Source organism: Peribacillus frigoritolerans (assembly GCF_030676415.1).
Classification (GTDB): domain Bacteria; phylum Bacillota; class Bacilli; order Bacillales; family DSM-1321; genus Peribacillus; species Peribacillus frigoritolerans_A.
Genome location: NZ_JAUUTW010000009.1, coordinates 1 through 57671, shown reverse-complemented (window position 1 = coordinate 57671; position 57671 = coordinate 1). Strand labels below are relative to the sequence as shown.

Below are 57671 nucleotides of genomic sequence, written 5' to 3'. Positions count from 1 at the left end.
CGGAAAACTGCCTGCCCTCCTTGTCGAAGCGTATTCGGTAACACAAGTATTGAAGGCATCGGACGATGTAAGGATTGTTTTGGTCCTGTTGATTCTGGTGGTCGCAGTCGTTTATTACTTTAATAAGAAAAAAGGAATGTAGTAAAAAAGCTTTTCTACATTTAGGTTAAATGGGTAGGGGACTTCCTTTTTAACCCTACATTGATAAGGCACCTACCTTCTATTAAAATTTTTTCAAGAGCCGGTAATCCTTGGTCTCCAAGGGTTACCGACCAGATCCAGAAGGTGGATTCGACCTTTTCCTTCCACGAAGGCATTACCCCATTATATCGGGAAAAGATATTCGACGAGTTCGTTGTTTAATATATCCCTGTGCCGGGAACGGTTTCGCAGCCTTTTTTCTGCGCCGCCTTTTCACTAAAATAGCAACAGAAAGACTCCACTATGGATGGATCGAAATGCTTTCCTTTTTGTTCGTTTATGAAAGATGATGTTTCCGCCACTTCCAGGCTGCTGATCACATCATTGTTTATTTCCCTTGAAATCTTATTTAAAATAAATCCAGCTTTGAACCCAATGATACTGTTCCTTGAATACCCTGTCGTCTGTTCATAATATCAAATTCCAAATAGATAGGCTAAATGAACTATATCCGGATGATAAGGTATATAATACCATACAAGTTTTATACAAAAGTTACTAAGCATCGTTTTATGAGTAAGAGATAGATTACAAGTTTCTGACTGCACCAGGATCAGCCTTCGCATTCCTTTTAGCATATTGCATGACGAAGGGTAAATGGGTTCATTTCCGCGAATGTTACACTTATCTAACGAGATAATGCCTATACTATCTTCCTGTTTTCTGGAAAAAAGAATGAATTTATTGTGTTTTAATGGGAAATTCCTTTATAATGCGCATTAGATGATTTTTTAGCATTGAATACGAGAGGAGACTGAAATATGAAGAAACTATTGTACCCAATCATCATTGGATTATTGGCAGTTGTTCTGACGGCTTGTGGTTCGAACGATGAAGCTGATAAGAAAAATGACGAGAAAGAAACTAAAACAACTGAGAAAGAAACGGCTAAAGCAACTGAGGAACAGCAAAAACAGATGGAAGAAATGCAAAAGAAACTAGACAAGCAAAAGGTGGATGAAAAGAAAACGGTAGCCATCGTCAATGACGAAAAAATTTCAGGTGCGGAATATAATACCGTGTTGTCCACCACACAAATGCAGATGCAGCAATTCGGACAAGACCCAACATCCAAGGAGGGCGCCAAACAAATTAAAGAACAAACGCTCAACTCTCTAGTGGGACAAACATTGCTGCTTCAAGCAGCTGATAAAAAGGGCTACACAGCTTCCAAGGCCGAAATTGAAGAGCAACTTGCCGAAATCAAAAAGCCATATGAGAATGAAGAGAAATTCAAGGAAGCGATGAAGCAAGCAGGTCTGAATTCGGAAATGCTGAATGCTCAGATTGCAGAGAAAATCCCATATACGAAGTATGTTGAAAAAGAGATTAAAGTGGAAGAAGCAACTGATGAAGAAATCCAAAAGTATTACGACCAGGTTGCAGAGCAAGCTAAAACAAGCGGACAGAAGGTACAAAAACTGGAAGAAATGAAGCCGCAAATCAAAGAACAACTAGAGCTGCAAAAGAAACAGGAAAAGCTTGTGAAGCATGTCGAAGAACTTCAGAAAAATGCCAAGGTCGATATTAAGATTTAATGTTGAAAAGAGCTGCCAAATTTTGGCAGCTCTTTCTTTATGGCCTTTTGTCCGCCTACCAAACCGCATTAACGTGTTTAACATCCCAAGCATGTTCAAGGTCGCTCTTTATTGCTAATTATAACTAGCCCTGCAATTTCTTAACAACAACTGCTGCCGCCCACCAAAACCAATCCTGCACCCTCTTGATTTTCTTCTTTGTCTAATGTTAATTCCTCCGTTCCGGTAATTTGTGAATCGATAGCCACTTTGATTCCATTAATAGTTTTAATATTGTCAGATTCCTGCGGTTCATCTAAAGATATGGTAAATTGTGGTCCACAACAACCAGCAACAGAAGTAAGACGAATTCCTCCTGCACCTTTTTCATTTAAAAAGTTTTCAAGTAATTCTTTTGCACCATCTGTAATTTTCATATTAAATCCTCTCCATTTCTCTTCCTATGCATTAGGGAATATTCTTTTTAATGCATCCTTCATTTCTGGTTTCACCTTAATTTTAGGACGTGCGATTTTAGCCATTTCCTCTGCTTCTTTAATCGTATTTGCCTTCCCCAAAGTCAACAAGGTTCCAACCGCAACGGTTCCCGTGCGATTGCTTCCTCCCGCACAATGAAAATACACTTTCTTTCCTTCATTATATGCTTTTACGACATGAGCAATCGACTTTTTAATAGATTCATCTTGGTGTTCAGCATCATCTACAATGGGACTATGCATGCGGCTATACTCCGTATCGTCAGGCGCTTCTGCACGCAAATCAAAAATAATATCGGCTTTCTCATTTTCCATCATGTCTTTCACATCATCTGCGCCACCGATGAATATGCGATCTTTAATTAATTCATGGTAGGTCTTTGTGGTCATTATATCCATCCTCCAATTTAAATGACTTACTCCAGTCAGAGGTACAATCAATTAGTTACTGTAATCTTTCAGCTTTTCATACCCAACCTTTTCCTCATGCTTCCAAGGGATGATTACACATTTCTCAGATGACTTTTCCTTAACTTCATGAATCCATTCTTTTTCTGCCATTGCCTTCCCGCTTAATACAGGGTCTTCCGTATTAGTAGCATATAGACTCTGATTAATTACCCACCACTGTGGGTTGATATTTGCCCTTCTTAAATCATCTTGTAATCGGGATGCTTCTAACACGGGTGTGGCTTCGGCAAGTGTGACGATCACGACGGAAGTTTCTTCTGCATTCCTAATTTGAGGAAGTAATTTTTTTACACTCTCAGGGACTTCACCCGTTGACTTGGCCATCTCTTTACTATAAGACTGTGCAGCATCCAACAATAACAACGTGTGACCCGTTGGAGCCGTATCAATGACGACTATTTCATTTTCTGATTTAGCGACCACTTCTGCGAAGGCTCGGAAGACAGCGATTTCCTCCGTACAAGGTGAATTAAGATCTTCTTTTAAATAAGCGAGTTCTTCTTCATCTAAATCTTTGCCTGCTTTTGTCAGCACATCTGCTTTGTACTTTCCTACTTCTTCTTTTGGATTAATGCTGCTAATCGTTAAGTTTTGATTAAATTGATCATTTTCGAATTGGTAATGTAAGTGACCAGCAGGATCTGTTGTCGTTAAGTGGACACGGTGCCCCTTCTCAACTAAACCAACGGCAATCGCAGAAGCCACCGTTGTTTTCCCCACTCCACCTTTCCCCATTGTGAAAATAAGCTTTGTATTATTTGATGAGAAATCAGTGATCATTTCATTCAATCTTGGAAGATTCGCTGTTTCATCGTCATATGTCACCATCTTTGATGGGATCGTGTACTGTTTAAATAAATATCGTAAATTGTCTATCCCTGTTAAGGAGAAAGAAACAAACGGTAACGAATAAACAGCAACCTGTTTTAAATGTTCTGGTATGTGCTGTAATGCGTTTCTTTGGCGATGATAAAAGGCGGATGACACTTCATCTTCTTCAAGGTGTGTCTGAAGAAGCCCATTCACGATTAGTATTTGGTTTTTCACGCCAATCTCTTTGAGTTCATTGGATGCACGGTCTGCTTCCAATAAGGATGAGGCGTCAGGTCTTGTTACCAGGATTAAAGTGGTTTTACTTGGATTAGATAGGACCTCTACGGTTTTTGCATAAAGATCTTTCTTATCAGACAGCCCTGATAAAGGACCTAAGCATGACGCACCGTGTGTGCTTTCTTCCAAGAATCCACTCCATGCCGTCGGAAGCTGCAAAAGTCTTAACGTATGCCCTGTTGGAGCCGTATCAAAGATAATATGGTCATACTGATTGACTATGTCAACATTGGTCAGCAAGTTGGAAAATTCATCAAATGCGGCAATCTCAACCGTACATGCTCCCGATAATTGTTCTTCCATGGTGGCAACGACGGAATCAGGTAACTTCCCTTTATATGGACCCACCACTTTGTCACGATACGCTCTCGCTGAAGCTTCTGGATCTAAATTACTGGCAAATAAATTCTCAACACCTGGTACGGCTATGGGTGAATTGGTTAGACTGATTCCAAATACATCTTGTAAATTGGAAGCTGGGTCTGTGCTGATGAGCAACACCTTTTTCCCACTATCGGCTAATGCAATGGCGGTGGCACTGGCTGTTGATGTTTTTCCTACCCCACCTTTTCCCGTTAAAAATAAAAAGGGTGTTTGAATGACATTCTTCGGATTGAAAGATTGAAACATGCTTTTTCCCCTTCTTTCTTTCTTTCTTATTTCAGTTGATTTAAATCAATGGAAAGACGAACTTTTGGCTTTTCATTTAACTCTTCAGGTTTTACTTCAAACCATTTCCCAAACTCTTCGTTCGTTGGATAACTTCCCTCTTTTACAATCTGATTATTGACTAAAATAATGGGCAAGACGTCAGGTCCTTTTTCATGTAAAGCTTTATTAATCTCAGGGTTGTCTGCGAACTTAGCAGGATCATTGGTCAATTGATATCGTTGAATATCAAACCCCTTTTTCTCCAAAGAATAAACAGCAGATGCCACCCTTGTTAATTCAGGATCAACACTCGGTCCACATACGCCCGTTGAACAACACATTGCAGGATCAAAGATTTCCACTTTCATCATTTGTTCTCCCCTTCATATATAATCATTTACTTATGCTATGGATAAAACGAAAGCCGAGTGATTACTCGGCTTTTCAATTTTATTTATTCACCCGTTTTAGAGAAACGTGCAATTCTTTCTCCTATTTCATCACGAACACGTTGGAAGGTAGCCCATTTTTCTTCATCTGTTCCTTCCGCTTTTGCTGGGTCATCAAAGCCCCAATGTTCACGTCTCACATGCGGTGGCGTCATTGGACATTTATCTGCCGCATCGCCACACAATGTGACTACAAAATCGGCATTATTTAAAATGTCAGGGTCAATGATATCGGAAGTTTGATTGGTAATATCCATTCCAACCTCGTTCATCGCTTTAACAGCATTCGGATTCAAGCCATGTGCTTCAATTCCTGCACTTAGCACTTGCCATTCGTCCCCTAGATATTTCTTACCCCATGCTTCAGCCATTTGGCTTCTGCACGAGTTACCTGTACATAAGAAGTAAAGTGTTTTTTTAGACATGTTGTTTCTCTCCTTTATGAGTAAATGATGTGTTTAGTGAATAATGTTCAACCATATATACAAGCCAACTAATGTGATGAACAATGTTGGGATGGTTAAGATGATACCCGTTTTAAAGTAGGTTCCCCATGAGATTTTCACGCCTTTTAATGAAAGGACATGCAGCCACAATAACGTAGCCAAAGAACCGATAGGAGTGATTTTCGGGCCCAAGTCCGAACCGATGACATTTGCATAAATAAGGGCCTCCCTGATTGCGCCTGTTGTATGGCTGTCGGAAATGGCAAGGGCATCAATCATAACGGTTGGCATGTTATTCATAAGTGATGACAGAATGGCAGCGATGAAGCCCATCCCAATCGTTGCTACAAATAATCCTTGATCGGCGGTAACTTGGATTAAATCCGTTAATACATTCGTCAAGCCAACATTTCGCAGGCTATACACCACTACATACATACCAATTGAGAAAAAGACGATTGCCCATGGTGCGCCTTTGATAACGGTTTTCGTGTTGACCGCTGGACTTCGTCTTGCCATAAACAAGAAGAAAACGGCGATAACACCTGCAATGATGGATACAGGAATGTTCAAAAATTCACTAATAAAATAGCCTACCAACAGAACACCTAAAACAATCCCAGACAGGCGAAACATTTTGACATCCCGAATGGCATCGACTGGCTTCTTTAATTGAGCCATATCATAATTCTTCGGAATGCTCTTTCTGAAGTACAAATATAATACCAGGATGCTAGCTACTAATGAAAACAGGTTGGGAACGATCATTCTAGATGCGAACTCAATAAACCCGATATCAAAAAAGTCCGCAGAAACAATGTTGACCAGATTACTTACCACAAGTGGTAAAGATGTAGTGTCCGCAATAAACCCACTCGCGATGATAAATGGGAAGATCATTTTCTCTTCCAACTTCAAGTTTCGAACCATTGCCAAAACAATCGGAGTTAAGATGAGAGCGGCTCCGTCATTTGCGAAGAACGCAGCGACTAGGGCTCCGAGAATGCTCACATACACAAACATCCTTACTCCATTTCCCTTGGCGGCTCTCGCCATATGTAGAGCTGCCCATTCAAAGAAACCAATTTCATCTAAAATCAAAGAAATAATGATAATAGCAATGAACGCCAACGTCGCGTTCCATACAATACCCGTAACGGCAATTACATCATTGAAGTCAACAACCCCAAATAGTAAGGCAAGTACCGCACCCCCGCATGCTGACCAGCCGATTGACAATCCCTTGGGTTGCCAGATGACGAATGTTAACGTCAGCAAAAAGATGATACTTGCTAATATAACTGTACCCACTGATGTTCTCCTCCTCGTTAGTCACAACAAATTCGTTTTCCTTGTGCTGTTAATTCTTCTACTTTAAATGCTTGACTTGGCAAATCTTTGATGACCGTTTGAATAAATGAGTAATGGGAAGAAGACGGGTTTAACGAGTAAAATATCCATTGTCCCCTTCTCGCTTCATTCACAATTCCGCTATCTTTCAACTTTCTTAAATGTTGGCTAATAGCAGGTTGGCTCATATCAAACAAGTCTACAAATTCACAGACACAACATTCATGCTCAGCCATGATCTTAATCATGGTCAAACGGGTTTTATCACCTAGTAACTTAAGAATGTTTGCCGTGGTTTCCAAATCCAACGCTTCATTCATAGCTTTTCATCCCTCCTAGCACAAAGTAAATAAGTGTATGCTTATGTGATTATTCATCATCATTGTATAAGCATATTCTTATTTAATCAAGCATTAATTATTCAGCAATAATTTTAAGTTTAGTCTGCTTAAATGATGTTTCATAAAGGCTGTTGTTGATTTTCTTGATGAACGAACGGGACAGGTTAGTTCATCACAAAAAACCCCTTTTATGGTCTCCATTGTCTATGGATTCTAAGAATTTTATTAAACTAAAAATAAATACAGTATTGTATAGAAAATCATATGTGAACAGGTTGATGAGATCAAAAAAGTAGTAGTACAAATATTGAATTTGCACTACTACTTTTAGTTATTGATAAAACAGCTTATAGTTTTGCTGCTGTTTCTTTAACTTTTTCCAATCCTTCCGCAATAATTGTTGGTGCGTTTTTAGGATCTTGAGCATGGCCTTCCACGATTACTTCATCAATGATTTCAAAGCCGAAGTAGTTTTTGATAACAGCACGCATATAGTTCATAGACATTTCCATAGCATCCATTTCAGGGGTATTATAGAAACCACCACGAGCGTTTAATAAAATCACTTTTTTGCCACTTAACAAAAATTCTTTTTGACCTTGTTCATTGTATTTGAATGTGAAGCCAGCTTGTAAATTGTAATCGATAAATGATTGTAACGCTGAGGGGATCGTTAACTTCCACAATGGGAAAGCAAATACTAAAACATCTGCGTTAGAAATGGCTTTTTGAGCTTTTTGCTGTGCCGCTAATGAAGCAGCTTCCCTTTCATTTAACTCTTCACCAGTCTGAAGTTTGCCAAAAGCATTGAATAAATCTTGCCCGTAATGTGACATATTTTCTTCAAACACATCAAATGTAGTTACATTTAGATTGGTATTTATTGTTGCTTCTTCTACGAACTTTTCATACATTTTTGTTGAAATATCATCTGGACGATTGTTTGCTTTAATTACTAATACATTAGTCATGACTTTAAAGTTAGTTTACTTATTGTAAAATTCCTTTATATAATTATTTTAAAATATATAAAAAGATTAGAAAAAATAAATAAATCTAGTATTAATCGTATAGACAATAATTTTATAATTTTGCTGAAAAAGTATTTAAAAAGCTGCAGTTCACTTATATTGCATCAATTATTTACGTAATGCATTACGAACAATCGGGGCCACTTTATTCGCTAGTAAATCAATTGCTTTTTCTACACGAGCAGGTGGTTGGTTCCCCATATCAAATTGACCCATAAAACGTGTATGTCCGAATAATTCATGCTGGTATAAAATTTTCTCTGCTAATTCTTCTGCACTACCAACGGCTAAAACCTGATTCGCTGCACGCTGTGGCATCATTTGTTCAGCGGTAACTGGAGCAAAGAACTGCCCAGTGCAATGGCTCCAAGTAGCATGGCGTAGCTTGATGTAACAAAGTCTAAACGATGATGCTCACCTACACCAAATACATCCAGTCCTGCTTCATCTGACCACTTTGCCATTTGAATGATGTTTTCTATCCGTTCTTTTGCAGGTAACACATAGCCGTATTCATCTGGAATTCGTTCGCCTAATGAATAAACACCAAATTCAAAATTCATTTTTTCACCTTCTATAAGAGAATGATTAGTAATACGAATGCTAAAATTCCTAGAATTGCAATCATGGCTGTATCTTTAAAAGTATCTTTCACTCGAATATGTGTGATAACTCCGCCGATGCCAACTGCTACTAGAATCATAGCGCCAAAAGCAGCCACACCTTCAACCCAGAAACCAATTGCCAATAATACAGCTGCTGCTAACTCAACTACTCCAGTTATAACTCTAAACCACTGAGGATAGCCCCATTTAGCAAACGCTTCTTTATGCATTTTTGAACCAAATGTTTTCTGAGCACCAGCCATTAAAAATAGTAACGCTAAAAGACCTTGTAAGATCCAAGATAAAATAATCATTGTCCATGCCCCCTATTTGTTGAATACAATCGGCATTTTGCCAATCCATTCATTTTTACGAATGGCGTCGTACATACACCGAGCGACATTTTTACGTGAAACGCTCATTTTTGCTTTTGTATCTCCAAATGAAATGGTATAGCCGTTGCCGTCCGTTTTTACATTTGGATTGATAATTCTTACCACTGTCCAGTCCACTTTACTTGCGTTCACTAAACGCTCAATGCCTTTCATTTCTTGATATCCAGGAGGGAAAAATAGCTTTGGCATAAGTGCGGGTATTACAGTAGCGATTTGTTTTTTATCAACGTTTGATTTAGCAGATGGTGTGGCAAGGGTAATAAAACGTTTCACACCTTTTGCTTCCATCACTTTTAAAATCATTTCGTGTGCATCACGGATAGGTAATTCTGTTACTTTCCTGCCACCATTTAGATTTGGACCAAGTGTACTAACAACTGCATCTTGCCCTTGAATCGCCTCCGTTACAATCTTTTCATCTGTTAAGCTACCTACGATGATTGTAAAATTTGGATGCGAATAGTTTAACGAACCTTCACGACGAACGAATGCTTTTACTGTATCGCCATTTTGTAGGGCAATATTGATAAATTGTTGGCCAACCTGTCCGTTGGCACCAAAAACAGTAATATTCATTTTATAACCTCCAACACTTTTTGTTTATGCAACACTTGTTGTAATTAATATTAATACGAGTGTACAGGTCGAACAACCAACAAAATGATAGGAAAAATCGTATATACAACAATTCAGTCCAAATGTTGAAAAAATAGGAGAAGAATATAGAGAATAGTTTAGATCCAAGTTTCTTTGCGGATGCGTTAATTGATAATGAGGGAATATTATGATCAGTTGGAGTCCGTATTGTATGCCAACGAATATGTGAAAAGGGGGATAACCAACAGAAACAGTAATAAGAGAACCATTAGCTAAAAAACGCCTCTGTAAATGTTCGTTTACAGAGGCGTTTTTATTAGCTTAATAATTGTTGTAATGCTTCTTTAACAGAAGTTGGATTTCGACCAAGTAACATTTCTAAATCAGAATGAGCGCTTTCTAATCCGCCTTCTCGAATACATTGTTGTACCATCACACTTATTGCTACTACTTCTTCTGGTAAATTTGCCTCTTTCAACATTTTTCCAAAAGAAGCATCATCCACATTCATTACCTCAATTTCTTTACCTGTTACTTCATTTACAGCATCGACAAATTGCTGCTGTGTTAAGTTTTCTCCTGCTAATTCATAGGCTTTATTTTCGTGTCCTTCACCTGCAAGTATATTTGCTGTTACTTCCGCTAAATCTGGGCGGTAGACCCAACCTACTTTCCCTTCACCTGCGGAAGTAACCCAAGGAGCACCGTTTAAACATTGCTGAATAGTCCCTAATTCATTTTCAACATACCAGTTATTACGTACGAACACGTATGGAATACCTGATTCTTTAATGATGTCTTCACGTATACGATGAACTTCTGCTAAGAAGAACTCGCTCACATCTGCACGTGGAGCACTTGAATAGACCATTTGTGTAACACCAGCTTCTTTTGCGGCTTCCACCGCATATGTTTGCTGATGAATTGTAGCTTCTACATCAACGCGTGTCGAAACAATAAATACCCGATCAACAGCTTGGAAAGCTTCTACTAATGTTTCTTTCTTATCAAAATCTGTTTCGCGTATTTCAATCCCTTGTGTAGCAAAAGCCTTTGCCCTTACTGATTGTGTGTCACGTACGCCTGCAATAATCTCTGAAGTCGGAACTCTTTTCACTAAATTTTCCACAATTTTCGAACCTAAATGACCCGATGCTCCAGTTACCAAAATTTTCATTATATATTCCTCCAATTTTGATTATATTTACTCATGTCCAACTTTATTGTTGGCACCTTTCGGATAAACAACATTTGTTGTATAATCAATTCTATATTCCATAAAAAAAAGGGACAACCGACAATATAAGCGAAACATTGTATATACGACATTTCGTTGAAAATGACGAAAAAATAGGAGGGCATTATGGAGAAGAAGCTAGATCCACGTTTCCTAAGAACACGTAAACTGATTATGGAAGCATTTATGGAGTTAGTAATTGAGAAGAACTTCAAAGATATTACAATAAAAGATATCACGCAACGAGCAACTGTTAATCGTGCAACGTTTTACTATCATTTCTTTGATAAATATGACTTATTGGAAACAGTGATCAGTGAAGATGTGTTGCAGGGCGTATTAAAAGATGTGACTTCACATGAAGCATTAACTCCAGAAGTTTTAAATAACATATTCTTTAGTTTATTATCCTTTCAGAGTGGGTTAGCAAATCAATGTTCACGTAGTTATGAGGCATTTACACCAAAAATTGAAACAATTGTGAAGGAAGAACTCGGCAGGGCATTTAAAGATTTATTAAAGCAAAAGTATCCCACTTGGCCAGATGAAAAAGTAGAATTGCATAGCATCATGATTAGTTGGAGCTTATATGGCATGTCAACTAAATATGTAAAGACTGGCGATCGGCCGTCAGAAGAATTGATGAAAGAAACTTTTGCGCTATTAAATGTTTAACCTTTTAATTAAATTGTATCAATTAGAACTTTGGGCTTGATGATTGGGATAACAATGATGTATTTATTTTTAAAAATAAAAATAGTAATGTAACTTCAGGTTCACACTGCAAACTCCTGTTTCAGGGGAGTTCCAAGTGCACTTCATTTGCCCCCTCGACATCCCCTGTCAGATAAGCCACCACGGAACGGACTTGTTCGTAGCCTGCTGCCAGTATGAATGTAGGTGCTCTTCCGTAAATTTTTATGGGACAAAAACAAGAAAACTGCCGAGTGACCGGCAGTTTTTGTAGCTTTATAAATATTTCCGGTGAATACCTTTTCCATCATAGGAAAACAGGACTTCTTTTCCTTCCATGACTGTTTCCATATGCACGGGGCGGCCCCAAAGCTGATGGATATATGGCATGACTTTTTCGAGGTATTTCAGATCCAGTTCAATATCTTCATACCAATGTTTTAGATAAAGTTCCCCATTGCGCATGAAGTCCCCATCGTTTACTGTGATATAGGGGAAACCGCCGTTAACCCTCATACTGACGAGTTGATCACGAACATGTTCCCATGACTTATCGACGATTTTATAATCCTTGCCCTGCTTTTGGAATAAGTACATATCCTCCCGCATGACCAGATCTTTCGTCAAATAATTGCGGAGAAAGGAAATATCCGATTCGATTTCCCTAACTTCGAACATCTTTTCCCGGCCAGATCCAGGTTTGACGCCCAGCCTGAGCATTTCTTCAGTTGGATTATCATAGCGTTCTTCAATATCTTCAAGCACTTTCAATCCAAGATAATAAGGATTGATGCTGGTCCGTGATGGCTGAACGACGCCTGCGTTCAGTTTTGCGAATTCAATGGCTTCCCCTGAGGATAGATCCAATTCACGGATTATGCGCTGATGCCAATAGGATGCCCAGCCTTCGTTCATGATTTTCGTTTCCAGCTGCGGCCAGAAATACAGCATCTCTTCCCTGATCATCGTCATGATATCCCGTTGCCAATCGGTTAAATCCCTGCTGTACTGTTCTATGAAAAGCATAATATCCTTTTCAGGCCTTGGCGGGAATTTTTTTCTTTTTTTAATGTTGGATTTCTGCGGTTTATCCTTATTATCAAGGTTCCATAAATCATCGTATTGTGTGGCTGTCGGCTTTATTTCCTCTTCTTCTTCCTCATCTTCCATCGTCCAGGCAAGCTTCGGTCTCATCAGAGACGGATCGATATGTTCTTCAATGGCTAAAAGTGCATCGAGGAAGTTTTCGACTTCCTTTTTGCCATGCAGGATTTCATATTCACGGATTCTTTCTGCCGTTGCCGACATACTTTCTACCATATCTCTCTTAGTATTATTGAAACGTATATTATTTTTAAAGAAATCACAATGCGCCAAAACGTGGGCAACAATCAATTTATTTTGTACAAGTGAATTCGAGTCCAGCAGAAAAGCGTAACAAGGATCAGAGTTAATGACCAGTTCATAGATCTTACTTAATCCAAAGTCGTACTGCAGCTTCATTTTATGAAATTGCTTCCCAAAGCTCCAATGAGAAAAACGGGTCGGCATCCCATAGGCACCAAATGTATAAATGATTTCTGAAGGGCAAATTTCATAACGCATCGGGTAAAAATCCAACCCGAACCCCGTTGCTATTTCTGTAATTTCACTTATGGCATATTCCAGAGCCTTTTGCTCCGCTTCATTCATCCGATATCCCCCTTGTCTTCCGCCTTTAAACTAATGTATGAAAAAAAGGAGGAAAAATGCCGTGATCATGAGTAAAGGTCCTCGATAACATAAAAAAACACCTCCATGAAGAAGATGTCAGGCCAAATGTTTCATGCAGTTCTGCACTCAATCCTTTTGATATTAAAATTTTGCTAATTCCGTATTCACAGCTTCTTTTTTCGTTTTTGAACGGATCCAGGAAATGATGAGCGCTGCAATGATTACAAAACCCAAGTATCCTGTGACTGGGTATACCGTCCCAACCAATTTAATAAAGCCAACGAAACTTGCAAGGAAGGCGAGGATCCCGACCATAATCACGGATATTTTAAAACGTTTCTTTTCGGCAGGCACCAACCTGGCGGTGAATGCATACAGCATCCCGACAGCGGTATTATAAATCATTCCTAAAAGGATGATGGATAGGCTATATCCCAACCATGGAGAAATCTGATTCGCTAAATGAAGGGTAGGCATACCAGAGCCTTCTATGCCTTTCAAGTCGGACATCATCCCCAAATTGATCAAAAATAACAGGAGCCCCAATCCGATCCCCCCCAGAATTCCTCCCATTCCAGCCTGTTTCTTATTCTTGAAGGTCCCGCCCATCACGGCCAGCATGGCAATTCCGGCAGTCATATTATATGAAACATAAAGTAATGAACCCATCATCCAATTTCCGGTTGCAGCCGTTCCTTTACTTGAAGATGAAATGATTTGATTGAAACTTAAATCGGATGTAAAAAATGAATAACCTGAAATAATGATCATGATAACAAATAAAAACGGTGTGACGGCACTAATGATGGACATTATTTTGTTAACATTAAGTAAAAGCGTACCAATCGTGAGCACCGTCATGACGATTGCACCAACTATACTTGGAATCCCGAATTGTTCTTCAAAAATCGTTCCGGAACCGGCAATCATGATGACTGTAACGCCAAACAAGAAAAATGTGATAATAATATCGACCACCCTGCCTATAAAGCGGCCACAAATATGATCGATGATGCTTTTATGGGAGCGTGTTTGGAGAGTGCTCCCCAATTGAGCAACCTGCATGCCTAAAAACGCGAATAAGGCTGTCGCCACCACAATTCCCAATAAACTGTAGATTCCAAAACTCGTGAAGAACTGTAATACTTCTTGTCCTGAAGCGAAACCTGCTCCAATGATGATTCCAATATATGCTCCTGCAAGATTTACACTGTTTTTCATATCAAATACCACCCTAATTATATGATTATTCTGACAATTTCAGTTAAAAGAAATATCTTCCCTTTCATCATTATCCTTTTCTTCAATAGCCTCCCAGCTTCAAGTTAACGGGCCGATGCCCATGAAGCTGGGAGGCTATTTTATTCCAACTCTTATTTACATATCATTTGTTATATCTTTTACTAAAGGAAGTGAATTCATCGACCGCAGCGTAATCGACATCATAGCCAATGCCTGCCGCCTTTGGAACCGTTATGACCCCATCATTCACTGTAACCTCTGGTTGGATGATGTCTTTATGCCAATAGTTCGCTGATGCTGCGGTATCACCAGGCATCGTAAAGTTATCAAGAGTTGTCAATGCGATATTATGGGCACGTCCCACACCAGATTCCAACATGCCTCCGCACCAAACCGGTACATTCCTTTCTTTACATAATTCATGTATTTTCATTGCTTCCGTTAAACCGCCAACCCGGCCGATTTTAATATTAATGATTTTACAGCTTCCCAATTCAAGGGATTTTCTTGCATCCTCAACAGAATGTATACTTTCATCCAAGCAAATCGGAGTTTCGATTTCCGCTTGTAATGTGGCATGATCGACAATATCATCCGATGACAAAGGCTGCTCGATCATCATTAAATCAAATTGATCAAGCTGCTTCAGTAATTCGATGTCTTTAAGACGGTAAGCGGAGTTTGCATCTGCCATGATCGGGACATCGGGATATCGATTGCGTACTTCCCTGATTACATCTACATCCCAACCTGGTTGGATTTTCATTTTTATTCTTTTATAACCATCCTTCAATCCAGCTTCTATCTTTGCCAGTAATTCAGGTACCGTTTTTTGAATGCCGATACTGATCCCAACATCGATTTTTTCCAGTTTCCCGCCTAAAGCCATACTTAATGGGATATTCTTTTCTTTTGCGTATAAATCCCAGATGGCTCCCTCGATTGCCGATTTTGCCATATTATTTTTACGAATATGCGAGAACATATCCGATACATCACGAGGATGCTCTATTTCTTTATCCAATACAAGCGGAATCAGGAAATCCTCCAGCATGGTCCAATTGGTTTTTATGGTTTCTTCGTTATACCAAGGTGCTGAAAACGCCACAGATTCAGCCCAACCTGAAAGCCCCTCTCCATTTTTCACTTCCACAAGAATGAACTCCTTATCCACAAACGTTCCAAAGCTTGTTGTAAAGGGAGCTACCAAATCCATATTTAAATGACGTAAACGCACTTCTGTTATTTTCATCCCGATTCCCCTCTTATTCTTGTTTTTTTAATAAATAGTTTTGAATGTTTTCACCTTGTTCCCGTTCAATCCCGGCTGCAACATATCCTTTGGCAAAAAGCGTTTTGAATAATTCACCCGTTTTTAATCGCCAATCAATCGCAAGGCGGAGATTACCTTTTTTGATTTTTTGAATATCCGTCGGAATGGGTATGGCGATCACCTCGGCATTGGTTTCGAAATGATAATCCTTGATGTAAGGAAAGCCTTGGTCATTCATTCCTGTCGTTACGATGTGTATGGCTTTATCAGAAGGTGAGGTCTCTCCCTTTGCTTCCTGCCGTATGTTCCATTCCACCATGAATCGATCAGTGGACAATCCTTCATTGAGGGTATCATTCATATTTCCATAACAATCTTCCATATATGTAGAGCAAACAGCTTTTAGCTTACCGATATTCAAGTTTGCATTCACACTTTCCAATGGGTCATACGTCCATGTAATCAAGTCGTAGCCTTTTTTGAGTGCTTCTTCTTTTTGTGCAAGTTTAAGTAACCTGCCGTAGCCCTTCTTTTGATGGGCCGGATGGATGGCTAACATATGTGAACAAAGATATACCCTTCCGTCCTTGAATCCCGGGAAACTGTATTGAAACCCGACTAATTGACCATTGATGTAGCCGCCTAAAACAAGCCCTCCGTTTTTGACTGCCGTAATCGTCTGATGGGTGGGAACGCAATCCATGCCCCATACAAGGACTTCCAGTCGCTGCACTTCTTGTAAATCCTCTAGTGTTGATAGGGATTTAATGATTAATTCATCAGTCATGTAATTGTCCCCCCTCTCCATATTTCTCGAAAGTCAGTATGATGGCTTTGGTCAGGATTTCAATTCCCGATAACAAAGCATCTTTGTTGAACGTCATGTTCGGATGGTGGAGCCCTGGTGCTAAATCACAGCCCAATCCAAGCATCGTCGCTTTGAGTTCAGGTCTTTTCAACGTATAAAAATGAAAATCCTCTCCTCCTGTTGTAATGACAGGCGCTACCAGATTTTCTTCCCCGAGTGTGTCGGCTATCGCTTCAGACATTATTTCCTGGGCTTGATCGTTCACGGTTGCTGCAGCAACATTGGTTCCCGGTTCGAGTTTCACTTCGACTCCATGGACAATGGCCAAAGATTCTGCAACCTTTTCCACCTTTTTGGTGAGCTCTTCCATCACTGCATTATTCTGTGCCCGTAAATCCAATGAGAAAGTGGCTCTCCCCGGGATGATATTGGAACTTTCGCCGCCAGCAAAAAACTGCGTCATTTTTGCCGAATAAGGGATGGAGGGATTGAGATGGATACCATTTAACAAAGTGATGAATGCCGCTCCTATTTCGATGGCATTTTGCCCTTGATGCGGTCTGGCCCCATGTGCATCAGTCCCCGCTATTTCTCCTTTAATGAACTGAGCGGCTCCATGGACAATGGCTGGCGCCGCTTGCCCATCCTTCACTTCCTCAACTGGTCTTAAGTGCACCCCATAAAGGAAGTCGACATCATCCAATACTTTTTCTTCAATCATCCTCAAGGCGCCCATACCTTTTTCTTCAGCAGGTTGAAAAATGAATTTTAGCTTGCCTCTTGGACGAAAGTCCATTTCCTTCAATACCAGGAATACTCCAAGTGCCAAGGTCATATGCCCATCGTGTCCACAGGAATGATTGGCTTGAAACGTCCCATGCACCTCCTGCCAAAGTGCATCGATATCCGATCGTAACCCGACTGTGAAATTCCCATCCCCGATTTCCCCAATCACTCCTGTACAGTCCTCGAATGTTTTCACCGCACACTTATTTTCCGTTAAAATATTTGAAATGAAAGCTGTCGTATTCACTTCATTCCAACTCGTTTCAGGATGTGCGTGTAAATGGTCAAAAATATCGAGTATACGAGGCCTTAATTTTTCGATAGATTGTGTGATATCCATTTCTGTCTCCCCCTTGTATCCCGGTTTAATCGGGTTGTTCACCGAACTGATGGAAGTTTTATCTCAATAGAAATAATCGTCTTGATTGAACGCATCATATATAGCTTTTCTTTCTTTGAAACCCTGTTCGTCCTTAATCGATACACCAGCTACTAAACTATTCAATAATGAGAATAACACCGGCGCCGTATCGATAGTAGAAGTCCTTGGTGTTGAAATGGGCAATAAAATGTCAGTGTATTCAGCAATTGGAGCCAGTTCGGAATCCGTAACCCCAATTACAAATGCACCCGCTTTTTTGGCCATTTCCGTGATTTTCACAGTCTCTCTAACATAGCGGTGAAATGAAATGGCTATAAAAACGGAATTTTCAGTCATTTTATTCAACAGTAAAAACATATCATCTGTATCAGGTCTATATAAATGAACCTCTTCCCTAACAAGCCTCAGCGTAAAGGTTAACCAATGTGCTGCCGAAAATGATAACCGGTGTCCGGATATCAAAACATTGTCAGCTGCCGCCAATTTATCGACGGTTTTGGAGAAATCTTCATTTGATAAATTTTTCATTGTCTTTTCGATGCTGATGATATCCTGCCCCATCACTTGAGCCATGAAGTTTGGCTGATTCGCGGCTTCAAGCTTTGAAGAGTGATATTCATTCAAACTGCTGCTCTCGTATATCAACTGATTGCGAATAAGTTTTTGAAGTTCCGCATATCCACTTAACCCCAATGAATAGCAAAAGCGGATGATGGTCGTTTCACTCACTCCTATATCCTTTCCGAGCTTTTGAGCTGAAGTGACTGCAAATGTATGTGAATGCACTAACAAGTATTTTGCTACCTTTTTTTGACCAGTAGATAAACCAGGGAAGACTTCTTTAACTTTTTGCTGTAAATCCATAAAACATCCCCTCTGAAGCAAGATATGAATCCAATACTTTTTATATGACAATATGAAGTCTTTGCTTCATCAATAATAGAGAGTATTTTATCACGGGACTTTTAATAAAACAATAATATTCTGAATTTTTTAACAAAAAAAGAGGGGGACAATGCACTCACAAAAAAACCACGAAGATGGACTCCGTGGTTTTCCTTCATTTATTTTTTATGACGCTTTGCATAGCCACACCGTTTACATAATTCTTCAACTGCACATCTTCTTGAGAAACCATCATACATATTTTTCGCCCGTTCACCATTTAAAATGTCTTCAAGTGATGTTTCGAATATATTTCCCAGCGGTATTTTCCCTTCACTATCCAAGCAACAAGGTACGACTGTACCATCCACCAAGATGCCTAACTGATCTCTAAGAGCATAACAGAAAATATTTTCATCGATAATGTCACGGTCCAATTCCGGCCACTCGAATTTTTCGGCCATGTTAATATAAACCCGGTCCCTTAACTTTATATTATTCTTTTGCTGAAGAGCTTCACTTAAGCGAATGTCCAATGAAAGCTTCTCCTCCAACATGCTAAGAATATCGTCGTTCAGGCCATTACTCGCTTTTAATTCATCCGTATCCATATTCCATAAACGAATGGCACAAATCACTTCACTTTTTTCATTTGCTTCATTTATGAAATCGGCAATATTACTGACATAAGAGTCAAGACTATTGCTCGTATCGTTTGCCTCAAAGCTATGAAGTGAAATATTCACCTGCCGAAGGGCTTTTTTGGAGAGCAGCTTGTCTTTGACCTTTTGAATCAACGTACCGTTCGTTGTAATATTAACCTTCAGGTCATTTTCAGCACTGATATCCAGGAAAGTACCCAAATTTTTATTTAAAAACGGTTCACCCATCAGATGAAAATAAATATGATCTGTGTGTGGTTTGATTTTCTTGATAACATCCGTAAACCCTTCAGGATCCATGAATTTCAGGGTCCTTTGCAAGCTGGAGCTTGGACAAAAATTACACTTCAAATTACATATATTCGTAATTTCCACATAAACTTTCTTAAACTTCCTCATTTTCTAATACCCCTACAATCAAGCTTATTGTTTCAATCTGATACTAACTAACTATACTGGTTAGCTGCTCATAAATGCAATGAAAACTTCATGGAAGCCGAACGGATGGGCATCACTTTCCATTGGTCACTAATCCGATATCCACCATTTTCTGGACAACCTTTAAACGAAATCAGAAAAAAACATCTTCTCGAGGTGAAGATGTTCGATAAGATGCACACCTTAAGCTTTCCGTTTGTTCTGATCTTACTTTCCTTTTTGTTCTGTGACCTTCAAACTAAGTAATTTTTCATTTTTCAAATCATGTTGTACCGTCACGATGACATTGAACTCATTTCCTTTATCCTCGACCACAAATCTGAAATCGTCTTCGACTAGATTTTCCGCTACAGTTTTTCTGCCTTTATATTCGTAATCGGTAATCTCAACTTCAGGATAATCTGCCTGCATTACTGTAATCGCAATCTTTCCGTATTTTTCGTAATCAGGTTTTTGGGCATGTGCTGAAATGGACCCTGCTTGTATAATCAAAAAAATCCCCATTAGCATCACGATGACTTTTTTCAAAAGCTCTACCTCCTCATACTTTCCACCTATTATTATTATGAAAGATTTGTTCAGTTGTTATGCAGCTGCTTCGCTTCTTTTACAAGCATGATTCCAACTAATCGATTCCTCTTCCACTCCTCAGGAAACACAGTCAATGGCGGATTAGTTTCATCCACTAAATAACTAAGTTCGATCGTCATTCCCGGGCGGTGGAATTCAGTTATGAACCAATCCGTAAATCCGCTGCCTACCGCTTCTTTTTCCGGAAAGGTCAGTTCATATCCAGTCAATTCGGCAGTCTTTTTGGCAATCCCATAATCCCTCGCCATATTTTTTCGTTTATTTTTGTAATGCCAAAAGATTTCCCTTCCTGAGGTATGATAGGAAACAGCAATAAGGGGATCGATATCCTTCGTGAAATCCGTTAGCGCTTTCACTTCAGCTGCTTCTAGTGGTTGTCCGCCTTTATAAAATTGATACGTTGGTTTTGTTTCATGACTAATGACTTCTTTCCATCCGGCCGGATACTGCCTATTTAAATCAATGCCTTTAGCGTTTGCTTTCCACCGGGACCAATTCCTGCTATATCGGTTCATTTTCCATACAGCAGCCTTTTCAAGAACATTTAAGTTGGATAAATCTCCTTGCTGGATGCTGACCCCATCTGGATTCAGCATCGGGATGAACCAGATACTCACTTCATCCAATGATTCCGTACGATATTCTCCAACAGGTTTGCCCGCTCGATAGGCGGCTGCATACTCTTCAAGCATGCGCATTAAAAGCAGGGAGCTGAGCCATTCCCGTCCATGATGTGACCCCACTAGCAAAATCGATCTTTTTCCTTTTCCTAACTTGACTGCCTTAATATTTTTTCCCTTTTCAGTTTGCCCGATTATTTGAACGTCCAATTCATACTGCTTTTGGATTCCTTGCAGATCCATTTCCATCTGTTCAGGGGAATACACTTCTGCCGCCAGCGATGGTTCAGGGAAAAAAAGCAGTACCGAAATTCCAATTACCATTATTTTTCTCATGTACTCACCTTTTAGTTTTATTCAGGTAAAAAGCAACAACCGCGGTCCAAATACATCGCCACTTATTGTAAGGAAATGTTCTGTCATATCTGAACAAAATACAAATAGCTCCTTAATAAGGGGGAGAAGAACATGAGGATTGCGGATTATGATCAAGCATTGTTTCACACACACCGTTCTGATTGGGACAGCTTGTTAGTATTGATGGTTCGAACGAAAGATCACTTTCTTTCGAAAAAAATAGAACATTTTTTGCACGCTTACAGGTTTGAGCATGATTATCAAATCGTTCAATCCCACCTATATGCACTGCTTCGTTATCTGGATCATGCGGCAGAAAAAACAAGTGATTATTTAAGTGAACTTCCAAGCTAAAATCAACTATAGTTTTTGCAAAACGGGAAAATTTATACAAGAGGATTGATTTTCGGGGAAATAACTTTGGCTGGTGAAACCCTATAAAAACAAGGAAGGGTCAGGTATTTAATACCTGACCCTCATTTCATTATTTTTTCATTGTAGCATATGCAGTTGCATACATTTTAAGCTCTTCAATCATACCTTCTACAAGTACCGCAGATTCTTCAAATAAACCATCTTTTTCGTAATCGAAGCAATGTGGATCCAAAACCAATTGTTTGGCGATCACATTTGCATAAAGGCTTCGACCCACTGTCCTCATGGAATTCAAGGCGTTAATCCCGCCTTTTCCTCCGCCAGAGACAGCCAATAGAGCGACTGGTTTATGCGTGAATTGTTCACTGCTTAGGAAATCCAAGGCATTTTTCAAGGCTCCGCTCATGGAACCATGATATTCCGGAGTGGTCAGAATTACGCCATCCGCTTCCTCGATGCTTTTCCGAAGACCTTGAATCACTTCCAATTGATATTGCTCACCTTCACCTGAATATAAAGGGATTTCGCTATTGCTTAAATCAATAAGTTCCGCTCCGTATTTCTTGGATATGTAGCGTGAGGCAATCCCCGTACGCCCTTGTTTACGTGGTGAACCATTAATGATTACTAATTTCATGAATTTATACCTCCAATATTCCCGATGTTCGAGATCAGTCGCCAATACAGTATACCAAAACCGAAACGGAATTTCCTAGAATTTTGATAATTCAACCTTCTAAAAATTTGCCATCATGAAAAAAACGAAAGACCGAAGAAGTCTTTCGTTCAGCTTTCATACATTTAAACTAATGCTTCAATCTTGCTCATGAAATCTTCCATGACTCCTGATAACTTGGACTCAGCTTCTGGCATTGATTTACCTTGGACACCGAAATAGAATTTAATTTTCGGTTCAGTGCCTGAGGGACGTAGGCAAACCCATGTACCATCCTCAAGGAAATACTTCAATACATTTGATTTCGGAAGCTCGATCAATTCTTCACCATTTGAAAGTAATGTACGCTTTTTGCTGCTTTGATAATCTTCTTCAGCGACTACCGGAATGCCAGCAATTCGGGAAGGAGGATTTTGGCGGAATTGATTCAAAATTCCTTGAATCTGTTTCGCTCCCTCAATACCCTTTAAAGTCAATGAACGCAATCCTTCCAAGTAAAAGCCGTACTTTTCAAACACATTCAACAACCCTTCATATAGTGTCAATCCCTGCTTTTTATAATGCGCACAGACTTCGACAGCAAGCACTGCAGCCTGAATGGCATCCTTATCACGTGCAAAATCTTTAATCAGATAACCGTAGCTTTCTTCATATCCGAACAAAAAGCTATTTTCCCCGCTTTCATGATACTGATTTATTTTCTCGGCGATAAACTTAAACCCGGTAAGTACATCAACCGTCTTTAAGCCATATGACTCGGCAATCGTCCGCCCGATTTCTGAAGTGACGATGGTTTTTAAGACGACTCCATTTTGAGGAATCTTCCCTTTTTCTTTTTTCTGGGACAGTAAATAGTCCAGGAAAAGTGCACCTGTTTGATTTCCAGTCAGGACAACATATTGACCCATCTCGTTTTTCACGGCAATTCCAAGACGATCGGCATCTGGGTCCGTTGCTATCAATAAGTCCGCTTCCACTTTGTTTCCAAGCTCGATGGCCATTTCAAATGCAGCTGGTTCCTCTGGATTTGGTGACTGAACTGTCGAAAAATCCGGATCTGGCAATTCCTGCTCCTTAACGATATGCAAATTTTGATACCCTAAGCTTTGCAGCGCCCGCCTGACGGATTTATTTGCCGTACCATGAAGCGGTGTAAAGACGATTGACACATCTATTTCCTCGGCAAGCTGCGGATTCTCGGGAACTGTAAGCAACTCACGATTATATGCCGCATCCAATTCCTCACCAATCATTTCGATGAGGCCTTGCCCTTCAAGGACTTCAGCTTCTTCAATCTGAATTTCAAGCTCACTTTCAATGGCATTCACGTAGCTGATTACTTGATCCGCTGCTTCCGGTGGCAATTGTGCCCCATCCGGTCCATAAACCTTGTAACCATTATATTCAGGCGGATTGTGGCTTGCCGTGATGACGATTCCAGCAAAAGCATTCAGCTCGCGAACCGCAAATGACAATTCCGGAGTCGGACGCAATTCATCGAATAAATAAGCCTTCACCCCAAATGTAGCCAAGGTCTTAGCTGCTTCGAGTGCAAATTCCGGGGACTTATGTCTCGAATCATAAGCGATCACAGCCCCTCTTCCTTTTGCTTCTTCCCCAAACGAAGAGATATATTGAGCTAACCCAACCGTTGCCTTCCTTACAGTATAAAGATTCATCCGGTTCGTTCCCGCTCCGATTTCCCCACGCATTCCGCCTGTTCCAAATTCCAAATTTTTATAAAAGGCATCTTCGAGTCGTGCTTCATCCTGCTGCATCTCCTCAAGGAGGACACGTAATTCCCCATTTAAATTCTGGTACCCTGCCCAAGTGGTGTATAAAGATTTCCAGTCCATCTCCAACATCTCCTCCCAAACGCCTTATTTGTGATTATTATGTATCTGCCTTACATATACAAAATTATCATATTTATTCCAATAAATGAAGTAAAGGCTCGCAATGAAAAGAACCGATCCTAGCGTTCTTCACATCACGAGCTCGTTTACCTCTTTATTTTTCGCCATCTTTGTAGTGCAGATGGTAAATATCATGGCGGCGATCTTTCAATTGCTTTACAGTACCAGACTGACGCTCCCGCCTTAAAATCTCCAAATCGACATCGCCAATCAGGACCATCTCAAGGTTCGGGCTGGTTTCCCCGACTATGCCGTCACGCGCAAATTCGAAATCCGATGGAGAGAAGATTCCCGATTGGGCATATTGAATATCCATATTTTCCGTTTGCGGAAGATTCCCGACCGTTCCGGAAATGACGGTATAGATTTGGTTTTCCACGGCACGGGCCTGGGCACAATAGCGAACTCGCAGATAGCCTTGCCTGTCTTCTGTACAAAATGGAGTGAATATGATTTTGGCTCCCATGTCGGTAGCAATCCGGGCAAGTTCCGGAAACTCAATATCATAACAAATTTGTATGGCGATTTTTCCACAGTCCGTATCAAAGACACGAACGCGGTCACCTGCGTTAATCCCCCACCATTTTCTTTCATTTGGTGTGATATGAATTTTATATTGCTTTTCAATCGTCCCATCGCGACGGAATAAATAAGCGATATTATAGATATTGTCATCATCTTCTTTTACGAAATGGGAACCGCCGATGATATTGACGTTATACCTTACAGCTAAAGTGGTAAACAATTCAATGTATTGCTCCGTGAAATCCGACAGTTTCCGTACAGCCAAGCTTGGTGATCTTTCATTCAAGAAAGACATCAGCTGGGTGGTGAACAATTCCGGGAACACGGCGAAATCCGCATTAGCATCCGAAGCAACGTCGGTGAAATATTCAACTTGGTTAGCGAAGTCTTCGAATGAATCGATTTTACGCAGCATGTATTGCACGACACAGATCCGTACCGGCTCTGATGTTTTATAATAACGTTTTGTTTTCGGCTGATAATCGACGTTATTCCACTCCATGAGCGTAGCATACTTATTCGATTGCAGATCATCCGGCAAGTAATTCGGATTGATCCTCATCAGCGTGAACCCATTTAAAAGCTGGAACGAAAGAACCGGATCATATATTTTATGCAATTGCACTTCTTTCACATATTCCCTTGGTAACAGTTCATCCGCATGTTTATGGTAATTGGGGATCCTTCCCCCGATAATGATGCTTTTTAAATTTAAATGGGCAACAAGTTCTTTCCTTGAATCATATAGTCTTTGACCAATTTTCATCCTGCGGAATTCAGGATGGACCATGACCTCGATTCCATATAAATTATAACCGTCCGGATTATGATTCGTGATGTACCCATTATCGGTTACATCATCCCATGTATGGCGGTCATCATATTCGTCAAAATTAATAATGAGGCTGGAACATGAGCCAATCACTTTTCCATCATATTCAGCCACGAACTGTCCTTCCGGAAAAATTTCCAGATGGCTCTCAAGCTGATCTCGCTTCCAGGGAACCATTCCCGGAAAGCAACTCGACTGCAAAGCAATTATTTCATCTATGTCTCCTAGCCTCATATTACGTATTTCCATTATTTTTTCATATTTATGCAGGTCCAAATTAGGCATTTTCCTCAGACTCCTTTAATCTCTTCCATAAGGATTATACCCCTTATTCAAAAATTAAAACAACTGAACCTACCCATGGATTTCAAAATTGCATGGATAAAAACCATTCTTAATGTCCGTTAAAAAGAATATATATTTTACAGACCCCGTCCATACATACTATACTTTTCATGAGAGCAAAAAGAGATGGGGAAGAGGAACCATGAACAAAACTAAACGCAGTGTGGAAAACTTATTATTTGTAGCCTGGGCTGCTTCCATCATTGCTATGTTTGGAAGCTTATACTTTTCTGAAATCAAGCAATATGAACCTTGTGCACTCTGTTGGTATCAACGGATCATCATGTATCCTTTTACGATCATTTTAGGAATTGCAATCATTCGAAAAGATTATTGGATCAGCTTTTATACCATGATATTATCCGCTATCGGTGCATTCATTTCCACGTACCATTACTTGATACAAAAGGTTTCATTCTTTTCTGACCACACCCTTGCATGCGGAAGGGTTCCATGTACAGGACAATATATAAACGTATTTGGTTTCATCACCATCCCGTTCCTAGCCTTGACTGCATTCATCATTATTTTCATATGCAGTTACATCATATGGACAAGATCCAAGGAGGTTGCAGCTTAATGAAGAAAATGGCTATATTTTTAGTGATAATCGTCGCGATATTTGTCCTGCTGGGCGTTTTTACAAACATGAAAAAAGAAGAGAAATCAAAAGGAAATCCATACGGCAAGGATAAGCTTAAACCCGCTACTGTCGATCAGCTGGATGACCCCAATTATCAAAACTTGATCCTGCCGGAAGAATTGGAGCAGGACCTCCAGGATAATGAAGATGTGACCGTTTATTTCTATAGTCCTGAATGCCCTCATTGTCAAAAAACCACTCCAATCGTAGCTCCTTTGGCAGAAAAGCTGGGAATCGATCTGGTTCAATACAATCTTTTGGAGTTTGAACAAGGGTGGAGCGATTATGGCATCAAAAGCACTCCGACAATCGTTCACTATAATAATGGCAAAGAACAAGAACGGATCGTTGGCTTTAATGATGAGGAAACGTTCGAAAAATGGTTCAAGGACCACGATATTAATTAAGAATGGAAAAAATGAGCCGGCCCTAACGGAAATGCTTCTCCCGTTATAGCCGGCTCATTTTTGTTGCCTTATACTAAATATTGATTCGCCACTTGGATGTCCATCATCTGCATATCATTATTCGCTTCATGGTTTATACTTGAAAAATGGTCATAATAAAAAGGGAAGAATATTCCGTATTCATTCAATAGTGTGATGTTATGCTGGAACAATTCTTCAGATTTAGATTCCATCCCTATAAAATCTTCTCTCTTTTGTTTGTCTAATATCGACATAAGGACTTGAAGACATGTCATTACTTGAAATGCGTCTCTTAATGTTGCCAAGTAAGTAACAGAACTTTGATTGGGCTTTAAAACGCCAATCTCGCGAAAATGAAGGATTTCACTTTCCGTAAAGTATTTTGGAAAGACTGATTCGTAGAAACGAGAAACGAGACTCGCTATTTCTTGCTCTTGTTCTTCCGTTGAAGAAAAGACCGTCTTCACTAAAAAAACCACCTTTTTTCAGATCCGTTAGACCTATCTATTATATGTATATTCTAGGACAAGCGATTTCTTTCCCCATAGAATAACATAAAAATTGTAAAAAATATGTGGTAATTTCCACCACCTAAGAATCTTAGCAATAGGTCCAAAGGTTACTTTTTCATGACTAATCCTTAACTATTATATATTTTTTCATTTAATCAAAAACCAAAGTAGTCGAAAGTAGGAGTTAAATTGGAAAATTTCAAAATAACTAACCAACATTTAATAATAGAAGTTCTCCAAAGTTGGAGTGGATTAACATTGGAAAAGCTTTTTAGGGAGCGTTGGAAGGCCCCAAAGAAATTAGTGCATGAATGGAGGATGAGTAAAGAAGTGACAGTGAACGGGAATTCCGTCACATGGTCGACCATGCTTAGTGAAGGAGATACGATCAGCATCCCCTTATTGGATCAGGCTGAAAATGAAACAGTTCCAGCGGCTGACTTAGGAATTTCCATCTTATATGAAGATGATGTGTTGTTGATAGCCAATAAACCTGCTGGAATGGATACTCACCCTTCTCAACCGGGTGAAGCACACTCCCTCATCAATGGAGTCGCGCACCATCTTCAAAAAACCGGCCAGACCTGTATGATCAAGCATATTCATAGGCTTGATAAAGATACCACCGGTGCGGTCCTTTTTGCCAAAAACCGCCTCATTGGGTCGATGCTGGATAGAATGCTGGAAGAAAGGGAAATCAAACGTACATATCTAGCTTTAGTCGAAGGAAACATTAAAAAGAATGAAGGCGAAATCAAAGAAAAAATTGGTCGCGACCGCCACCATGCCACAAGACGAAGGGTTTCCCCTACAGGCCAGACGGCAGTCACCCATTATCGGGTGCTCAATCGTGATCCCAAGAAAAACTTGACGCTCGTCAGCTGCACCCTGGAAAGCGGCCGAACCCACCAGATCAGGGTGCATTTCAGTCATTTGAACCACCCCTTGGCCGGAGATACCTTGTATGGCGGAAAAAAGACATTTCCACGTCAAGCCCTGCATGCAAGGAATATCGAATTCATCCACCCCATTTCAGAAGAAAAAATGATCATTGAAGCTCCTTTCATTGATAGTCCTGAAATATTCGATGTCACCATTTAAACTGAAAATCACCGTTCCATTTCGGAACGGTGTTCTTATTTATTCATTAATATTAATCCAAATATTTTTTTTTTGGGTCCAGCGAACCGGACGGATAATCATCCTCAACGGCTGAAATCATTAGCACTTGGGTCGGATTTTTCCGCTCTATACGCATCTTGGGAATAAATCCGTTCATTTTGGCATAAAAAAATAGCTGGCCACTTGGGCCAGCTTTATTTTTTGTATTTATGAAGCTTTTCTCATGCCTTTTAAGATAAGGCTTAAGATGAAGACAAATACGATTGCACCAATCAATGCTGGAATTATAGCGAAATCTGCTACTGAAGGTCCCCAGTTCCCAAGAATTAATGAACCTAACCATGCACCAACAAAACCAGCGATAATGTTACCGATAATTCCAAATGGTACGTCACGTCCAACGATCATACCTGCTAACCAACCAATGATACCTCCGATAATTAATGACCATAAAAATCCCATAATATATTTCCTCCTTCAAATTAGTTATTTTTTTAATTTCTGCAGCAGACTCCAAGAAATCAAATCACTTCCATATTGTCATGCCTTTTTCAGTTATTTTAACTTTTACATTCAAATGGTATGATGCCGATTACGCAAAATATCTAATGAATGTGAATGTTTAGTTATTGGGTAGAGTTAGCTAGCTATAGCCCTTGAGTAACTGATTGGCCTCATGTAGTGAATTTTTTCTTTTTGTTTGCCGCTGTACTCATTATTTTCCCCGTTTAATTAATCTAAAACCTAATTTTTTTTAAAAATATTTGGCAACGAAAACAGGATTATCAGACATATTAAACGGGTATACCATAGGCTTAACTTTGTCACATAGTTAGTATAAGCAGTAACTGTCTCAATTATGTTCATAAAGGAAAAAGAAAAAGGATGCCCCATTATCGGGACACCCTCTATCATTTGCAATATTCTTTTTAGAACAAAAGTTCATCGGGATTGCTGCCGAACCGTTCATTTTTGTTCAAGGCATCTATTTGATTCATTTCATTCAGGCTTAATGAAAAGTCAAATACCTGTGCATTTTCCTCGATACGGGACGGCGTAATCGATTTAGGTATTACAACTAGATCATGTTGCATATGCCATCTAATCAACACTTGTGCTGAACTTTTCCCGTGCTTCTTCGCTATATGATTGATTGTCGGCTCTTCCAATAGGTTCCCTCTGCCTAGCGGGCTCCAAGATTCTACCTTTATTTCATGTTTTGCACAGTAATCACGAATTTCGACTTGAGTCAAAAGCGGGTGCAATTCAATTTGATTGACGACCGGTTTCACTTCACTGTTTGCAAGTAAATTTTCCAAATGATGAACATGGAAATTACTTACACCGATTGATTTCACCTTCCCATCCTTATAAATCTTTTCCAATGCCTTCCAGGTTTCCAGATATTTATCTTTTCCCGGCCAGTGGATCAGGTATAAATCTAAGTATTCCAAACCAAGGCGATTTAAACTATCATCAAATGCCTGGAGCGTCGTTTCGTACCCTTGCTCTGTATTCCATACTTTAGATGTAATGAACAATTCTTCACGAGGCACTCCGCATTCCCGAATCGCTTGACCAACACCTTCTTCATTTTCATAAATGGCCGCCGTATCGATCGCACGATAACCAACTTCGATCGCTTTCTTGACGGACTCAACCGTTTCATTGCCGTTTTTCACTTTAAATACACCGAAACCCAGCTGTGGCATTTTAACTCCATTATGTAAGGTGATCGTTTCCCAAATATTTGAAATCATTTCATCATTCCCCCTTACTTTTATTTACCAATTATACATCCCTCCACCTTCTATTTCTAACCATAAGCCTTCGGATTTATAGAGTCCCTTAAGCGAAAACACACCTTTAAATACGATTTATATATATTAAAGGGAACATTTTATCTTTTTAATCATTCACCAAGTTAAATATTTTGTAAAAAAATGACGAAACATCTATCCTTATAGGTATGAAATTCGTTACAATTGTATAGTTCGACTTAAAACCAAGTAAAGAAGAAGGTGCCATCTTTAAAGAATAATCAAAAGTAAAACTCCCATTCTAAATATCGAGGAGTTGCAAACTGTCCTGCGCCCATTCATTGGCCACAATCCATATACACTTTACATACTTGAAATCAAGGGAGTCCTCCATGTATGAATAGCATACTCATCTTAACCGCGCTAATTATTATTTTTGCTTTGGTCTTTGACTTTATCAATGGTTTCCATGATACGGCTAACGCCATCGCCACAGCAGTATCAACCAAGGCGCTTAAACCACGTCATGCAATCATCATGGCTGCGGTCATGAATTTATTAGGGGCACTGACCTTTACCGGTGTAGCGCATACCATTACGAAGGATATCGTTGATCCTTTCACATTGAACAATGGTTCTTATGTAATCCTTGCTGCACTAATTTCGGCAATAATATGGAATTTAATCACTTGGTATTTTGGAATTCCAAGCAGTTCCTCCCATGCGATCATTGGTTCAATAGCGGGAGCTGCCATCGTGGCTAGTGGATTCGATGCGATTAAGTGGAGTGGATTCACTAAAATTGTACAAGCATTGATTCTATCCCCTATCCTCGCTTTTACTGTTGGATTCATTGTATACAGTATCTTCAAGGTAGTATTCAAAAATAATAATTTAGGAAAAACCAATAAGCGATTCAGGAGAATACAAATTCTCACGGCGGCCATCCAGTCTTATACACATGGAACGAATGATGCTCAAAAATCCATGGGTATCATCACGATGGCTTTGATCGCTAACGGATATGCCTCTACCTCTGAAGTTCCTTTCTGGGTACAATTATCCTGCGCAATAGCCATGGCACTTGGTACATCAATCGGAGGTTGGAAGATCATCAAAACCGTTGGCGGTAAAATCATGAAAATCCGCCCGGTTAATGGTGTGGCTGCCGATATGACTGGAGCAGCGATCATTTTCGGTGCAACCTTCCTGCATATGCCGGTCAGCACGACACATGTCATTTCTTCTTCAATACTTGGGGTCGGTTCTGCACACCGCATCAAAGGGGTAAAATGGGGGACCGCAAAAAACATGTTGATCACTTGGTTCATTACATTGCCAATTTCTGCTTCCTTATCTGGAATCATTTATTATTTGATTGCTTTATTTTTATAAAACCTTTTGCCTTTCCATATCGGAAAGGCTTTTTTTCTACAGATTTTCCCTTATAATTGTAGGGTTTTTCCCTTTTTTTAATTTTCCTTGTTTTTTTATATAAAGTTTTATTAAGATTTTGTAAATTTTCGTCGAAAAACCTTCCCGTATACTACATGAATTCGTTACAATCAATTTGTTAATACTAAGCGTACGACTAAAGTGCGTAAATTTGCATGACTAATTGGGAGGCTTTAACATGGCTTTTAAATCAAAAAAAGACAAATTCGCGGTAATGCTTTTTAACATCGCTCAAAACCTTAAAGAAGGTGCTGACTATTTCGCGGATTATAAACTCAAAAACATCTCCGATCTAAAAGTATTTTCAGATACGATGAAAGACTATGAGCATAAAGGCGATTCAATGGTTCATAATGTGATCAAAGAGCTGAACAATGCCTTCATCACTCCTATCGAACGGGAGGATATCCTTGAATTAACCATGAGAATGGATGATGTCATAGACGGTTTGGAACACTGTGCGGCATTATTCGAAATGTACTCAATTGTCAATGCAGATGAGTATATGCTTAAGTTTGTGGATGCAATCAAACAATGTACGTATGAGATTGAAAATGCTGTCGATACATTATCCACTAAAAAATTGCCAATGATTCGTGAAAATGCAATCAAAATTAAAGATCTTGAATCCGTTTGTGACGGAATCCAACGTCAATCAATCAAAAACTTGTTTACCGTTGAAAAAGATCCAATCAGGATCATTCAATATAAGGAAATTTACGAAAGCCTTGAAGAGATCGCCGATCACTGTCAAGCAGTGGCCAATACACTTGAAACAATCATAATGAAAAACGCCTAAGGAGTACCCCACTAAATGGATACTTTATTAATTTTAACAATATTAATCGTTTTCTTTGCTTTAGCATTTGACTTCATCAATGGTTTTCATGATACAGCCAATGCAATAGCGACTGCTGTTTCAACAAAGGCCATGAAGCCTAGGCATGCCATCATCATGGCAGCCATCATGAATTTCGTCGGAGCTATGACATTTACTGGAGTAGCGAAGACCATAACGAAGGATATCGTGGATCCGTTCACGCTTCCGAATGGTTCATATGTAATCTTGGCTGCTCTTCTTGCCGCTATCATATGGAACCTTCTTACCTGGTATTACGGAATACCAAGCAGCTCCTCCCATGCATTGATTGGTTCGATTGCAGGTGCCGCCATTGCTGCAGCAGGCTTCGCCGGCATTAAATGGGAAGGGTTCATGAAAATTCTTCAAGCTTTGATCTTCTCCCCGCTAATTGCTTTTGCAATCGGGTTTATCGTATACAGCATCTTTAAAGTAGTCTTTAAAAACAATAACCTGACAAAAACAAACCAAAAATTCCGTACTATACAGATTGCTACTGCAGCACTTCAATCGTATACCCACGGAACGAACGACGCTCAAAAAGCGATGGGTATCATCACGATGGCCCTTATTGCAAATGGTTATGCATCAAGTACCGATATCCCCTTCTGGGTTCAATTCTCCTGTGCGGTGGCAATGGGACTTGGAACTTCCGTCGGCGGATGGAAAATCATTAAAACCGTTGGCGGAAAAATCATGAAAATCCGTCCGGTCAATGGTGTTGCAGCGGATTTAACCGGGGCCTTTATCATTTTCGGCGCGACAGTAATACACATGCCAGTCAGTACAACCCATGTTATTTCGTCTTCAATCCTTGGTGTTGGAACTGCGCATCGTGTCAAGGGCGTAAAATGGGGAACGGCAAAAAGAATGATCATCACTTGGTTCATTACCATTCCCATCTCGGCAACATTAGCTGGTTTGCTTTATCTTTTAATTAACTTCCTATTCTAAAATAAAAATCCCTTCCGGTTTCCATCGGTAGGGATTTTCTGTTTTACAAAGGATTTATCTATGCTTATTAGCAGGAAATCGTTTAAAATTCAAGGAGAAGGAATTTTTTTTAGCGAGGGGCAAAATAAAAATGAAGGAATTCGAAAAAAATAGAGATATTTTTAAAGACCTTTATGGAGATATGATGGAGTTTGCCGATAGAATCAGTTCTGTTTTAGGTTGCCCCATTACAATTGAGGACGGTAACCACCGCTTACTTGCTTATAGCACACACGATGATACTACGGATCAGGCTCGTATCATGACCATAATCGGAAGACGTGTCCCTGAAAAGGTCATCAACAGTTTATGGAAAGATGGCTTCATCCCCGCGTTATTGAAAGAAGATGCTCCCATTAAAATCGGGGCCATCAATGATGTCGGTCTCGGTAACAGGGTTGCGGTTTCCATCCGGAAAAATAATGAAGTACTTGGATTCATTTGGGCTTTGGAAGTAAATGAACCTTTCTCCGAAGAAGATATGAAATTTCTGCAATTCGCTGCCAAAGAAGCGAAGAACCAGTTACAGCAATTGCAATTGAAAAAGAAAAGGAAAGAAGCAGGTCATCAAGAGTTCCTTTGGCGCATGTTGACCGGGCACTACCAAGAAGAATCGGAAATAATTGAAAATTACAAGAAATTCTCCATCCATGTTCCAATGGTTTTTTCCATATTGGTATTCGAATTTCCTAAAGAGATCAATCGCGAAGTGGAGCGCTACATTTCATACATGTTAACGACCACTCAAAAGATAAACAGTTCCCTATTTGCCATTGACCATAACAAGCTCATTCTTTTCGCGGGAGCCAACCAGGAAAACAGCCCTTCTTTCACTTCATCGATTTATGAGTTCATTCCTTTTTTCATTCTGGAGATGAAACGGCGTTTCGGTGTTGAGCATATCCTTGGAACGGCTGGCAATATGTATAAAAACTTAATGGATGTTAAATCAAGTTATGAAGAAGCTCAATACACCCTGAAAATGAAGAATATTTTCCCTGATGACATGAAACTCATTTTACATTATGAAGAACTTGGCATGTTTCAGATGATTGAAACACTCGCAAGCAACAAACAGCGGCGTGTTCATCCTTCCATCCTTAAGCTAAAAGCATACGACATGAAAAACCAGACGGAATTGCTGCAAACACTCACTGTCTATCTGGAGAAAGACTGCAACCCAAATGAAGCTTCAAGAATTCTTCATATCCATGTGAATACGTTGAATTACCGATTAAAAAGAATCTCTGAAGTGGGAAATATTCGGTTAAAAGACCCGATTCAAAAAATGTCCCTCTTTCTTAACATTAAACTTAATCAATATGATGAATTTCACAAGAAAAATTAATCATATATTCCCTGATATGGAATACTAGAAGTGTAGAAAGGTTGATCATATGAAATTTGAAACAAAAGAAGAACTTGAAAAAGAATTAACAATCATTGAAAAATGGGAGAAAGATCAGAAAGGACTTTGGTTTTGGGAACGGATTGGGCGGATCCCATTCAAGCTATTGGATAAGTTCACACCGGATTTCATTCAGAAAAAATTGGGTGTCATGCTTGATGAAATCGGCAGCTACATTCAGAATGGCGGAAAATATTTAACGAAAGAAGCTCATATTCTAAATCAGCTGCAAGCTAAGGTTCCCGAGTTGAATATTACTGCCCTGGAAGATGTTTCAAGCATCCCCCTCCATATCATGGATAGCGTGAGTCAGGATATTAAACATTCAGGCAGCAAATTGGCAACGGTTCAAGGTGCCACTACCGGGATTGGCGGAATCTTCACCTTGGCCATCGACATCCCGCTTCTTCTCGGCATGTCGATCAAAACCCTTCAGGATATTGCCATCACATATGGCTTCAATCCTCGGGACCGCCAAGAACGTATTTTCATCGTCAAATGTCTGCAATTCACAACATCGGATGTTGTCGGCAAAAAGGCTCTATTAAATGAATTGTCGAAAATGAACCAGACTGATTCCCAATCAAAAAGGGAAATAGCCTCCGAACTGCAAGGATGGCGAGAAGTCGTTTATACATACCGTGATCAGTTTGGTTGGAAAAAGCTTTTGCAAATGGTTCCTGTTGCCGGAATCATATTTGGCGCCCTTACAAATCGTTCCATGATTGCCGATATAGCCGATACAGGAATCATGCTTTATAAGAAAAGAAGGATTTTAGAGCGCATTCAAGAACCTATTGCAAAGAATTGAATTCAGCTTTAAAAGGGTCTTGATCCCGGCGAGTCCATTTTTTTTGAAACTGCGTTTGTGGAATTCCACAAATACACCTTTTTCATTTTTCTGATTTCCACATACTAACTGTTTCTTTTTCCAACTATACTTGTGATACAAATAGTAAAACATATTATTGGAGGGATTAAGATGAGAATAGGAATTCCGAAAGAGATTAAAAACAATGAAAATCGTGTAGCTATCACTCCAGCTGGGGTCGTAGCATTAGTCAATGCAGGGCACGAAGTATTAATCGAAATGAACGCAGGTCTAGGAAGCAGTTTTACAAATGAAGCATATCAAGAAGCTGGTGCCGTTATAGTCGAGGACGCTGCTAGCGTTTGGGCAAGCACAGAAATGATCATGAAAGTAAAAGAACCTATCTCATCTGAATATAAATATTTCCGAAAAGATTTAATCCTTTTCACATATTTACATCTTGCGGCAGAACCGGCACTAGCTCAGGCACTAAAAGAAAGCGGTGTCTTGGCCATTGCTTATGAAACGGTTGCAGTAAATCGCACACTTCCTTTATTGACACCAATGAGTGAAGTTGCAGGACGCATGGCTGCACAAATCGGTGCTCAGTTCCTTGAAAAAAATAACGGCGGCAAAGGAATACTCTTAAGCGGAGTTCCTGGAGTTAAACGCGGTAAAGTCGCTGTTATCGGCGGAGGCATGGTTGGAACGAATGCTGCTAAAATCGCTATTGGATTAGGCGCAGATGTTACCATTCTTGACTTAAGCCCTGACCGCCTTCGTCAACTTGATGATATTTTCGGAAATGAACTGACTACACTCATCTCCAACCCTTATAATATTGCAGAAGCAGTCAAAGATGCCGATTTGGTTATCGGTGCCGTATTGATTCCAGGTGCTAAAGCTCCTAAGCTCGTTACTGAAGAAATGGTTAAATCGATGTCTCCAGGTTCAGTCATTGTCGATGTTGCAATCGACCAAGGCGGTATCTTTGAAACGGTCGACCACATAACAACACATGATAACCCTACTTATGTTAAACATGGAGTAGTGCATTATGCAGTGGCGAATATGCCAGGAGCAGTGCCTCAAACTTCTACCGTTGCTTTAACTAACGTAACAGTACCATTTGCACTTCAAATTGCCAACAAAGGTGCCATCAAAGCGATCCTTGAAAATGATGCACTTGCAAAAGGCGTCAATGTAGCGAACGGTGAAATCACGTTCGAAGCAGTTGCCACAGACCTTGGCTATAAATATGTAAGTGTTGAAAACGCCTTAAAACCAAATAACATTAACGCATAATAAAAAAGTAAGACTCCAGAACAATCTTGTCTGGAGTCTTATTTTTTTGGACGAGAACCTATATGAAGCTGTATGTCTTCATACGATATCTGGATCAGGTCGGATTTTCTGCTCGATCGGTCGATTTATCCAGAGTTAGGTTGGATTATCTGCGATTTTCTGCTTGAACGGTCGAATTATGTAGAGTTAGGTTGAATTATCTGCTCGGACGGGCGATTTTTCCGGGTATAAACATCTGCCACTACATAATCAAGTTTGCCCTTTTCCCGATTAATGTTATTACTAAACTAACAAAATGGAGTATTTCTTTTAATCTATGAAGATCTTCCCAGGATTCATTATTCCTTTCGGATCCAATGCCTGTTTGATCGTTTTCATCACTTCGTAAGCTCCTCCATGCTCCCTTCGCTGATACTTCGATTTTCCAAGTCCCACCCCATGTTCACCCGTACATGTACCGCCTTTTGTTAATGCATATTCGACGATTTCTTCATTTAACCTCTTCGCTTCTTTAACTTCTTCAGTATTTTTTAGATCGATCATGAACAATACGTGATAATTCCCGTCACCTACATGTCCTACAATCGCACCCTCCACTTTGGATTGTTCGACTTTCTTCCTTGTATCCAGTATGGCATTCGATAATTCATGAAGGGGCACACTTACGTCGGTCACCATCAGCTTTTTTCCAGGTGCGCTGTGAATGAATGCGTACGCGAGATTATGGCGCGCTTCCCATAAGGCATTCCGTGCTTTTGAATCGGTTTCAAACTGGATATCCCCACAGCCAAAATCACTTACGATTTCCTTGGCAAATTTGACGTCCTGTTCCAGTCCGGCAAAATTCCCATGAAACTCGAGGAATAAAGTTGGTTGGACATCATAGGATTTGTCCATGAATTGATTAACTTTTTTTATGGACTCGGCATCAACCAATTCAATTCGTGCAATCGGGATTCCAGCGAGCATGATCCCATTAACCGCAGATACTGCCTGTTCGACGGTTGGAAATGAGGCTCTCCCAGCCATTGTGACTTCAGGAATGCCATATACCTTTAATGTCAGTTCAGTAAATACACCCAGCGTACCTTCAGAACCGACAAACAAGCCATTCAAATGAATGCCTGAAGATGATTTTGTCGCTAAACTTCCGGAATGAATCACTTCACCGTTTGCTAAAACCACTTCCAAATCCCTGACTTGATCGCGCATTATCCCATATTTGACCGAGGTCGTCCCACTTGCATTCGTAGCTGCCATCCCACCCAATGTAGCATCGGCGCCAGGATCGACGGAAAAGAACAAACCGTATTTTTTTAATTCTTTATTGAGTTGCGTCCTTGTCACACCTGGTTGGACCTTCACAAGGAAATCATTTTCCCTGATTTCCAATATTTGATTCATCAAGGACAAATCCAGGGAAATTCCCCCTTTGACTGGAACGACATGCCCCTCCAAACTTGATCCTAATCCAAAAGGAATGACCGGTATTTCATGCTCATTCGCATAACGCATGACTGCGCTGACTTCCGAAGTATCCCTTGGATATATGACCATATCCGGCAAATGCGGAGTATGATATGATTCATCATGGCTGTGCTGTTCCAATAAAGTTTCATTCACCGTTACTTGTTCTTCTGTCAGAATCTCCCTTAATTCTTCTATATAACCATTCATTATGCAGCCTCCCCTTTTTTCACCAAACATTCTGAAAATGGTAAGCGGATGAGATTGCCGGCTAATAGGCAATCCATCTTTTTCATTTACTGGACCCTTTCGTTTTATCCGTGCAGGCCTTCATTGCTTGTAGAATGCTGGATCTTAGCTGATTCTCTTCTAAAGACGCTACCGCAGATATCGTTGAACCGCCCGGCGTGCAGACATCATCCTTTAAAGCAGCAGGATGTCTTTCCGTCTCCAGTACCATTTTAGCAGCTCCCATTACAGCTTGTGCTGCCATTCGGTATGCTTGTTTTCGTGGAATGCCATCACGGACCCCTCCATCAGCCAGCGCCTCGATGAACATGTATACATAAGCAGGCGACGAACCGCTGATGGCCGGTACTGCGTCCATCAAATCTTCATGCAGGATTTCCGTTTTGCCGAAACTATTCAGCAGTGCAGTCACATCCTCTAAATCAGCATCGGTAATTTCATCATTAATGCTCATGGCAGTCATGCCTTCACCGACAAGCGAAGGAGTGTTTGGCATCGTCCGGGCAACCTTCACTCTTTTTCCGATACTGTTCTCAACTAGAGATACAGTGATTCCAGCTGCCATAGTAATAATCACAGCGTCTTCCTTAACATGATCCTTCACTTCTTCAAGCACTTGCTTATGCATGGCAGGTTGGATCCCTAGAAAGAGAAAATCGGCAAAACCGGCAACCTCTTTATTGTCCAATGTACCTTTAACGTTATATTTCGAGGTGATTTTAGTTTTGGTCTCCACACTCGCAGTACTTACCATTATTCCTTCAGGTGAAATGACCTCTGCAAGCAACATGCCCTCAAGCATAGCCTCACCCATTTTACCGCATCCAATAAATCCTATTTTTTTATTCATATCTTACACTTCCAATCATAAGTTCATCTATATTCCTTCTTATTATAACTAATATGGTAAATGGAAACACGCTGGGGATATTAATCAGGAAGGATTTAGTTATTTCTGGTCGAATTACTTAGTTGATATGATATCTACCTTTCGAAAACAATCCTTCATGCAATTGAATTATTCAGCGAAAAAAACGTTGACTAAATGGTCATTTGAGATTTATAATTTTGACCTACCAGTCACAGGCGAATAAGGAATACAGTACTAGGAATGGAGAAATGGTATGCAAATGGAAAAAAAGGCGGTCAATACCAAGCTTGTCTTAACAGGATTGATCATTGGAATGTTTTTCAGTTCATTGGAACAGACGATCGTCGGTACGGCCATGCCGACAATTATCGGGGAATTGAATGGTTTTACCATCTTTGCATGGGTAACGACTGCCTATTTAATAGCCTCAACGACTGTTGTACCTATTGTTGGAAAGCTATCTGATTTATATGGCAGACGTTCCCTTTATCTGCTTGGTACGATCATTTTTACGATCGGTTCGTTTTTATGTGCCACAGCCACTTCGATGGAGCAATTGATCATCTACAGGGGGCTGCAGGGAATCGGCGGCGGGATGATCATGCCTTTATCCCAAACGATAATCGGCGATATATTCTCTGCGGAACAAAGAGCCAAATGGCAGGGTGTATTTGGAGCCCTTTTTGGTTTAAGTTCCGTCATTGGCCCTTTTCTGGGCGGCCTCATCGTTGACCATATCAGCTGGCATTGGATCTTCCTGATCAATGTACCGACGGGCTTACTATCTGCCATTTTGATTTATGTAGGATTGAAACATGAAGCCATAAGGAAAGCAGAGAAAGTGAATATCGATTATTTAGGGATTTTCACCTTGATTCCTGGTATTGTCCTGTTACTGCTGGGCTTAACCTTCGGTGGTGATAAGTTCGAATGGTTATCACTAGAATCTCTCTTGATTTTCGGCAGCACTCTTGTCTTCATTGCCCTCTTCATCATTTTTGAAAGAAGAGCAGTCGAACCGATCCTTGACTTATCCCTTTTTAAAAATAGAGTTTTTTCCACCACGAATATTTTGGGATTCCTGCTTGGCCTTGGCATGTTCGGGGCAATCATGTTCGTCCCGCTGTTCATGCAAGGCGTACTGGGTGTTTCCCCAACAAAAGCGGGGTCGACCATGACTCCGATGATGATCGGTATGATTCTTTCCAGCATCATTGGCGGGCGGTTGCTATTGAAATTCCGTTTTCGTACCGTGCTTACCTTTGGAATGGCCTTTGCAACGCTCGGCTTCTTCCTAATGAGTACGATGGACGGCAGTACGACTATATTCACTGCGTACTCATTCATGGCAATCCTTGGAATAGGTATGGGTCTTGTCATGCCGACATTGATGATTGCCGTTCAAAACGAATTTCCAAAATCCCAGCTGGGGTCGGTTACAGCGGCTTCGACATTCTTCCGATCAATAGGAGGAACGATGGGCATCACGATTTTGAACGCTGTCATGAATCACAATCTCCAGCAAAATATGGATGATGCGGTCGTAAGCCAAAAGGATCCTATATTGCATCAGGCACTGAAAGCATTAGCCGATAAAACGGATACGTTATTTAACATCATGCTTTATCCTGAAAACCTTAAAATGCCCGCAGAAGTCAGCAACGTCCTTGTGAAAACGATTGAAAATGCTTGGGTCGATGCATTCTCCAGTGTTTTCATCACCGGTATCTTTTTTGTTTCCGCGGGAATATTAGTGGCACTTTCCGTGGGTTCGGGCCGAATCAAAAGAGATCAAGAAACGGAAAAAGAATTAGGCTAAAAATTTGCTCGGGACCGGCTGATAATTCAGCCGGCCTTTTTAAACCCTTCCATCCTATGTTTTTTTTTCATTGATAAGGGAATTTTACCTGTATGAGACTAAATGGGGTGATACTATGAACAAGATGAACCATTCAATTTTGCCTGCTGATTTTTATCAGCAGCCCACGCTTGAACTGGCAAAATCCCTTCTTGGCTGCCTGATTGTAAAAGAAACAGCGGATGGAACCGCTTCTGGATTCATTGTTGAAACAGAGGCCTATATTGGACCTGGGGACAGGGCCGCACATAGTTTTGGAAATAGAAGGACAAAACGGACGGAAGTGATGTTCGGAAATTCCGGTTTGATATATACATACGTCATGCACACACATACACTGGTCAATGTCGTAAGCGGAGGGCCTGAAAATCCGGAAGCCATTTTAATTCGGGCGGTTGAACCCTATTCAGGGCTCGAGTTAATGCATGAAAGACGCGGAATTGCCGATATTCGTAAATGGACCGATGGACCAGGGAAGCTAACTAAGGCACTAGGCATCACTATGGAAGATTATGGTCGATCTTTTACGGATCCCCCGCTATATCTAGCTTCTGGAAAACAGCCTGAATATATATCCAGCGGCCCCCGCATCGGAATTGACAACTCCGGGGTAGCAAAAGATTACCCTTGGCGTTTCTGGGTTACCGACAATCCGTTTATATCCCGTAAAAACCTAATTAATAAAGGGGTACCGAAAAAAACCCCGTGATCTTATCCCCTCCTAAGAGAGCAGTATAAATGGCTACAGGCATTCTTTGGCCGTTACACTCTGAGGGGATAATACATCCGAAAGAAATAATAGCTATGTACAAGACAATGAAGGAAGTTATGCGTACAGTCGGGAAAAGTAAACCAGCAAAGAGTGTTATGGAGCTCTTTCCTGGACGACCTGATTAATTGGCATTGTGAATATAGCTAGAGGCAGACATAGCCACAAAAGAACAAAGGAAAATATTAATAACTTGTCGCTATTTCATCCCCTTTACCTTTCTTTTCATCTTCCAAAATAATTCGTTACATTATTAAACTCTCCTTAACTGTTCACTTACAATAAAGTTGTTTAATCTTAGCACTTCAAACACAGAGAACACCGTTCGAAAATAGAACGGTGTTCAAAAAGTTGTTTAATCTTTTTTATCATATATTCATTTTCCCCAAAACTAAATGTTCTTCAACAATCGCCCCTTTTTGTTGAATCAAGCCTGTACATGCATATTGAACTAAAGAATTACGTTAGCGCAATAAACGTTAGATGCTCTTACCTATAATCTTCAATTAATGATATTTTTCCTTCATTAAGTCCAAATATGGACTTTCCTTTTAATTGAATCTTATCTCACTCTTTAATCCGTTAGGCAAATCAACAGCCAGTATTGCTTCATAATCAATTTGTACTTCTGCTTTATCATCTATAGCATTATAGTCAATAACTGTCTGACGACGATAAGAAAAAATTCTTGATGACTTTTCCGACAATTCTCTAAACTCTTGTATTCCTCTGGTCTGTGTGTTCATTTCGCCATTGGTGAAATTCCTAAACAGTATATCTTTATGAAGGAGTCTAACCATACTTTCAATATCAAACGAATTGTAGGTCATAATATAATTTTCAATGATTTCTTTGCTCTTTTCACTAATCATGAAATATTCCTCTCATCCATATAGATTTTTAAAAATATATTTTCTATAAGACTCATATATTACCTTTTATTTCCCAAACTAATACAATCACATGTAGAGTATCACTTGAGTTACCTAAAGATGTTACTGGTTTTTAGGGCTCTTTTTTGCAAAAACCAATTTTTGCTTCTGCTCTTCAACAAGATTTAACTTTAATGGATCACTCGCTCAAAAGCTTAGTTGAACGTGATAGTCTTCATTTAACAGATGAAAACTATCTAAATGATTTAGAAGCCATCTATTACTCTCCTGGAAAGTTCACTGGCAAACAAGTAACGTTAACCGGGTTTTCGTACAATTTAGATGAGCTAGCCAAAAAACAGGTATTCCTGTTTCGTTTTGGGGTCATTCACTGTGTCGCTGACTCTGGGGTATTCGGTATGCTAATCGAATTTCTTGAAGGAATGCATCCTAAAATGATGAGTGGTATTCCGTGACAGGTGAATTGGAATCCATTTATTATCAGCCATTCAAGAAAACCATTCCCCTACTCATAGTATCATTACATAGTAAAATCGCAGAACCTGACGATCCCTATGTTTATAGACAATATTTAAAAATTAATCATGGAAAGGTAAGGATATTATATTATTCTTACCTTTCTTTTTAATTACCTCAAAACTTCCATTTATGAAGTCTCTTTTAGCCTAGTTATCTCTTTATGCGATATAAAGGATACTGCCCTTCCACTTGAATCTACACAATGTGGCAGATCTGCAAAATAACCTGAGAAATGACGAAAAAGTTGAATTTTATTTAAATGGGTCATGTTTTTTATATGCCTTACCTTTATAATATAAATGCTACATAATTTTTTACCACATCAGGAGGAACTTTCCTAAATGAACAATTCTAAAAACTCTTTCATTCTTGCAGGGACCATTATAGGTACCCTAATCGCCGGCACTTCTGCTTATGCTGGTTCTTATCAAGTTAAATCAGGGGACACCCTAGATAAAATCTCTAAAGCTAATAATACAACTGTCCAACAATTAAAATCTCAAAACCATTTGACTAGTAACCTTATTTTTCCCGGCCAAGTCTTGAAATTTAATACTCTTAACACTAAAAATATAAATAAAACGGAAAAATATGTGGTTAAACTGGGGGATACTTTATCTAAAATTGCTAAAAGATACAACCTTTCACTTAGTGCCCTGCTTAAATTAAACACTAACATTTCCAATTCGGATCGCATTTATATTGGCCAATCCATCCGTGTTTCCGGACAAGCTCCTGCATCTAGCTCTACGGCTAAAACAAATGCTACATATACAGTCAAATCCGGGGACAGCCTGGACAAAATTGCCAGAGTCAATAATATGACTATCCAACAATTAAAGTCTAAAAACCATTTGACTAGTACTCTTATTTTTCCCGGTCAGGTCTTGAAGGTTAATTCCCTTACCAGCACTCCCGATAATAATAATAATAAAATTACAACAGACGTTTATGTGGTTAAATTAGGGGATTCCTTATCAACCATCGCTAAAAGATATAACCTTTCCCTTAGTGCCTTACTTAAAATAAACCCTAATATTTCTAATTCAGATCGTATTCGTATAGGCCAAACCATCCGTGTTTCTGGGAAAGCATCAGCATCTGCAATTAAAAATCCGTCTAAAGCGGCCAAAGCGGATCAAGTTTTGGCAGCTGGCGCTAAATACATGGGAGCCAAGTATGTTTACGGTGCGAGCACTTCACGCACTGATGTATTTGATTGCTCTTCATTCACATTAAGGGCATTCCAAAGTGCAGGTGTTTCCTTGCCTAGAAATTCAGTGGCACAATCACACGTTGGTACAGCTGTATCTTCAAAGTCCCTTCAAAAAGGGGATTTAGTATTTTTTGATACCAATAATGATGGTGTAATCAACCATGTAGGAATTTATGCAGGTAACGGTCAAATGCTGAATGCTTCTACATCTAAAGGTGTATCCTACGCTAACATTAACAATTCTTACTGGGGACCTAGCTTTGTAAAGGCAGTCCGTGTTCTTAACTAAATGATGATGGCAATTAACGATTGTCGGCTAAAAAATTAACTCTATAGGCTTATAAAAGAGCAAAAAAGCGTGTTTTGATAAAATATCATACACGCTTTTTTACGTATCATAATGTCAAATTGCTGCAAACTGGTGATATGGCTTATACCCCCTCTCATTATCTTTTTTGAATCCATCCTCATTCGCGCATTAACCTTTGCATCTCCATAATCGCATAATTGAGTTGTTTTCTGATCCGGATTCCTTCCAAGCTTGATAATTCCTTTCGTTCAGCTATTTCATCCTTCCTTTTTGTATGATAGGACATCGTTTGTTATAATAACCAGGCTTTTCTTAATAACACTTTCATCACCTGCCTGTTTGCATTTCCACTTGCATTTTATGAACTTTTTCTTCAATGAGATCCATGAATAGCTGATTATTGTTGAGATTTTCTTTATTCGACTCTATAAACAACCTAATGATACATTTCTACGCATTTTCATGCTCCCTTATCTACAGAAATAGCCAAACGTAAAAAGAATGGTTTTCTCTACTTAGGAAAAATAGATATTTTCCCTATTATCTCGTGACATTTTTATAATACTCTTAATTTAAAAATTCCCGGTTTTAATTTTGAGATGACCGTGACTGATACTGGTATTATCATTCTGGATATATCCTGTTCTTTTACCTTGCCATTTTTGACCTTGATCTAAATCTATACTCGAAAAAATTTTCCAAGCCGTTCAAGTTCACAGTATCAATTTCCCCAACAAAAAAAGGCCTTCAACAAAGAAGGCCTCAGTTTGTAGACAAAAGGAGTTCTATCTAATTTTTTAAACATAGTTGATTGGAACGGAAGGTGCGAGACTTCTGCGGGAATAGCGAGTCCAAGGGAGACCCCACAGGCGCAAGTGCGCCGAGGAGGCTCCCGGACCGCCCGCGAAAAGCGAGTGCCTGAAGTGGAAATCAATGTCCAAATTTGTACTAGCCAAAAAAAACTGTAGACAAAGAAGGCCTGTCAGACTGTAGACGTTTAGAAGAGCAAGTTAGCCTATAGTTTTTTTCTTTCAAAAAAGTTCCAGTCGTTTTCAGAAATCCGCTCCCTTTCCGCCGACTGTCTGCCAAGCCGCATCAAAGCAAGCGTCTGCGGGGCCTCGGCAAGCCAGTTTTTCAGCAGGAGTGTCACAAAACTTCTTCAATTTAGTAAGGGTTTCATAAAACAGTAAAAACGCATAAAGTATAACCTAGTCTTAGGTACGGGGTGAGACACTTACGAATCCATTTTGTCGACAAACTGAAAAGCCTTCAATACAGAAGGCCTTTTGGCATTACTTTAGTTTCTCTTGCTGTTCAAGATACTTCCTCATTTTTTGCAGATAATCCGGTGCATCCATTTGATCTTTCACGACCAATTCTATAAGGCAAAGTTTTTCGACGCTCATGTCCTGGGCATTTATAATGGCATCATCCAGTTCACCATTAGTCTCGACTCTTGCTGTAAATGCCTCTTGACCAAACGCTTCAGCCAGTTTTGTATAATCCCACTCTGGTATCTCGTTGTATTTCTGTTTTTCTATATCGACTTTTACGTTTAAGAATTTTTCAATCGTATAGCCGTTATTGTTGAGAATGAACACGATGGGCTTGCAGCCGTTCTCCAGCATCGAGCTTATTTCCTGTGCTGTCAGCTGTATCGAGCCGTCCCCGGTAAACAAAAGAACACGCCGGTTTCTATCCGCTATACAAGCACCGAAAGCTGCGGGCGTCGCATATCCAATGCTTTGCCAGCCTCCCTGAGCTATGTAGGTCGCCCCTTTCGGCAACCTGACCTGTGACATGCCATAAGAGAATGTTCCTGTTTCCGTGACCACAATGTCATTTTCTTTCAACATTTGCTGAATTCGAGGATAATAGGAAGCCGCTTTCAGTGGTGCTGATGGGTCTTCCACCATTGTGTCATACGGAAACGAGATGTTTCCAACAGATTCGTTCTGCCGGTATCCAATGTCCTGGAGCGCATTTAGAATTTCCTCCGCCCTGACATTCATATAACTGGCTTCCCCCACTTTTAATGTGCCAGGTTGAATTTCCACCATTTTCAACGGATTAAGCTTTGCTGTACCCTTGGAAGTATTGACGTCTGACCAAACAGCACCAACGGCTATGATGAAATCCGCTTCTTCAACAGTCTGAGTTACATCCTTACTTCCGAAAGCTCCGCCGTATACACCAATATACTGTGGATGGCTCTCATCAAACCCGCTTTTTCCCTGCATTAATGAAGCAACCGGAACATTTAACCTCTCAGCGAGCTGCAGTACGGGTCTCTGCAAGTTATAACGAAGTGTTTTCACGTCGACAAGCAGAACAGCTTTGTTTACATGTTCTAACATTCCTTTTATATGCTTCACTGCTGACTGCAACGCAGCGACATTCGATTGGGCTACATTTTCAGAAGCCTCACTGTGTGAAAGCAACGGTTTTTCAACGAGATCGATAGCCACTACCAAATAAACGGGCTTTTTCTTTTCTTTCGCGATCCTGATTGCAGCCGGTATCTCCCTAGCTGCGTTTTCTGGTGTAAGAATCGCCGTATAACTGGTGATATGCTCATAAACCTTACGGAAAACATCAAAATCTCCGTCCATTAACGTATGATGGGCAAGCGCCTTCTCCTGTTGCATCATGGACATTGGCGAGCCGACAATATGTATGAGCGGCACATTTTCACTGTACGCGCCAGCAATTGCATTACATGCGCTCATTTCACCGACACCAAAGGTGGTGATGAGTGCCGACATGCCCTTCACACGGGCATAAGCGTCCGCTGCGTATCCAGCATTGAGTTCATTTCGTCCATTAATAAACTCAATCCCATCGTAATCTTCCAAAGTATCTAGCAATGAGAAATTATAGTCTCCGGGCACACCAAAGATCTCTGTAATGCCTTCTGCTTTTAAGCAGTCATATAAATATTGTCCCAAGGTTCTGTTTTCAGCCAAGTCAATCACTCCTTCAATCGATTACTCTCTACTTTATTTATACCCAAACATAAGTAGGTTAACCGTATATGTATCCATATACTTAAGGTGGGTTAGCTACTCTAGTACTCTAGTTTTAGCTTTGATGAATGAAGTGAGTGAGACTATCCCAGGCATGGTTCCCATAAAAACGATTCAGTTCCAAATCAAAATATCTGAAAATTCTTGATTTCATGTCTGTTTTTGATTTATATTTGAATCACCGGAACAGTGGATAAGGGGGAAAATGATGAGTGATAACAATGTCAAAAGAGTTTTGGAATGCATCATCAACACATCCAATAATAATATTACCGTGACAGATGAAAAAGGATTCATTTTATTCACGAATCCTAACCATTGGTGGATATATGGAATCGAACCAGAACATTATCTTGGAAAATCCGTTTACCAGCTCGAAACGGAAGGAATCCTTTCACCTTCGATTTCCGCCATGGTATTGAAAGAGAAAACACCTGTCCAGATCATGCAGCAAACGAAGACGGGAAAAATCGTCATGTCGACTGCCTATCCCATCTTTGATGACAATGGTGAATTGATTCGTGTCGTCAGCTATGCCCAAGATCAAACTGAAATCAGGAACCTCCAGGATCAGTACGGTCAATTGGAGAAAAAGATTCAAGAATACCAATCGGAGGTCGAGGAACTTAGGGAACAGGAGGAGCTGATCTATCGCAGCAAGGAAATGCGGCAAATCGCCAAAACGATACACCGTGTTTCCAAAACGGATGCCACGGTCATGCTTCTTGGGGAATCCGGTGTGGGAAAGAGCGTCTTCGCCCGCCGGCTACATAATCAGAGTTACCGCAGCAAAGAGCCATTCATCGAAGTCAACTGCAGTACCATCCCAGAAAGTCTCTTTGAATCTGAAATGTTTGGATACGAAGCGGGATCGTTCACCGGTGCGCAGAAGCAGGGGAAGCAAGGGCTGGTAGAACAAGCAGATAACGGAACCTTATTTCTGGATGAAATCGGGGAGCTTCCCCTGGATATGCAAGTGAAATTATTAAATGTCCTGCAAGAGAAGACTTTTAAAAGAGTGGGCGGAAAAAAAGAACATAAGATAGATTTTCGGCTTGTAACGGCAACCAATCAAAACCTTGAGGAAATGGTGGAAAAGGGAACATTCAGGCTCGATTTGTATTACCGCTTAAATGTGATTCCCATCCAAATACCGCCATTACGAGAAAGAAAAGAAGATATTGCCATCTTAATCAATCATAATCTCGAAATCATCAACAAGAAATACAAGTCAGATAAGAAATTGCACCCTTCCACTTACGAAATACTGATTCAGCATAAATGGTCAGGAAACGTGCGTGAATTGGAAAACCTGATTGAACGGCTCATTTTGACCTCGGAAGACTCCATCATTTTCCCTGGCTTTCTCCCCTCCCTTTTCCATGGACAAGAATCTTTTGAGAAAATAGATGAGACCCTAATGATTGACGATATGATGGTTGATGATCGTGATCTCAATACCGCCCTCGAACAAGTGGAAAAATGGATGATGATGAAAGCCAGTAAACAATGTAAGTCCACATATGAAATGGCTAAATTCTTAGGGATCAGCCAGCCTTCCGTCGTCAGGAAAATGAAGAAATATAAGGGGCATCTGCCTATTAAGTGAAGGTGAAATGAATGAATGTTTCACTGCAGTATCCACCTTTTTCAGCCTATATAAATAGGAGACCAGCGTATCGAAGGTCTCCTATTCCTTACTTATTTGACACGCCTGCAGATTCAAATGTTGCCATTTCTTTAATGACCAATGTCGCTGCCTTAAGGATGGGGTATGACAGGGCAGCCCCTGTTCCTTCCCCGATTCTCATTCCCAGGTCGAGAATCGGCTCCTTTCCAAGCAGTTCTATGGCCGTTCTATGACCAGGTTCTGCAGATCGATGTCCAACAAACATATAATCCGCTGCACGTCCGGAAATCAGGTTTGCCAATACAGCAGCCGTGGTTGTAATGAAACCATCAACAAGAATGGGTATACGGTTATTCGCTGCAGCAAGCATAGCCCCTGCCATACCTGCAATTTCGAATCCACCGATATTCATCAAAATACCGATTGGATCATCAGGATTAGGATTTCTTAATGAAATCGCTTCTTCGATTATTCTTCGCTTATGTAAAATGCCTTCTGAATTCAATCCTGTTCCCTGCCCCACTAGTGATTCGACGCTTTTCCCGCTTACGATGGAGATGATGGCGGTACTGGAGGTCGTATTTCCGATTCCCATTTCACCAAGAATCAGGCAGTTCGCACCACGGGCAATCATTTTCTGAGCACGGTCATATCCAATTTCAAGCGCTTGAATTACTTCTTCCTTTGTCATCGCCTCTTCCTTATAAAAGTTTCTAGTTCCATTGCGGACTTTTCTCGAAGTTAATCCCGGTGCTTCGATTTCTGCATCGATCCCTATATCGACAATATCCAAGTAAGCATCTATCGCGCGGCTTAATACATTGATGGCAGCACCGTCATTCAGGAAATTAATTGCCATTTGTTCCGTCACTTCTTTTGGATATGCCGAAATCCCTTCTTCCGTAATTCCATGGTCGGCCGCAAACACGATCACCCCCGGTTTCGAAATGTCCGGAAATGCCTGTCCTGTCATCTTGGCCAGTTCAATTATCCATTCTTCAAGCCGTCCTAAGCTTCCCTGAGGAACCGTCAGCGAATCGACATGGCCTTTAACCTGCCGTCCCATTTCTTCATCCAGCAACGGGATGGAGATGGCAGCTAACCCATTCGTCATATTAATACCCCCCACAATCCAAAATGAAAAACCTTAACCACAGGAAAAGGTTCTTATCCATCATCTGCTATAAATTCAACTTAGTCCATATAATTATCCTCTTGGCTTTCACTTATATTCACTGTGATCCATTTACTTCGGCACTCCCAATTCATTTAATGGGTAGATACGAAATTTCACTTTGCCCACAAGTGATTTTTCAGAAATAAAACCAAATCTTCTTCCATCCCAACTATTCCTTCGATTATCCCCCATGACAAATAAATGACCGACAGGTACCTTGGATTTCCCAAGTAAATCACTTAGGGTGAAATTCTCCGTCAAATTCTCTTCAGGTGGAATTTCCCCTTTTTTTGTATTCAAATATGGTTCTGTATACTTTTTCCCATTGATGTATAAGACATCATCTTTCATTTCGATGCTGTCACCTGGTAGACCGATCACCCTTTTTATATAATTCTCATCCGCGTCCGGAGCATAAAATACGACCATATCGAAGCGCTCCGGCTTTCCGATTTTAGCTACCACGATCCGGTCATCATTATCATAAGTCGGCTCCATTGATTCACCTTTTACTGTAACTGGTGTAAATAAAAACTGTTGGCAAATGAACACGATCATTAAAGCGAATAAGATAGATTTCAACCACGAGAACACTTCACTTTTCATATTCTTCATAAGGACTCCCTCCCATCCATTGTTGACGGCTAAACCAACGATAATTGCTGTATTTTTGGCTTGCAGCGCCAAAAATAATACTTTAGCTCTATTTATTCCTTATGCTTGGTTTTGCCGGTCGGTGATTTTTAGAGGAGATTTTTCAAAAGAAATATCTGGAAAAATTGTAACATATCCTTTTATCGCTTGCGAGAATAATCATTTTTAATAAAAGGAGTGCAGAGCAAATCTCAAACCATTGAAAAAAAGGATAGCGAATTTTAGCTATCCTTTTACTTAGTAAAAATATTGTTCCAAAACCTTATATTTAAACCTTAGTATTTATTCCAAGTCAATATAGTATCGAGCGGCAAACGGACTTTTTCAAATCCTGCTTTAGTTCCTTTTCCAAGGGAAATCAACATGACAGGTTTGAAGTTTTCCGGTACATTGAATGCATCCACGAATTTGGCTTCATCGAACCCTCCCATTGGGACTGTATCGTATCCTTTTGCTTTTGCAGCTAACATGATCTGCATGGAAACCAAGCCACCGTCAATCATGGCAACGCTTAAAGCCTTTTCAGCGGAAAAGTTACCGTAATTATGCAGAATTGAGGCTACATATGGCTCTTTGATTTCATTCTTCATGATCCCTTTATCGACTAATTCACCATAAATCCGCTCTGCATTTTTGTAACCTTCTATATCAGCTAAAACGGCAATGACCGCAGATGCATCGACGATTTGTTGTTGGTTATTGGCGATGGGAAGCAATTCTTGTTGGGTTTGCTTATCTTGAATCACAAGGAATCTCCATGGCTGTAAGTTGGAAGAAGACGGTGCTTGAATCGCAATCTCCAGGATTTCACGAATTTCCTCTTCAGTCATCACGTATTCAGCATCGTACTGGCGAACAGATCTCCGTTCTTTTGCTACCGTAATGAAGTCCGTATCAATAAGGACTTTTGGCTTTTCAAGCGGTATATTCAATTCTTTGGATTTATTTAGGTACTCTTCTTTACTCATTATATTTTTTGTCATTTATAATGACCTCCATTTAACTGTAATTAATACAGGAACAGTATATACCGCATACTGTTCATTTGTCAAATACAGTTTAAGAAAAACGAAACCATGTTAGTTTCGTTTTTCACATTAAGATTTTGATAGTAAATCAGCAATCGTCTTTTGTTCCAAGCCTTGTATAATCCAGCTCTCCATCTCGTTTTTCAATCCGCATAAAGCTTCGCGGGAAGATGGTTGAAAGCATTTTTTATCATTCACATCAAGAAAGCCTTTTGAAAAAGGTTCGGATTTAATTGCAGAGTATATATCTGCAAGAATGATTTGTTCGGGATTTTTGGCAAGTGAATATCCCCCATCCCTGCCTTCCTTCGCTTGAATCAGCCCTGTCTTCACTAAATTACTTAATATTTTTCTAAGAAAACCGGACTCCGAATCAAGCTTATCGGCCAATTTATTACTATTGCATAATCCATCATGATCAGCAAGAACAAGCAGGGCTTGTACTGCAAGACTAAACCACATTATACTGGAAACCTTTTCTGACATTTCTTTCACCTCTCCCCTCTACTTTAAACTATTTTTCAATGAATATACAACACTCCATTGAACAACCTTGCCTAAAACCTTTTTTTGATGAACATCATCGGGAAAACCCTATTTGGAACGATGGAAGTTCCAGGGCAGTGATAGTAATAGGAACGATGAATCCTTCACCAGATCTATCCTTCCAATATGCTTTTCACCATTTTAAAAAACCCAGAAAAAAAATATACAAATTTCTTGTCTTACAAATTATATTTTTAGGAATATGGTAAACTTACTTAATAGAATTTACTTTGCTCAGGAAGTGGATGAATGATACTGAAAACAATAAATGAACAAATGGATAAAATTATGCCCCTTATTACGCCGATAAGCGTGGTTATTGGGGTATTATTGGCCAAACATTTAATGGATTACACCTTTCTTGTTCCATGGATATTTGCCTTCATTACATTTTCCGGAAGTTTAGGCTCTAACTTTAAATCTCTGCAACAGGCAGTCACCCACCCTTTACCTGTTTTCATCGTATTGATCATCCTTCATATACTTATGCCTATTTGGGCTTTTGGTCTCGGCCATTTAGTGTTTCATGGTGATACTTTCACGATTACCGGCCTAGTCCTGGCTGTAGTGATTCCAACCGGTGTTACCAGTATGATCTGGGTATCCATTTATAATGGGAATGCCATACTTGCCCTAACCATCATCTTAATCGACACCCTACTTTCGCCATTCATCGTTCCTTACAGTGTTTCCCTTTTTGGAGGCGGTTCAATCGAAATGGATTTGGGGTCGATGGTGAAAGGATTAATCGGAATGGTCGTTCTTCCCTCCATGCTAGCCATGTTCTTGAATCAGGCTACAAAAGGGAAGATACAATATACATTATCCCCCCGCTTAGCTCCATTTTCCAAGATAAGCGTTGGAATCGTAGTCATATTGAACAGTTCAAAAATTTCGCCTTACTTAACCCATTTCGATAAGAAATTAATGATCATGGCCTTCTTGGTTTTGTTCATAGCGGCTTCAGGGTATGCCCTTTCTTGGATGGTCGGTGCATGTTTAAGATGGGAAAAGGCGGATATCATCACCTTGACATTTACAGGCGGTATGCGAAACATCAGTGCAGGAGCCGTTCTTGCAACCACCTATTTCCCTGCTGCCGTCGCGGTACCCGTTGTACTTGGCATGCTGTTTCAACAAATGCTTGCTTCCTTTTTCGGCTATGTTATGGAGAAGCATTTCCATCGTGGCGTGAATGAAGTGTGATTCGCCGAATGGTCATTTCCCAAGCATCCTTTTCCCTTTCATGTATATTCCAATTATAATAGGTAAGTGGAACATATTTACATGATTATACAAATACTTGGAGGTATTGAAGATGAAAGTTGTTGCACTAGTGGGAAGTATCCGTAAAGAGTCTTACAACCTTAAGCTTGCCAAATATATTCAAACTAGATATCAAGATCGGTTTGATCTCGAAATCTTGAACATTCGGGATTTACCTTTTTATGATCAAGATATTGAAAATGACCCTCCATCGGTTGTTAAAGAATTTAAAAGCAAAGTGGCCGAAGCAGATGCAGTCTTATGGGTAACACCTGAATATAATGGTACGATTCCAGGCGTATTGGGCAATGCAATCGATTGGTTATCACGTGTCGATAAAGTCTTGATCGGCAAACCATCATGGATCATGGGTGCGTCAATGGGGCAATTAGGTACGGTTAAAGCTCAATTGCATTTGCGTGAAATCCTATTCGCAATAGGCATCTCCTCCCCTCTCCTTCCCGGGAATGAAGTATATGTTGGTGCAGTGCATGACAAAATCGATAACGAAGGCAGGCTTACACATGAGTCAACTGTCCAGTTTATCGATACGGTCGTCGATAACTTCATTAGTTGGTATAATCATCATACTCGTTAATGCTTTTTAACAAGAATTTTTCCAGCAGGTTTGATCCTGCTGGGATTCTTGTTGCATCATAAAAGAGGGATTAAACAAAATTCATCCTCTTCCCGCTTGGAATGATGGGTATTTTGTCATTCCTCCGTCAGCGAATAGAGTGATGCCCGTTACATAACTGGACTCTGAAGATGCCAGCCATGCAGCAACCGCAGCAATTTCTTCAGGCTTTCCGATATACCCCATCGGAATCATGCTTTCAAGATCCTTTTTCTTTTCGGGATCTTCAAGCTTGTCGGCATTTATTGGCGTGGCGATGGCTCCAGGACCAATGCTGTTCACACGGATCCCCTTTGGTGCATATTCAAGAGCCAGTGTTTCCGTAAGCAGCTTCACCCCGCCCTTGCTTGCGGCATAGTGAACGAATAAAGGCCAAGGAATCATCTCATGTACACTGGACATGTTAATCACATTCCCTTTAATATCGTTCTCGACAAAATACTTGATAGCTTCACGGCAGCCTAAGAAATTTCCCGTTAAGTTGGTATTGATTACCCTATTCCAGTCGCTTAACGGCATCTCGTGAGATGGAACTGGATTTTCAATTCCTGCATTATTGATGAATATATCGAGTTTTCCGAAATTCTTTATCGCTGATTGAACAAGGTTAATCACATCTTCTTCAACGGTGACATCGCCTTTTACTGCAATAGCTTCCCCGCCATTTGTTTTGATTTCCTCCATTACACTATCCGCTTCCTCTGATTTAGTGCGATAATTAACCACGACCTTTGCCTTTTCCTTAGCAAAGCGAATAGCCATCGCTTTTCCTAAACCAGTGGATGAACCGGTTATAACAACGACCTTACCTTCTAAATCCGTATACATATAATCACCCTCCAATTAACTTTTTGCCATTCCGAGCATAATCCCAGCAATGATGATCAAGATAATTCCGATTATGATTCCAATTAGTTGGCGCTTCGTTTTCTTTTCACGTAAAATGATGATCCCGCCAAGAGTTGAGATGACAATGCCCATTTGCGAAAGGGAAAAACTAGTGGCCACTCCTACACGGGGCTGGGATATGAATAAAAACATATTCCCTGCAGCCCATATCAATCCCGGAATGATATTGCGAATCGTATATTTGTTAAACGGTTTATGTTTAAAAGTCAATAACAGACCGCCAATCACCATCCCGATCGCTTGGGGGAACAACGCTGACCACCCGTCAACATCAAAAAGACGGGCCACGACCACATAAACCAAATAACCGAATGTCGAGATGAGGAGAATTATAATTCCTCTCTTCAAGTTTCCCGACTTGCCCTCTTTCGATTCTTTATCTTCCAAGGAGGTCAAGACAATTCCTATAATAATGAAGACTAATGCCAAAACGCCTAAAATAATCGCTTTCATTGTAGACCATTCGTTAAAGACTATGACCCCGAATAATGTGGTTGAAATGAGCTGCAATCCTGTTGATATTGGCATCGTTTTGGAAACTCCCATTAAATCAATGCTCTTAAGCTGATTAGCTTGTCCAACGGCCCAAAACAATCCAGATACGACCCCGACTCCAAACACCAGAAGTGACAGCTTAATATCTGCAAAAATATAAACACCAATTGAAAAAATCAAGGCGCCAATCGTTGTACCTAGTGTTTGACTATAGGGCCCACCCCCGAGTTTTACATTAAATAAAACGATGCTTCCCCAGAATAATGCCGGCAAGAGAGCTAATAATATATCCATTTTCAACCCCCATATATGTAAGTTCAAAACCAAGCAGTAATTTTCAGTTTGTCTTCTTTTTAATATGTTCGCTTTATTTGAATTGACCCTTGGTAATTTTATGAAGTTTATCCGCAAAAATCGTGTTCAACACAAAAAGGGCTGCCAGACGCAACCCTTTTTGTTGCATATCCATTTCCTAATCATTGGCAGATCCGATAATGATGATGGATAACAAAGAGTCAAAAAGGAAGGAGTTTTAAATTAACATTAATTAAAGCTATAAAAGAGGAAGTATCCCCACATCTTACTGCAATCCTTTTTCTTGTTTGGATGTCATTAGCAATAATCGTTATCGGGAATTTAATGACTTATTAATGAATGTTCATATTCATATCGGGAGCGTCAGTTGGAGAAAAGACAGCTGTACTGCTGTCTTTTCAGACTGTAGACAAACTCGATGAAAATCGAGTTTGTCTATTTTTATGGCTTGTACAATTTGGACGTTGATTTCCACTCCAGGCACTCGCTTTCCGCGGGCGGTCGGGGAGCCTCCTCGGCTTTC

Annotated in this window: 59 protein-coding genes (1 of these 59 running past the window's edge); 21 read left to right on the top strand and 38 right to left on the bottom strand. The window is 40.1% G+C overall.

Annotated features, from left to right (window positions below):
- Together Q8G36_RS11030 and Q8G36_RS11025 are read left to right on the top strand one after the other, a co-directional pair.
- Positions 1-142 carry the 3' portion of a TVP38/TMEM64 family protein gene (locus tag Q8G36_RS11030; RefSeq protein WP_305160209.1) on the top strand. It extends 404 nt beyond the left edge of the window, so the window shows 142 of its 546 coding nt (coding positions 405-546); its start codon lies off the left edge, out of view; the stop codon is at positions 140-142.
- 820 nt (positions 143-962) lie between these two features.
- Positions 963-1739: a SurA N-terminal domain-containing protein gene (locus tag Q8G36_RS11025; protein WP_305160208.1), complete on the top strand. Its 777-nt coding sequence runs from the start codon at positions 963-965 to the stop codon at positions 1737-1739.
- Between the two features lie 140 nt (positions 1740-1879).
- On the opposite strand, the gene Q8G36_RS11020 is transcribed toward Q8G36_RS11025, so the two are convergent.
- From Q8G36_RS11020 to Q8G36_RS10960, 13 genes are all read right to left on the bottom strand, one after another.
- Positions 1880-2155 (bottom strand): adhesin, encoded by a 276-nt coding sequence (locus tag Q8G36_RS11020; protein WP_137018076.1) that lies wholly within the window; start codon positions 2153-2155, stop codon positions 1880-1882.
- A gap of 24 nt (positions 2156-2179) precedes the next feature.
- On the bottom strand, positions 2180-2605 hold the full coding sequence (locus tag Q8G36_RS11015; protein WP_305160207.1) for a protein-tyrosine phosphatase family protein: 426 nt from the start codon (positions 2603-2605) through the stop codon (positions 2180-2182).
- Between the two features lie 51 nt (positions 2606-2656).
- Positions 2657-4426 (bottom strand): arsenical pump-driving ATPase, encoded by a 1770-nt coding sequence (gene arsA, locus Q8G36_RS11010; protein ID WP_305160206.1) that lies wholly within the window; start codon positions 4424-4426, stop codon positions 2657-2659.
- A gap of 26 nt (positions 4427-4452) precedes the next feature.
- Positions 4453-4818 (bottom strand): arsenite efflux transporter metallochaperone ArsD, encoded by a 366-nt coding sequence (gene arsD / locus Q8G36_RS11005; protein WP_305160205.1) that lies wholly within the window; start codon positions 4816-4818, stop codon positions 4453-4455.
- An 83-nt stretch (positions 4819-4901) separates the two neighbouring features.
- Complete coding sequence (gene arsC / locus Q8G36_RS11000; RefSeq protein ID WP_305160204.1) at positions 4902-5321, bottom strand: arsenate reductase (thioredoxin); 420 nt, start codon at positions 5319-5321, stop codon at positions 4902-4904.
- A 33-nt stretch (positions 5322-5354) separates the two neighbouring features.
- Entirely contained in the window at positions 5355-6653 is a 1299-nt protein-coding gene (locus tag Q8G36_RS10995; RefSeq protein ID WP_305160203.1) for an arsenic transporter, read from the bottom strand.
- Between the two features lie 17 nt (positions 6654-6670).
- Positions 6671-7012 (bottom strand): ArsR/SmtB family transcription factor, encoded by a 342-nt coding sequence (locus tag Q8G36_RS10990; RefSeq protein ID WP_305160202.1) that lies wholly within the window; start codon positions 7010-7012, stop codon positions 6671-6673.
- Positions 7013-7380: 368 nt separating this feature from the next.
- Positions 7381-8004, bottom strand: coding sequence for an NAD(P)H-dependent oxidoreductase (locus Q8G36_RS10985; RefSeq protein ID WP_305160201.1), 624 nt, complete (start codon positions 8002-8004; stop codon positions 7381-7383).
- Positions 8005-8172: 168 nt separating this feature from the next.
- The gene (locus Q8G36_RS10980) at positions 8173-8382 is read right to left on the bottom strand and encodes a hypothetical protein (RefSeq protein WP_305160200.1); all 210 of its coding nucleotides are present in this window, start codon (positions 8380-8382) and stop codon (positions 8173-8175) included.
- Positions 8382-8627 (bottom strand): hypothetical protein, encoded by a 246-nt coding sequence (locus tag Q8G36_RS10975; RefSeq protein ID WP_305160199.1) that lies wholly within the window; start codon positions 8625-8627, stop codon positions 8382-8384. Before Q8G36_RS10975 ends, Q8G36_RS10980 begins: the two co-directional genes overlap by 1 nt.
- A gap of 11 nt (positions 8628-8638) precedes the next feature.
- Positions 8639-8983, bottom strand: coding sequence for a DoxX family protein (locus Q8G36_RS10970; RefSeq protein ID WP_305160198.1), 345 nt, complete (start codon positions 8981-8983; stop codon positions 8639-8641).
- Positions 8984-8995: 12 nt separating this feature from the next.
- Positions 8996-9640 carry an NAD(P)-dependent oxidoreductase gene (locus Q8G36_RS10965; protein ID WP_305160197.1) on the bottom strand — a complete coding sequence of 215 codons (645 nt, stop codon included), beginning with the start codon at positions 9638-9640 and terminating at the stop codon, positions 8996-8998.
- A 337-nt stretch (positions 9641-9977) separates the two neighbouring features.
- Entirely contained in the window at positions 9978-10838 is an 861-nt protein-coding gene (locus Q8G36_RS10960; RefSeq protein WP_305160196.1) for an SDR family oxidoreductase, read from the bottom strand.
- A gap of 186 nt (positions 10839-11024) precedes the next feature.
- Between Q8G36_RS10960 and Q8G36_RS10955 the strand changes: the two genes are divergently transcribed.
- Entirely contained in the window at positions 11025-11573 is a 549-nt protein-coding gene (locus Q8G36_RS10955) for a TetR/AcrR family transcriptional regulator (protein ID WP_305160194.1), read from the top strand.
- Between the two features lie 294 nt (positions 11574-11867).
- Here Q8G36_RS10955 and Q8G36_RS10950 read toward each other — a convergent pair whose 3' ends face one another.
- The 9 genes from Q8G36_RS10950 to Q8G36_RS10910 form a co-directional block, all read right to left on the bottom strand.
- Positions 11868-13283, bottom strand: coding sequence for a SpoVR family protein (locus Q8G36_RS10950; protein ID WP_305160192.1), 1416 nt, complete (start codon positions 13281-13283; stop codon positions 11868-11870).
- Positions 13284-13445: 162 nt separating this feature from the next.
- Positions 13446-14525: a YkvI family membrane protein gene (locus tag Q8G36_RS10945; RefSeq protein ID WP_305160191.1), complete on the bottom strand. Its 1080-nt coding sequence runs from the start codon at positions 14523-14525 to the stop codon at positions 13446-13448.
- Positions 14526-14688: 163 nt separating this feature from the next.
- Complete coding sequence (gene menC / locus Q8G36_RS10940) at positions 14689-15798, bottom strand: o-succinylbenzoate synthase (protein ID WP_305160189.1); 1110 nt, start codon at positions 15796-15798, stop codon at positions 14689-14691.
- A gap of 13 nt (positions 15799-15811) precedes the next feature.
- Positions 15812-16606 (bottom strand): GNAT family N-acetyltransferase, encoded by a 795-nt coding sequence (locus tag Q8G36_RS10935; protein ID WP_305160188.1) that lies wholly within the window; start codon positions 16604-16606, stop codon positions 15812-15814.
- Positions 16599-17753 carry a M20 peptidase aminoacylase family protein gene (locus tag Q8G36_RS10930; protein WP_305160187.1) on the bottom strand — a complete coding sequence of 385 codons (1155 nt, stop codon included), beginning with the start codon at positions 17751-17753 and terminating at the stop codon, positions 16599-16601. The genes Q8G36_RS10935 and Q8G36_RS10930 overlap by 8 nt, the downstream gene beginning before the upstream one ends.
- A 63-nt stretch (positions 17754-17816) precedes the next feature.
- Positions 17817-18659, bottom strand: a complete 843-nt coding sequence (locus Q8G36_RS10925; protein WP_305160186.1) for a MurR/RpiR family transcriptional regulator — start codon at positions 18657-18659, stop codon at positions 17817-17819.
- A 200-nt stretch (positions 18660-18859) separates the two neighbouring features.
- On the bottom strand, positions 18860-19741 hold the full coding sequence (locus Q8G36_RS10920) for a radical SAM/SPASM domain-containing protein (protein WP_101224318.1): 882 nt from the start codon (positions 19739-19741) through the stop codon (positions 18860-18862).
- Between the two features lie 246 nt (positions 19742-19987).
- A complete protein-coding gene (locus Q8G36_RS10915) occupies positions 19988-20308 on the bottom strand; it encodes a DUF3889 domain-containing protein (protein ID WP_305160184.1) in 321 nt (106 codons plus the stop codon).
- A gap of 50 nt (positions 20309-20358) precedes the next feature.
- Positions 20359-21327: a M14 family zinc carboxypeptidase gene (locus tag Q8G36_RS10910; RefSeq protein WP_305160182.1), complete on the bottom strand. Its 969-nt coding sequence runs from the start codon at positions 21325-21327 to the stop codon at positions 20359-20361.
- Positions 21328-21459: 132 nt separating this feature from the next.
- Here Q8G36_RS10910 and Q8G36_RS10905 point away from each other — a divergent pair, with 132 nt between their 5' ends.
- A complete protein-coding gene (locus Q8G36_RS10905) occupies positions 21460-21702 on the top strand; it encodes a YhdB family protein (protein ID WP_305160181.1) in 243 nt (80 codons plus the stop codon).
- Positions 21703-21832: 130 nt separating this feature from the next.
- On the opposite strand, the gene Q8G36_RS10900 is transcribed toward Q8G36_RS10905, so the two are convergent.
- The 3 genes from Q8G36_RS10900 to Q8G36_RS10890 form a co-directional block, all read right to left on the bottom strand.
- The gene (locus Q8G36_RS10900) at positions 21833-22360 is read right to left on the bottom strand and encodes an NADPH-dependent FMN reductase (protein WP_305160180.1); all 528 of its coding nucleotides are present in this window, start codon (positions 22358-22360) and stop codon (positions 21833-21835) included.
- Between the two features lie 164 nt (positions 22361-22524).
- Entirely contained in the window at positions 22525-24255 is a 1731-nt protein-coding gene (locus Q8G36_RS10895) for a phospho-sugar mutase (protein ID WP_305160179.1), read from the bottom strand.
- 154 nt (positions 24256-24409) lie between these two features.
- Positions 24410-25957 carry a bifunctional GNAT family N-acetyltransferase/carbon-nitrogen hydrolase family protein gene (locus Q8G36_RS10890; protein ID WP_305160178.1) on the bottom strand — a complete coding sequence of 516 codons (1548 nt, stop codon included), beginning with the start codon at positions 25955-25957 and terminating at the stop codon, positions 24410-24412.
- A 202-nt stretch (positions 25958-26159) separates the two neighbouring features.
- Here Q8G36_RS10890 and Q8G36_RS10885 point away from each other — a divergent pair, with 202 nt between their 5' ends.
- Together Q8G36_RS10885 and Q8G36_RS10880 are read left to right on the top strand one after the other, a co-directional pair.
- Positions 26160-26597, top strand: coding sequence for a disulfide oxidoreductase (locus Q8G36_RS10885; RefSeq protein ID WP_305160177.1), 438 nt, complete (start codon positions 26160-26162; stop codon positions 26595-26597).
- A complete protein-coding gene (locus Q8G36_RS10880) occupies positions 26597-27067 on the top strand; it encodes a thioredoxin family protein (protein WP_305160176.1) in 471 nt (156 codons plus the stop codon). Before Q8G36_RS10885 ends, Q8G36_RS10880 begins: the two co-directional genes overlap by 1 nt.
- A 68-nt stretch (positions 27068-27135) precedes the next feature.
- Here Q8G36_RS10880 and Q8G36_RS10875 read toward each other — a convergent pair whose 3' ends face one another.
- Positions 27136-27555, bottom strand: a complete 420-nt coding sequence (locus Q8G36_RS10875) for a DUF5365 family protein (protein WP_305160175.1) — start codon at positions 27553-27555, stop codon at positions 27136-27138.
- 234 nt (positions 27556-27789) lie between these two features.
- Between Q8G36_RS10875 and Q8G36_RS10870 the strand changes: the two genes are divergently transcribed.
- Entirely contained in the window at positions 27790-28701 is a 912-nt protein-coding gene (locus Q8G36_RS10870) for an RluA family pseudouridine synthase (RefSeq protein WP_336622960.1), read from the top strand.
- A 228-nt stretch (positions 28702-28929) separates the two neighbouring features.
- On the opposite strand, the gene Q8G36_RS10865 is transcribed toward Q8G36_RS10870, so the two are convergent.
- Positions 28930-29184 carry a GlsB/YeaQ/YmgE family stress response membrane protein gene (locus Q8G36_RS10865; RefSeq protein ID WP_170946860.1) on the bottom strand — a complete coding sequence of 85 codons (255 nt, stop codon included), beginning with the start codon at positions 29182-29184 and terminating at the stop codon, positions 28930-28932.
- Positions 29185-29651: 467 nt separating this feature from the next.
- Positions 29652-30482: an aldo/keto reductase gene (locus Q8G36_RS10860; protein WP_305160174.1), complete on the bottom strand. Its 831-nt coding sequence runs from the start codon at positions 30480-30482 to the stop codon at positions 29652-29654.
- 396 nt (positions 30483-30878) lie between these two features.
- Between Q8G36_RS10860 and Q8G36_RS10855 the strand changes: the two genes are divergently transcribed.
- From Q8G36_RS10855 to ald, 6 genes are all read left to right on the top strand, one after another.
- On the top strand, positions 30879-31877 hold the full coding sequence (locus Q8G36_RS10855) for an inorganic phosphate transporter (protein WP_305160173.1): 999 nt from the start codon (positions 30879-30881) through the stop codon (positions 31875-31877).
- Positions 31878-32115: 238 nt separating this feature from the next.
- Positions 32116-32736, top strand: a complete 621-nt coding sequence (locus Q8G36_RS10850; RefSeq protein ID WP_063235631.1) for a DUF47 domain-containing protein — start codon at positions 32116-32118, stop codon at positions 32734-32736.
- A gap of 15 nt (positions 32737-32751) precedes the next feature.
- Entirely contained in the window at positions 32752-33750 is a 999-nt protein-coding gene (locus Q8G36_RS10845) for an inorganic phosphate transporter (protein ID WP_305160172.1), read from the top strand.
- A gap of 130 nt (positions 33751-33880) precedes the next feature.
- Positions 33881-35137, top strand: a complete 1257-nt coding sequence (locus tag Q8G36_RS10840) for a PucR family transcriptional regulator (protein WP_305160171.1) — start codon at positions 33881-33883, stop codon at positions 35135-35137.
- A gap of 49 nt (positions 35138-35186) precedes the next feature.
- On the top strand, positions 35187-36008 hold the full coding sequence (locus tag Q8G36_RS10835; protein WP_305160170.1) for an EcsC family protein: 822 nt from the start codon (positions 35187-35189) through the stop codon (positions 36006-36008).
- Positions 36009-36179: 171 nt separating this feature from the next.
- Positions 36180-37313, top strand: coding sequence for an alanine dehydrogenase (gene ald / locus Q8G36_RS10830; RefSeq protein ID WP_305160169.1), 1134 nt, complete (start codon positions 36180-36182; stop codon positions 37311-37313).
- A 309-nt stretch (positions 37314-37622) separates the two neighbouring features.
- Here ald and Q8G36_RS10825 read toward each other — a convergent pair whose 3' ends face one another.
- Positions 37623-38990: an FAD-binding oxidoreductase gene (locus tag Q8G36_RS10825; RefSeq protein ID WP_305160168.1), complete on the bottom strand. Its 1368-nt coding sequence runs from the start codon at positions 38988-38990 to the stop codon at positions 37623-37625.
- Positions 38991-39072: 82 nt separating this feature from the next.
- The gene (gene proC / locus Q8G36_RS10820) at positions 39073-39879 is read right to left on the bottom strand and encodes a pyrroline-5-carboxylate reductase (RefSeq protein WP_305160167.1); all 807 of its coding nucleotides are present in this window, start codon (positions 39877-39879) and stop codon (positions 39073-39075) included.
- A gap of 274 nt (positions 39880-40153) precedes the next feature.
- On the opposite strand from proC, the gene Q8G36_RS10815 reads away from it, so the two are divergent.
- Together Q8G36_RS10815 and Q8G36_RS10810 are read left to right on the top strand one after the other, a co-directional pair.
- The gene (locus tag Q8G36_RS10815; protein ID WP_305160166.1) at positions 40154-41719 is read left to right on the top strand and encodes an MDR family MFS transporter; all 1566 of its coding nucleotides are present in this window, start codon (positions 40154-40156) and stop codon (positions 41717-41719) included.
- A gap of 124 nt (positions 41720-41843) precedes the next feature.
- Positions 41844-42467, top strand: coding sequence for a DNA-3-methyladenine glycosylase (locus Q8G36_RS10810; protein WP_305160307.1), 624 nt, complete (start codon positions 41844-41846; stop codon positions 42465-42467).
- A 611-nt stretch (positions 42468-43078) separates the two neighbouring features.
- Here Q8G36_RS10810 and Q8G36_RS10805 read toward each other — a convergent pair.
- Positions 43079-43399 carry a nuclear transport factor 2 family protein gene (locus Q8G36_RS10805; RefSeq protein WP_336622959.1) on the bottom strand — a complete coding sequence of 107 codons (321 nt, stop codon included), beginning with the start codon at positions 43397-43399 and terminating at the stop codon, positions 43079-43081.
- A gap of 146 nt (positions 43400-43545) precedes the next feature.
- On the opposite strand from Q8G36_RS10805, the gene Q8G36_RS10800 reads away from it, so the two are divergent.
- The 3 genes from Q8G36_RS10800 (at position 43546) to Q8G36_RS10795 (ending at position 45444) form a co-directional block, all read left to right on the top strand.
- The gene (locus tag Q8G36_RS10800; protein WP_305160165.1) at positions 43546-43875 is read left to right on the top strand and encodes a hypothetical protein; all 330 of its coding nucleotides are present in this window, start codon (positions 43546-43548) and stop codon (positions 43873-43875) included.
- Positions 43872-44048 carry a hypothetical protein gene (locus tag Q8G36_RS29030; RefSeq protein ID WP_336622958.1) on the top strand — a complete coding sequence of 59 codons (177 nt, stop codon included), beginning with the start codon at positions 43872-43874 and terminating at the stop codon, positions 44046-44048. Before Q8G36_RS10800 ends, Q8G36_RS29030 begins: the two co-directional genes overlap by 4 nt.
- Positions 44049-44280: 232 nt before the next feature.
- Positions 44281-45444 (top strand): C40 family peptidase, encoded by a 1164-nt coding sequence (locus Q8G36_RS10795; protein ID WP_305160164.1) that lies wholly within the window; start codon positions 44281-44283, stop codon positions 45442-45444.
- Positions 45445-46757: 1313 nt separating this feature from the next.
- On the opposite strand, the gene Q8G36_RS10790 is transcribed toward Q8G36_RS10795, so the two are convergent.
- Complete coding sequence (locus Q8G36_RS10790; protein ID WP_305160163.1) at positions 46758-48431, bottom strand: alpha-keto acid decarboxylase family protein; 1674 nt, start codon at positions 48429-48431, stop codon at positions 46758-46760.
- 268 nt (positions 48432-48699) lie between these two features.
- On the opposite strand from Q8G36_RS10790, the gene Q8G36_RS10785 reads away from it, so the two are divergent.
- The gene (locus Q8G36_RS10785; protein ID WP_370694045.1) at positions 48700-50100 is read left to right on the top strand and encodes a sigma-54 interaction domain-containing protein; all 1401 of its coding nucleotides are present in this window, start codon (positions 48700-48702) and stop codon (positions 50098-50100) included.
- A gap of 88 nt (positions 50101-50188) precedes the next feature.
- Here the strand turns inward: Q8G36_RS10785 and cobT are convergent, their stop codons facing one another.
- The 4 genes from cobT to Q8G36_RS10765 form a co-directional block, all read right to left on the bottom strand.
- Positions 50189-51235, bottom strand: a complete 1047-nt coding sequence (gene cobT / locus Q8G36_RS10780) for a nicotinate-nucleotide--dimethylbenzimidazole phosphoribosyltransferase (RefSeq protein WP_305160161.1) — start codon at positions 51233-51235, stop codon at positions 50189-50191.
- Between the two features lie 132 nt (positions 51236-51367).
- The gene (lepB, locus tag Q8G36_RS10775; RefSeq protein WP_305160160.1) at positions 51368-51913 is read right to left on the bottom strand and encodes a signal peptidase I; all 546 of its coding nucleotides are present in this window, start codon (positions 51911-51913) and stop codon (positions 51368-51370) included.
- Between the two features lie 314 nt (positions 51914-52227).
- Positions 52228-52935, bottom strand: a complete 708-nt coding sequence (locus tag Q8G36_RS10770; protein WP_305160159.1) for a nitroreductase family protein — start codon at positions 52933-52935, stop codon at positions 52228-52230.
- A 114-nt stretch (positions 52936-53049) separates the two neighbouring features.
- A complete protein-coding gene (locus Q8G36_RS10765) occupies positions 53050-53466 on the bottom strand; it encodes an RrF2 family transcriptional regulator (RefSeq protein WP_305160158.1) in 417 nt (138 codons plus the stop codon).
- A 312-nt stretch (positions 53467-53778) separates the two neighbouring features.
- Here Q8G36_RS10765 and Q8G36_RS10760 point away from each other — a divergent pair, with 312 nt between their 5' ends.
- Both Q8G36_RS10760 and Q8G36_RS10755 read left to right on the top strand, forming a co-directional pair.
- The gene (locus Q8G36_RS10760; protein ID WP_305160306.1) at positions 53779-54732 is read left to right on the top strand and encodes a bile acid:sodium symporter family protein; all 954 of its coding nucleotides are present in this window, start codon (positions 53779-53781) and stop codon (positions 54730-54732) included.
- Between the two features lie 112 nt (positions 54733-54844).
- A complete protein-coding gene (locus Q8G36_RS10755) occupies positions 54845-55390 on the top strand; it encodes an NADPH-dependent FMN reductase (protein ID WP_305160157.1) in 546 nt (181 codons plus the stop codon).
- Between the two features lie 81 nt (positions 55391-55471).
- Here Q8G36_RS10755 and Q8G36_RS10750 read toward each other — a convergent pair whose 3' ends face one another.
- Positions 55472-56257, bottom strand: a complete 786-nt coding sequence (locus Q8G36_RS10750) for an SDR family oxidoreductase (protein WP_191930560.1) — start codon at positions 56255-56257, stop codon at positions 55472-55474.
- A gap of 15 nt (positions 56258-56272) precedes the next feature.
- Positions 56273-57127, bottom strand: a complete 855-nt coding sequence (locus tag Q8G36_RS10745; RefSeq protein WP_305160156.1) for a RhaT/GlcU family sugar-proton symporter — start codon at positions 57125-57127, stop codon at positions 56273-56275.
- Between the last annotated feature and the right edge of the window lie 544 nt (positions 57128-57671).

Bases quoted from the DNA above. Each gene is read 5' to 3' on its own strand.
- Q8G36_RS11025 (WP_305160208.1), top strand. From the start codon at position 963: ATGAAGAAACTATTGTACCCAATCATCATTGGATTATTGGCAGTTGTT.
- Q8G36_RS11020 (WP_137018076.1), bottom strand. From the start codon at position 2,155: ATGAAAATTACAGATGGTGCAAAAGAATTACTTGAAAACTTTTTAAAT.
- Q8G36_RS11015 (WP_305160207.1), bottom strand. From the start codon at position 2,605: ATGACCACAAAGACCTACCATGAATTAATTAAAGATCGCATATTCATC.
- arsA (WP_305160206.1), bottom strand. From the start codon at position 4,426: ATGTTTCAATCTTTCAATCCGAAGAATGTCATTCAAACACCCTTTTTA.
- arsD (WP_305160205.1), bottom strand. From the start codon at position 4,818: ATGATGAAAGTGGAAATCTTTGATCCTGCAATGTGTTGTTCAACGGGC.
- arsC (WP_305160204.1), bottom strand. From the start codon at position 5,321: ATGTCTAAAAAAACACTTTACTTCTTATGTACAGGTAACTCGTGCAGA.
- Q8G36_RS10990 (WP_305160202.1), bottom strand. From the start codon at position 7,012: ATGAATGAAGCGTTGGATTTGGAAACCACGGCAAACATTCTTAAGTTA.
- Q8G36_RS10985 (WP_305160201.1), bottom strand. From the start codon at position 8,004: ATGACTAATGTATTAGTAATTAAAGCAAACAATCGTCCAGATGATATT.
- Q8G36_RS10980 (WP_305160200.1), bottom strand. From the start codon at position 8,382: ATGCCACAGCGTGCAGCGAATCAGGTTTTAGCCGTTGGTAGTGCAGAA.
- Q8G36_RS10975 (WP_305160199.1), bottom strand. From the start codon at position 8,627: ATGAATTTTGAATTTGGTGTTTATTCATTAGGCGAACGAATTCCAGAT.
- Q8G36_RS10970 (WP_305160198.1), bottom strand. From the start codon at position 8,983: ATGATTATTTTATCTTGGATCTTACAAGGTCTTTTAGCGTTACTATTT.
- Q8G36_RS10965 (WP_305160197.1), bottom strand. From the start codon at position 9,640: ATGAATATTACTGTTTTTGGTGCCAACGGACAGGTTGGCCAACAATTT.
- Q8G36_RS10960 (WP_305160196.1), bottom strand. From the start codon at position 10,838: ATGAAAATTTTGGTAACTGGAGCATCGGGTCATTTAGGTTCGAAAATT.
- Q8G36_RS10955 (WP_305160194.1), top strand. From the start codon at position 11,025: ATGGAGAAGAAGCTAGATCCACGTTTCCTAAGAACACGTAAACTGATT.
- Q8G36_RS10950 (WP_305160192.1), bottom strand. From the start codon at position 13,283: ATGAATGAAGCGGAGCAAAAGGCTCTGGAATATGCCATAAGTGAAATT.
- Q8G36_RS10945 (WP_305160191.1), bottom strand. From the start codon at position 14,525: ATGAAAAACAGTGTAAATCTTGCAGGAGCATATATTGGAATCATCATT.
- menC (WP_305160189.1), bottom strand. From the start codon at position 15,798: ATGAAAATAACAGAAGTGCGTTTACGTCATTTAAATATGGATTTGGTA.
- Q8G36_RS10935 (WP_305160188.1), bottom strand. From the start codon at position 16,606: ATGACTGATGAATTAATCATTAAATCCCTATCAACACTAGAGGATTTA.
- Q8G36_RS10930 (WP_305160187.1), bottom strand. From the start codon at position 17,753: ATGGATATCACACAATCTATCGAAAAATTAAGGCCTCGTATACTCGAT.
- Q8G36_RS10925 (WP_305160186.1), bottom strand. From the start codon at position 18,659: ATGGATTTACAGCAAAAAGTTAAAGAAGTCTTCCCTGGTTTATCTACT.
- Q8G36_RS10920 (WP_101224318.1), bottom strand. From the start codon at position 19,741: ATGAGGAAGTTTAAGAAAGTTTATGTGGAAATTACGAATATATGTAAT.
- Q8G36_RS10910 (WP_305160182.1), bottom strand. From the start codon at position 21,327: ATGAGAAAAATAATGGTAATTGGAATTTCGGTACTGCTTTTTTTCCCT.
- Q8G36_RS10905 (WP_305160181.1), top strand. From the start codon at position 21,460: ATGAGGATTGCGGATTATGATCAAGCATTGTTTCACACACACCGTTCT.
- Q8G36_RS10900 (WP_305160180.1), bottom strand. From the start codon at position 22,360: ATGAAATTAGTAATCATTAATGGTTCACCACGTAAACAAGGGCGTACG.
- Q8G36_RS10895 (WP_305160179.1), bottom strand. From the start codon at position 24,255: ATGGACTGGAAATCTTTATACACCACTTGGGCAGGGTACCAGAATTTA.
- Q8G36_RS10890 (WP_305160178.1), bottom strand. From the start codon at position 25,957: ATGCCTAATTTGGACCTGCATAAATATGAAAAAATAATGGAAATACGT.
- Q8G36_RS10885 (WP_305160177.1), top strand. From the start codon at position 26,160: ATGAACAAAACTAAACGCAGTGTGGAAAACTTATTATTTGTAGCCTGG.
- Q8G36_RS10880 (WP_305160176.1), top strand. From the start codon at position 26,597: ATGAAGAAAATGGCTATATTTTTAGTGATAATCGTCGCGATATTTGTC.
- Q8G36_RS10865 (WP_170946860.1), bottom strand. From the start codon at position 29,184: ATGGGATTTTTATGGTCATTAATTATCGGAGGTATCATTGGTTGGTTA.
- Q8G36_RS10860 (WP_305160174.1), bottom strand. From the start codon at position 30,482: ATGATTTCAAATATTTGGGAAACGATCACCTTACATAATGGAGTTAAA.
- Q8G36_RS10855 (WP_305160173.1), top strand. From the start codon at position 30,879: ATGAATAGCATACTCATCTTAACCGCGCTAATTATTATTTTTGCTTTG.
- Q8G36_RS10850 (WP_063235631.1), top strand. From the start codon at position 32,116: ATGGCTTTTAAATCAAAAAAAGACAAATTCGCGGTAATGCTTTTTAAC.
- Q8G36_RS10845 (WP_305160172.1), top strand. From the start codon at position 32,752: ATGGATACTTTATTAATTTTAACAATATTAATCGTTTTCTTTGCTTTA.
- Q8G36_RS10840 (WP_305160171.1), top strand. From the start codon at position 33,881: ATGAAGGAATTCGAAAAAAATAGAGATATTTTTAAAGACCTTTATGGA.
- Q8G36_RS10835 (WP_305160170.1), top strand. From the start codon at position 35,187: ATGAAATTTGAAACAAAAGAAGAACTTGAAAAAGAATTAACAATCATT.
- ald (WP_305160169.1), top strand. From the start codon at position 36,180: ATGAGAATAGGAATTCCGAAAGAGATTAAAAACAATGAAAATCGTGTA.
- Q8G36_RS10825 (WP_305160168.1), bottom strand. From the start codon at position 38,990: ATGAATGGTTATATAGAAGAATTAAGGGAGATTCTGACAGAAGAACAA.
- proC (WP_305160167.1), bottom strand. From the start codon at position 39,879: ATGAATAAAAAAATAGGATTTATTGGATGCGGTAAAATGGGTGAGGCT.
- Q8G36_RS10815 (WP_305160166.1), top strand. From the start codon at position 40,154: ATGCAAATGGAAAAAAAGGCGGTCAATACCAAGCTTGTCTTAACAGGA.
- Q8G36_RS10810 (WP_305160307.1), top strand. From the start codon at position 41,844: ATGAACCATTCAATTTTGCCTGCTGATTTTTATCAGCAGCCCACGCTT.
- Q8G36_RS10805 (WP_336622959.1), bottom strand. From the start codon at position 43,399: ATGATTAGTGAAAAGAGCAAAGAAATCATTGAAAATTATATTATGACC.
- Q8G36_RS10795 (WP_305160164.1), top strand. From the start codon at position 44,281: ATGAACAATTCTAAAAACTCTTTCATTCTTGCAGGGACCATTATAGGT.
- Q8G36_RS10785 (WP_370694045.1), top strand. From the start codon at position 48,700: ATGAGTGATAACAATGTCAAAAGAGTTTTGGAATGCATCATCAACACA.
- cobT (WP_305160161.1), bottom strand. From the start codon at position 51,235: ATGACGAATGGGTTAGCTGCCATCTCCATCCCGTTGCTGGATGAAGAA.
- lepB (WP_305160160.1), bottom strand. From the start codon at position 51,913: ATGAAGAATATGAAAAGTGAAGTGTTCTCGTGGTTGAAATCTATCTTA.
- Q8G36_RS10770 (WP_305160159.1), bottom strand. From the start codon at position 52,935: ATGACAAAAAATATAATGAGTAAAGAAGAGTACCTAAATAAATCCAAA.
- Q8G36_RS10765 (WP_305160158.1), bottom strand. From the start codon at position 53,466: ATGTCAGAAAAGGTTTCCAGTATAATGTGGTTTAGTCTTGCAGTACAA.
- Q8G36_RS10755 (WP_305160157.1), top strand. From the start codon at position 54,845: ATGAAAGTTGTTGCACTAGTGGGAAGTATCCGTAAAGAGTCTTACAAC.
- Q8G36_RS10750 (WP_191930560.1), bottom strand. From the start codon at position 56,257: ATGTATACGGATTTAGAAGGTAAGGTCGTTGTTATAACCGGTTCATCC.
- Q8G36_RS10745 (WP_305160156.1), bottom strand. From the start codon at position 57,127: ATGGATATATTATTAGCTCTCTTGCCGGCATTATTCTGGGGAAGCATC.